Raw genomic sequence first — 57671 nt, 5'->3', positions numbered from 1 at the left:
CGGAACCGCAACCCGGCCGGCGCGTCCCTCCCGCTTGGGCGGCCCGCCCCGGGGACAATCAATGAGCAACGCGCAGGCGAAGGGAGACGGCGGCTGGCGCGAGAACATCGTCCTGTTCGGCGCGCTGGCGGCGAACCTCGGCATCGCAGTGGCGAAATTCGTCGCCGCCGCGATCACCGGTTCCTCCTCCATGTTGACCGAGGGCGTCCATTCACTGGTCGACAGCGGCAACCAGTTGCTGCTGCTTTACGGCCAGAAGCGCGCCAAGCGCCCGCCGGATGCAAAGCGCCCGTTCGGCTACGGGCGGGAGCTGTATTTCTGGGCGTTCGTCGTTGCGATCCTGATCTTCGCCGGCGGATCGGGCGTGTCGATCTACGAAGGCTATCTCCACTTCCGATCGCCGGAGCCGCTGCGCGATCCGCTGATCAACTACATCGTCCTTGGCGTTGCGGCGCTGCTCGAGGGTACGTCCTGGGCGATCGCCGTGCGCGAGTTCAACAAGGCGCGCGGCGACATGGGCTGGTGGGAGGCCGTACACGAGTCGAAGGACCCCGCCGCGTTCATCGTCCTGTTCGAGGATTCGGCGGCACTGATCGGCCTGGGGATCGCGGCTGCTGGCGTGTGGGCCAGCCACTGGTTCGGGAATCCGCGGATCGACGGTATCGCCTCGATCGCGATCGGCCTTCTCCTCGGCCTCGTCGCGGTGGTGCTGGCCCGCGAGTCGATGGGCCTCCTGATCGGCGAGCGCGCCGACCCCCGCGTGATTGCCCGCGTACGCACGATCGTCGGTGCACGCCCGGAGATCACCGCCGTCAACCATGTGCGCACCATCCACACCGGACCGCACGCCGTCTTCGTCGCGATCAGCGCCGACTTCGACGACGCGCTCACCATGGGTGAGGGCGAGACGCTGATCGAATCGATCGAGGAAGAGCTGAAGGCGGAATTGCCGGACATCAGCTCGGTCTACATCCGTCCGGAAAAGCGCGAGCAGGCGGTCTGAACGTGCCTCCTAACATTGATAACGACTTGCAATAGCGCACTACATGATTACAGCGGTCGTCATCAGGGAGATTGACGTTGACGACCATTTTCTCGCTGCTGGCATCTGCCGCGGCGATCACGACCGCACCCGCCAGCGCACCGGCCGATGCAGCCGACACGCAGCAGACCGGCGACATCGTCGTCACCGGCCAGCGTACGGAAGGTAGCGACGATTATACGATCAGCGGCCAGAGCACCGCGACTCGCCTGAACCTCACGCAGCGCGAAACGCCGCAGTCGATCAGCGTCGTCACCCGCGCTCAGATCGAGGATTTCCAGCTCAACGACGTCAATTCCCTGCTCACCACCGTGCCGGGCGTTAACGTGCAGGCGAACGAGACCGACCGGGTCTATTTCTCGGCGCGCGGCTTCGACATCCAGACCTTCCAGGTGGACGGCATCGGCGTTCCCTTCGCCTTCGGCATCCAGACGGGCTCGATCGACACCGCCTTCTACGATCATATCGAAGTGCTGCGCGGCGCCCCTGGGCTGCTGTCCTCCACCGGCAACCCTTCCGCGGTGGTCAACTTCATCCGCAAGCGCCCGACGCGGGATTTGCGCGCCAGCGCCAGCGCGCAATATGGCTCGTACGATAATCTGCGGCTGGAAGGCGACATCAGCGTCCCCCTCACCAGCGACGGCAGCGTGCGGGCGAGGGCCGTCGGCGCCTTCACCGATACCGACAGCCATCTCGATCGCTACGGCCTGCGCCGCTGGGTCGGCTATGGCATCATCGAGGCGGATCTTGGGCCCAACACCGTCATCAGCGGCGGCTACGGCCACCAGGATCACCACAGCCGCGGCGCCATGTGGGGCGCCCTGCCGCTCAGCTACACCGACGGCACGCGGATCGACTATGATCGCTCCGCCAACGTCGCGCCCGACTGGTCCAACTGGCACATCATCGACCGCCAGATCTTCGGCGACGTGACTCACCAGCTGGGCAACGATTGGGTCGCCCGGTTCAGCGCGATCCGCCGCGCGACCAGCGAGGCGGACGAATTGTTCTACGTCTTCGGCTCGCCGGTGCGCGGCGATCCCGACGGCATTGCGCCCAGCCCGACGGACCCGAACGTGCTGCTCGGCATCCAGAGCTATCCCGGCGCCTTTCGCGCGGAAACCCGCAACCTGACGATGGAAGCCTATGTCACCGGCCCCGTCACGCTGTTCGGCCGCGAGCATGACGTGAACATCGGCGTCAATCGCAGCGCACAGGATTACAAGCAGCGCTCGAGCTACGACGTTCCGACGATCAACGTCTATCTGCCCTTCCCGGATCTTCTCGCCGGCAACTTCCCGCGGCCGAACTTCCCGACCGATTTCTCGACCGCCTATGCCTCCAGCCAGAACACGCAGACGCGGCGCGAGACGCTTTACGGCCTCGTCCGGCTCAACCTCGCCGATCCGCTGAAGGTGATGGTCGGCGGCAACGTCACCCATGCCGTCAGCCGCGGCTTTTCCTACGGCGTCGACACCAACTTCGACAACACCCGCTTCCTGCCGTTCGCTGGCGCGACGCTGGACGTGACGCCCAGCCTCAGCTTCTACGCGAGCTACGCGACGATCTTCAATCCGCAGACCGCGATCGGCGCGGACTTCCGCGTGCTTGATCCGATCCGCGGCAATAATCTGGAAGCGGGCGTGAAGGGCGAATGGTTCGGCGGGCGGCTCAACGCCACCGTCGCGCTGTTCCGCACCCGGCAGCAGAATACGGCCGAAGCAGTCGACTTCGTCGACGGCCGCACCATTTCGCGCGGCGTCGACGCCCGCTCCGAAGGGATCGAGATCGAGGTCGGCGGGCGCATTGCCGAGGGGCTGCAAGCGACCGGCGGCTACACGCTGATGCGCATCGAGGACGAAACCGGTGCTGCCGCGCGCCTGTTCGTGCCGCGCAACACCGCCCGCCTCAACCTCAGCTACTCGCCGCCCGCCTTGCCGCAGCTGAAGCTCGGGGCGTCGGGCCAGTATCAAAGCCGCATTTTCACGCCGGCTCGCACAGTAAAGCAGGGCGGCTATGCCCTGCTCGATCTGCTCGCCCGCTACGAGTTGACGCCCAACGTCGCGGCCAGCGTGAACGTGCGCAACGTGACGGACGCCAAGTATCTGACCGCGCTCAACTTCGACGGCGGCTATTATGGCGCGCCGCGCACGGTGCTGGGCACGATCAGCGTTCGCTTCGGGCCGGGCGCGGGGCTCTGACGTGAACGCCGCCGCCCTCCTCGCAATCGTCCTGGCGATGATCCTGGTGCGGATCGGCTGGGACGGGCGGCGCAGCATCTCGGTGGCTGGCTGGATGCTGGGAATCGCCGCGCTCTGGGTGCTAACCGCCAAAGACGGCGCGTGGGGCCTCGCCATGGGCGGGGTGGTCGGCATGGTCGCCGCCCTTCTTGCGGTGCTCTACGCCGGCTGGACCGAACCCGCGCGCGCCGGGCGTCCGCCGCGCGAGCCGCCTTCGATCAGCCTGCCGCGCCGCTCGGGAGACCTTGCCCGCCGCATCGCCGTGTTCGTCCTCGTCGTGCCGGTCGCCTTCGCCGCCGCGCAGTGGCTGGCCTTCGGCGCCCAAGCGCTCGCCCGCCGCAACGGCAGCGGCGATACCGACGCGGTCGTCCTCACCTTCCTTCTTCAACCCCTGCTGTGGAGCGCCCTCATGACGTGGCAGATGACACGTAGCGGACCGGCGCAGATGATCGCGCCGCCAGCGATCGCCGCTCTCCTCGGCACCTTGTTGTGGGGTCTTGCATGAACGCGCCCGTCGAAACGACTGCCCGGACCAGCAAGCAGCAGACGCTCGTCCAGCGCGCGCTCGGCGGCCATGCGGCGCTTGGCCTCCTAGCCGGCGCGCTGATCTATATCATCGCGCTAACCGGCGCGATCGTCGTGATCCACGATCGCTGGCAGCGCTGGGAGCAGCCTGGCGTCGCGGAAACCGCCACCCTCTCGCCCGCCGCCGCCCAGGCCGCAATGGAGGCGGTCGTCGCCAGCGAGGCGGGAAAGCCGCGCACCACGCACCTCTATATCCGCATGCCAACGGAGGATCTGCCACGTGCCGTCGTCACCACCGACAATGGCGCTTGGTATGTCGACGGCACGGGCAAGGTCGTCGCGCCCGAGGCGCATAGCTGGACCGAATTCGTCATCGGGATGCACGAGTATCTGAATCTGCCGATGATCGTCGGGATGATCATCGTCGGCGCACTCGGCGTCGCACTGGCGGCACTGGCGATCACCGGTGTCCTCGCCCATCCGCGCATCGTTCGCGACGCCTTCCGCCTGCGCACCCGCCACGATCCGCAAATCGCGCGCGCGGACTGGCACAACCGGCTCGGCGTCTGGACGCTGCCGTTCGTGCTGGCGGTGACGCTGACCGGCGCGTTCATCGGCCTCAGCACAGTTGGCGCCAGCGTTCTGGCAAAGGCCTATGCCAATGGCGACACGGACGCTGTCTATTCGCGCATCTTCGGCGACGAGCCAGCGGAGGATCCCGCACCGGCCCCGCTGCCCAACATCGCGGCTGCGCTGAGCGCAGTGCAGACGCGCGTGCCCGGCACCTTTCCCACCTATATCATCGCGCATGATCCCGGCACGCGCGGCCAGCACGTTCAGGTGATCGCGGAGCATCCGCGCCGGCTGATCTACGGCGAGACCTACACCTTCGACGCCGCGGGCAACTGGCACGGGCCGGTCGGCCTGTCGGACGGCCCGATCGGCAAGCAGCTCGCCGCCTCCACCTACAATCTCCATTTCGGCAACTTCGGTGGCCTGCCGGTCGAGATCGCCTACATGCTACTCGGCCTCGCGCTCTGCGTCATCACCGCGACGGGGACGACGCTCTGGCTCACCAAGCGTCGCCGCCGCGGGATGGGCAGCGACCGGCTGGAGGCGTGCTGGCACGTCGTGATCTGGGCCACGCCGCTTGGCCTCATCCTCACTGCCTGGCTGCGTGGCGTGGCCGGGCCGCAGGCGCCGCTCGTTGCCGGCTTCTGGCTGTTCCTTGCCGCGCTCCTCGCGCTTGGCGCCTTCTCTCCGCGCTGGATCACCCAACTGCGGCTGCGCAGTGCGACATTTGCCGCGCTGATCGTGACCGCACTCGGCCATGCGGCGATTTCGTTCCCGGCGGCCGGCGGTATGCTCGCGATCGATGTCGCCCTGCTGGTGATCGGTGCCGGCGGCCTTACGCTGCTCCACCGCCCCGCCGCCCGTACCGCTGCGCCAACGGTGACGCGGCGCGCACCGACCGCCCAGCCCTCCTGATCGCCGCTCAGCCCGCGAGGTGCGCCAGCGCCGCGCGGTCGAGCAGCCTGATGCTGCCATAACCCCGCGCGATCACGCCGGCCGCTTCCATCGCGGAAAGGTGTGCATTCGCGGTCTTGCGTGAAAGGCCGCACAGTTCGTCGAGATCCGACTGGCTCAACGGCACCTCGCCATCGTCCGCGAACAGCATCAGCCGCGCGGCGACCCGCGCGGCGGGCGGCAGCGCCAGCATCTGCGCCAGGCCATGGACGCTGGCGTCCAGCTGGCCGTAAACCAGCTCACTGACCCCCTGCCACAGCACCGGCAGCTCGGCGCCGATCCGCTCCAAGGCCGCATCGCTCACCGTCACGATCCGGCTTACCGGGCCTGCGCGCGCGGTGACGATCCGCGGCCCGCCGCCGCGCCGCTTCGACTGGCCGAAGACGCCACCGGCACGCGCGACACCGACCAGCACCATGCGCTCACCCACGGCCGCCTCCAGCCGCAGCATCCCGGAGACCACCATCACCAGCCCGGTCGTCTCGTCTCCCTCGCCAAAGACCCATTGGCCGGGCGCCAGCGCCGCCGCCCGCGCCTCTGCAGCGATGCGCATCCGCACGTTCACGGGCTGGCGCGCGAACCAGCGGATGCCGAGCAAGTCGTCGCGATCAGTCATCGCAAGAAATGTAACGAAGGTGACATTACACCGCCACCTCGGCCTCTATCCTCCCTGCAACGCAGATGAGGAGAGGAACGATGTCATCAGTTGAGATGCGCCCGCTGTCTGACCACGTCGGGATCGAAGCGCAAGGCGTTGACCTGAACCAGCTTGACGAGGCGACCTTCGCCACCCTGCGCGATGCGGTGGCGAGCCATGGCGTGCTGTTCGTGCGCGATCAGTCGCTCACCCCCGAGCAGCATATCGCCTTCGCCCGCCGCTGGGGGCCGATCGGCGTCAACAAGTATTTCCCGGCGAACGGCGGCCATCCGGAAATCGCCGAAGTGCGCAAGGCGGAGAACCAGCAGACCAATATCGGCGGCGGCTGGCACACCGATCACAGCTATGATCAGGTGCCCGCAATGGGATCGATCCTGCTCGCGCGCGAGACGCCGCCGACCGGCGGCGACACGTTGTTCGCCAGCCCGGGCGCTGCGTTCGATTCCCTATCCGAGGGGCTGAAGGCGACGCTGCGCACGCTGCGCGCCGTTCATTCGGCTGATCATATCTACAGCGCCGACGGCATCTATTCGAAGACCGATCAAGGCGCGGACCTGAAGGGGCATGACGAGCGCACCCGCGCCGTCCACCCGGTGGTGATCCGCCATCCGCAAACCGGCCGGGAGATCCTCTACGTGAACCCCGCCTTCACGCTCCATTTCGAAGGCTGGACGCGGGAGGAAAGCGTGCCGCTCCTCACCTATCTCTACCAGGTGGCAATGCAGGATCGCTTCCACTGCCGCGTCTCCTGGGCGCCGGGCTCGATCGCGATCTGGGACAATCGCTCCACCTGGCATTATGCGATGAACGATTATCACGGCCATCGCCGGCTGATGCATCGCATCACCATTTCGGGTGAGCCGCTGCACTGATAGCCTGGGCGGGGCGGCATGCGATGCCGCCCAGCCCCGTTGCCTAAACCCCGCCGCCCCGGCACACTCGCGACCACAATCGATCGGGGGGGATCTTCACACCATGCGTCGTTCCATGCTCGCGTCGCTGCTCGCTGCAGCCGCGCTCGTCGTGCCGTTCACTGCCAGCGCGCACCAGACCGCCGCGCCCGCCGCAGCCGCGGCTGCCAAGCCTGCGTCGACGCAGATCACCAAGGATCAGCTGCTGAAGCCGCCGGCGGACGCGCGGCACTATACGATCAGCTCGACGGCAGGGAAGCACGGGGACGTCTGGTCGTGGACGATGCCGGATTCGCGCGTGGCCTATCGCATGTCGATGTCGCTGCGCGGCTGGGTGACGGAGACGGACAAGGTGGTGACGCTTGGCGCCGATCGTCGCCCCACCGGCATGGCGATCCGCGGCTTCACCGACAGCGGCGATGCGACGGAGGAGTTCCGCGTTGACGACCAGGGCATCGCGCACTGGAAGACGGCGGTGGACTCTGGCTCCGCACCCTTCGCCGGCAAGCGCTACAGCAGCTATGGCGGCCCCTGGCTCGCCAGCGAGCACGACGTCGACGCGCTGGTGGCCGCCGGCCCCAAGGGCGTCGATCTGCTCCCGGGCGGCCATGCCACGCTGACGATCGATCGTTCGGTGCCGATTGACGGGCCGAGCGGGCCGAAGACGGTGAAGCTCGCCTTCATCCAGGGCTGGGGCTTCTCCCCATCGCCGGTCTGGCTGGACGAGCAGAACCGCTTCTTCGGCATGGCCGGCGTCATTTCGCTGCTGCCGGCGGGCTATGAGGCCGCCGGGCCGAAGCTGAAGGATATCCAGGACGAGGCCACCGCCGCGATGGTGCGCGACGTCGCGCGCGGCTTCCTCAGCTCGGCGAACCGCACCGCGACGCTGATCGACCATGTGCTGATGTTCGATTCCGAGGCCGGCCGCTACGTGCCCGATCGCGCGGTGCTGATTGCCGACGGCAAGGTCGCCAAGGTCGGCGCGGGCGGCTCGATCAAGGCACCCGCCGGCGCCACTGTGATCGACGGCCGGGGCAAGACGCTGACGCCGGGCCTGTGGGACGCGCATCGCCACGTCGGCGGCGACGACTGGAACCTGCTGCAGAACCTTGCCACCGGCATGACCAATTACCGCAGCCCCGGCTCAATGATCGACGAAACGGTAAGCCTGCAGAAGCGCCGCGCAGCCGGCGATCTTCTGGCGCCGGACGGCGTCGTGTCGATCATCATCGATCGCAAGGATCCGCTTGCCGCGCAGGGCGCGCTCACGGTCAGCTCGGAAGCCGAGGCGATCGCCGCGGTGCGCAAGGTAAAGGACGCCGGCATGTGGGGCGTCAAATTCTACACCTCGATGAACCCGGCGTGGATCGCGCCCGCCGCGGCGGAGGCGCACAAGCTGGGCCTCCACGTCCACGGCCATATCCCGGCGGGCATGCGCCCGCTCGATGCGGTGCGTGCGGGCTACGACGAGATCACCCACATCAACTTCATCATCATGCAGGCGCTGCCGCAGGCGGTGGTCGACAAGGCGAACACTGCCGCAAGGCTCGAAGGGCCAGCGAAATACGGCAAGGAGATCGATCTCGACTCGCCCGAGATGAAGGCGTTCTACGCCGAACTCGCCAAGCGCAAGACGGTCATCGATCCGACGCTCACCGTGTGGGAGCCATTGATGACGTCGGACGGCTCGGCCGTCGCACCTGAATATGCGCCCTTCGTCCATGTCTCACCGCCGGCGGTGGCACGCGGCTGGAAGATCCCCGGCTATCCGCTGTTCGACGGCCTGACGCGGGAAGATTTCCGCGCCAGCTTCGCCAAGATGGTGGGCGTCGTCGGGCGGCTCCACAAGGCGGGCGTGCCGATCGTCGCGGGCACCGACGGCTGGGGCGTCGAACTGGTGCGCGAGCTCGAACTCTACGAGGACGCGGGCCTCACCAATGCCGAGGCGCTGCAGACCGCGACGATCATCCCGGCACGCCTAACCGGCATGGCGGATCGCACCGGATCGATCGCGCCGGGCAAGAAGGCGGACATCATCCTTGTCGATGGCGACGTGTCGCAGGATCTCGGCAATCTGCGCCACGTGCGCACCGTGTTCCTGGATGGTTATCGCCTCGATGGTGACGCGCTGCGCAAGGCCAGCGGCATGAGCGGCATGCCGAAGTAAGCGCGCAGGCGGGGCGGCGTATCGGCCGCCCCGCCCGCTTCCATTCAGCCCGGCAGACCTTCCAGCCGGTAGAAGCGCGCCGCCGCGCCGGCGAACAATTCCCGCTTCTCGTCCGCGCTCGCGCCGCGCGCGATCAGCTTGAAGGCATTCCACAGCGTCGCATAGTCGGCGCCCCAGCGATCGACCGGGAAATTGCTTTCGAACATCGCACGCTGCGGCCCGAAGGCGGCGATGCACGCCTCGACATAGGGGCGGAACAGCGCGGCCAGCGTCGCTGCATCGGTGCGCGTGTCGGGGCCAAGCTCGCCCAGCGCGCAGAAGGGCATGGCAAGGCCGCCCAGCTTTACCGTCACGTTGGGGCAGGTCGCCAGTTCGTCGATCGCGGCCTTCCACGCGGCGAAGCGTTCCTCCTGCCGGCCGGTGTAGCTGCCAAGGCCGAGCGGCGTGCCGACATGATCCAGCACGATCGGCTGCTCCGGGAAGGCGCGGGCGAGATCGGTCACGTCTCCGATCTGCGGCTCCAGCACCCACGCGTCGAAGGTGAGCCCGCGCTTGCCGAGCTCCGCAAACCCCTTCCGGAAGCGCGGATCGGCGTAGAGCCCGGCGGGCGCATGGCCGAGCGGCCCCAGAACCTCGGGATCCGGATCATGCGCGCCGATGTGGCGGATGCCGCGAAAGCGACCATTTCCTGCCGCGATCTCCGCATCCAGCACCGCGCCGACGCTTGCGCCCAGCATCAGGTCCGCCTGCCCGACGATCCCGGCACATGCACGGAAGGGGCCATAGATGCCGGTCGCCGATTGCGCCGCCACGCCGTTGACGAACTCCACCTCGCCCACCGGCTTCATCTCGTCCGGCCCGTCGGCACGGTAGAAGGCGCCGCATTGCAGGAAGACGGTGCCGATCACATTGTGGCCGCCCCCACGGCAATCGGCGTGCAGCTCCTCGAACAAATAGCGCGGGCTCTGCCGCGTGATCCGGCCGAACGGGTGCGCGATCTCGGGCATCCTCGGCAGCAGCGGCTGGAAATCCCACAGGTGATGATGCGGGTCGATAATCGGCAGATCGGGTTCGAGTATCTCGGCGTCCATCTTTATCCTCTCCTCACCCGTTGCCCGGGCCTGCCGCACGGTAACCCGCCGGCGGAGAGAGGCCAGCCCCTTTGCGGAAGCGGGGGCGGCGGACGATCAGCCCACCGCCGCCGCGTCGTGCGTCGCTAGAAGCTCGGCGCGGAACATGCGCGCCGGCATCGGCCGGGCATAGCGATAGCCCTGCGCTTCCTCGCACCCGCGCGCCCGCAGGTATTCCTCCTGCTGGAACGTCTCCACGCCCTCGGCAATCACCTCCAGCCCCAGCGTCCGCGCCAGCGCCAGCACCGCCTCGACGATCCCCTTGTCATGCTCGTCCGAGGGCAATTGCGCGACGAAGCCGCGATCGATCTTCAGCCGGTGCACGGGAATGTTCTTCAGCGTCGTCAGAGAGGCGAAACCGGTGCCGAAATCATCGAACGCCAGCCGCACCCCCATGGTGCGCAGCGCAAGCAGCTTGCCGGAAATATCGTCTTCGTAGCTGAGGGCGATATTCTCGGTCAGCTCCAGTTCCAGCGCCTGCGCCGGCAGGCCATGGCGGCTGAGGCTCGCCTCCACCGTTGCCAGCAGATTGCTCGATCGGATCTGCTCGGCGAACAGGTTCACGCCGATGCGCAGGCGATGCCCGCGGCGCCACCAGGCGGCCGCTTCGCGGCACGCCTCGTCCAGCACCCATTCCCCCACTGCCGTCGCATGGCGGCTGCGTTCCAGGATCTCGACGAACGATGCAGGCCCGATCAGGCCACGCTCCGGATGGCGCCAGCGCAGCAATGCCTCGGCGCCGACCCAGGCACCGTCTGACAGGCGCACCTGCGGCTGGAAATATAGCTCGAACTCACCCGCCGCGACGGCGCGGGACACTTCGTCCTCCAGCACCCGGCGGGCCTCGTATTCGGCGCGGTCGGCCGCGGAATAGACGCGGCACGCGCCGCCGCCCGCGTCCTTGGCGCGATACAGCGCGAGGTCAGCGCCCACGAGCAGGTCGGCGACATCCTCGTGCGCCGCATCGCGGACCAGCGCGACGCCGCAGCTCGCCGTCACATAATATAGCTGGCCGTCGACCAGGAACGGCTCGCCCCCGATCCGCTCGATGATCCCCTGCCCAAACGCGATGCAGGCTTCGCGCGTCGTCTGGCTCAGCAGCGCGACGAACTCGTCGCCGCCCAGCCGCGCAACCATCGCGCAGCCATTGCCCGCCTCCTCCGCCGCGCACTGCTCCAGCCGAGCCGCCATTTCGCGCAGCATCGCGTCGCCGACTGCATGGCCATAGCGATCGTTGATGTGCTTGAACCCGTCGAGATCGATCAGGATCAGGGCTGAAAGCGCGCCTTCCGCCAGCCGCTCCGCCGCCATGCTCATCGCGTGGCTGCGATTGGGCAGGCCAGTGAGGGAATCGTGCAGCGCCTGATACCGCAGTTCTTCCCGGGCGCGGTGCTGCTCGCTGATGTCGCGGATGAACATGGCAAGGCCGCCGTCGCGCGTCGGATAGGCGTTGGCCTCGAACCGGGCCTTGAGCGGCGGATAGTCGAAGTCGATCACCATCGGCCGGCGCTCGTCCATCGCAACGCGGAATGCCTCCGCCGCTTCGTCGCTGTGGGCGCCGGAGAATACCTCGAAAACGGTTCGGCCGACCAGTTCGTCGCCGCCCAGACGGAGCCGCCCGCGTTCGTTGACGAAGGTCACTTTCCACTTCGGGTCGAAGGTGATCACCGTATCGGTCGTGCTTTCGAGCACCGCGCGCAGCAGCCGCTGCCGCTCGTCCACCCGTTCGGCCATGGCGTCGAACGCCTGGCCAAGATCGTCGAACTCCGATCCCCGTCCCATGGGGCCGACGCGGGCGCGGGTGTCCCCTTCCCGCCAGGCGCGCACCGCGGAGGCGAGGTGGCGGACCGGCTCGCGCACGAAGCGCGTGGCCACCCACCAGGCGATCAGCAGCGCCGCGACCAACGTGCCAAGCAGCGTTCCGGCCTCCAGCCAGGCGCGGCGCGCCAACGCAGTGTACACGTAATCGCGATCGATCCCGGCGGCGATCAGGAACGGCCCACCAGGCTCGGCACGCGGCGGCACGAAGCCTACCAGCCGCGCACTGCCATCGATCCAGTTGAGGTCCGCGACGCCGCTGCGCTGCGCATCGAAGGCAGCGCTAAGCGAGGCGGGCAGGATCGCGCCGACATTCCTGTTGCCCGGCAGGTCCATCAGCACCCGCCGGTCGGGCCCCGCCACCACCAGCCGCCCCGTTGCCGGCAGCTGGATCTTGCCGAGATCGCGCGCCAGCGCGTCGAGGTCCAGCCCCGCGACCAGCACCCCGCCAAGTGCGCCCGACGGGTGCATGAACGGCAGGCTGAAATTGAGGCTTCGCTGGCCAGAAATGCGCCCGATGACATAGCCGCCGCTCGTGAAGCGACGCGTCGCCACCGCCTGTTTGAAGTAAAGCCGATCGGCGACCACCGTCCCGGGGCGGATGCTGCTGCACCACACCTCGCCCTTCGGGTTGCTGACCCCGATGCCGAGATAGATCGGGAATTGTGCCTTCAGCCGGCGCAGGATGACGCCGCAGGCCTCCGCATCTCCCTCGCGCACCGCCGGCAACTGGGCCAGCGCCGCCAATAGCTGATGCGCGCCATCGACGATCCGCCCCTGTTCGGCCGCCGCGCGGTTCGCCGTCTGGAGTGCGATGCGGGCGAACTCCTCATGCTCGTGGCGGTATTGCTGGCGCAGGTTGATGCTTTGCAGAATCCCCACCGGGATCGCTGCAAGCAATACGATCAGGACAAGCCGCTGGACGATCCGCATCAGGCTCGTCGCAGGGAAGGTTCAAGCTCGCGCCCCAATGCCGTCCGCCCTTGTCTGTTCGGCATTACGCCGCAGACGGCAATGGCATGGAAACCCTACCAAATATTTGCGCTCCGCCACTGCGGCTCGAAAAAGGGCGCGGGCGGACGTGGACAAAAACAAGGGGCGGGGCAGCGTGCCGCCCGGCCCCGATGCTCAGCTATGGCTGGCAGGTGATTCGGCTCAGGCCGCGACCGCTTCCTTGCGCTTCTTGCGCACGATGGTCTGCGCGTTGGTATATTCCAACAGCCCCTCGACCCCGCCTTCGACGCCGACGCCCGATTGCTTCATGCCGCCGAACGCCGCCATCGGCGACAGATGCTGCGTCTCGTTGACCCACACCGTACCGCTGGCGATGCGCTGCGCGATCTCGAACGCCTTGTCCTCGTCATTGCCCCACACCGAGCCGCCGAGGCCATAGTCGGTCGCATTGGCGCGCGCGACCACATCGTCCACGTCGTCGAACTTCAGGAGCGGCAGCACCGGGCCGAACTGTTCCTCCTGCACGATCCGCGCGTCCTCGGGCGGATTGTCGAGGATCGTCACCGGCACGAAATAACCCGGCACATCGGCCTTCTCGCCGCCGATCAGGAACTTGTAGCCCTTATCCTTGGCGTCCTGGATCAGCTCCAGCACCCGGGCATATTGCTGCTTGTTGTTGATCGGGCCGATCTGCGTACCCTGTTCGGATCCGTCGCCGACCTTCACCGTCTTGGCATAAGCAACCAGCGCGTCGCGCAACTGGTCGTAGATATCCTTGTGGACGTACATCCGCTTGGTCGCGATGCAGATCTGGCCGTTGTTGCGGAACGCCGCCCAGAACAATTCCTCCGCGACCTTTTCCACATCCACATCGGGCATAACGATCGCCGCATCGTTGCCACCCAGCTCCAGCGTCACGCGCTTCAGCGTCGGCGCGGCCGACTGCATCACGCGCTTGCCGGTAGCGGTCGATCCGGTGAAGCTTATCTTGTCGAAGCCGGGGTGGCTCGTCATCCACGGGCCCAGATCGTCGCCGCCGGTGACGATGTTGAGCACGCCCGGCGGCAGCAGCTGGGCTGCCAGCTCACCGAATTTCAGCGTCGACAACGGCGTGAAGGGCGACGGCTTCAGCACCATCGTATTGCCCGCGAGCAACGCCGGGCCGACCTTGAACATCGCCAGGATCATCGGGAAATTCCACGGCGCGATCGCGCCCACCACGCCCAGCGGCACGTGGCGGGTCTCGCTGTAGCGCTCCTCGGAATCCTCGTTGACGGTGACGGGCAGGTCGAGCTGCGAGGCGGCCATCAGCCAATAGCCTGCGCCCATCACCTCGCCCTGCGATTCGGCGTGCGGCTTGCCCTGTTCCTTGGTCAGGAGGCGCATCAGCGGATCGGCATTGGCCATGATCGCCTGGCCCAGCGCGGCAAGCTTCGCCTTGCGCTCTGCGATCGGGGTCGCGGCCCAGCCGGGGAATGCCTTGCGCGCGGCCGCGATTGCCTTGTCGAGATCCTCCGGCGTGGCGTCGGGTACGCTGGCGATCACTTCCTCGTTGGCGGGATTGACCACGTCGAGCGTCGCCGAGCCGGTCACCAGCTCGCCGCCGATCAGCATGCGATAGTCACTGTCAAAGTTCATCGCGTCTCTCTCCTGATTCTATTGCGCCCCGCATAACAGAAGTTACGGGATCAGCACCACCTTGATGCATTCGCCGCGCGCCTGCGAAGCGACCGCTTCGTTGATCTGGTCCAGGCGGTAGGTCTTGATCAGCGTGTCGAACGGGAAACGCCCCGCGGCATGGTGGCTCAGCAATTCGGGGATGAACGTCTGCGGATCGCTGTCGCCCTCGATGATGCCGATGATGCGGTGGCCGGGCGTCATCAGCGCGGAAATGTTGACGCTGATCGCCGCATCCGCGCGCTTGGGCACGCCGACCAGCCCGATCGCGCCATGGCTGCCGAGCGACGCCAGCCCCGCCTCGATCGCGCCCACGTTGCCGCTGGTATCGAACACATAGTCCAGCCCCTCGGGAACGATCTCGCGCAGCGCCGCCGCCAGGTCGGCCCCCGCCGGATCGACCACATGGGTCGCGCCCAGCCGCATCGCGATCTCGCGCCGCGCGGCGATCGGCTCGACCAGCACGATCGTTTCGCAGCGCTGGATCACCGCGCCCATCACCCCGGCTAGACCAACCGGCCCGCCGCCGATGATCGCGATCGAGGATCCCGGCATCGCGCTAAGCGATCGCATCACCCCGCCCGCGCCGGTCTGGAAGCCGCAGCCGAGCGGCCCCAGCAGCTCCACTGGCGCGTCGGTCTCCACCTTCACCACGTTGCGCGCGCGCGTCACCGTCAGCGCCGCGAACGAGGATTGGCCGAAGAAGTGCGACGAGATCGCCTCATCGCCCCGGGAGAAGGCCTTTGACCCATCCTCCAGCCGCATCCCGGCATAATTGAGCGGCGGAAAGGTGCGGCAATAGCTCGGCAGCCCCTCCTCGCAGCGCGGGCAGTGGCCGCAGCTCGAAAAGCCGAGCACCACCTTGTCGCCCACCGCCAGGCCCTCGACGCCCTCCCCCAGGGCCTTGATCGTGCCCGCGCCCTCATGGCCCAGCACCGCCGGCAGCGGATAAGGCGCAAACTGATCGCGGAAGATGAGGTCGGTGTGGCATACGCCGACGCCCGCGATCCGCACCAGCACCTCCCCCGCGCGCGGCGCCGCCACCTCCACCGGCTCGATCGAAAAATCCCCCTCGGGAACACGGGCGACGGCGGCGATGGTCTGCATTGGCCTCTCTTCCTGTTGGCTTCCGGTCGAATGCCGGGCCCGCGAACTATGCCGCGCGCACCTGCGCATCGCACCCCGAAAAGTGCGACGGATCGTTGCGCACCCGCTCTTCCCAATGTCACTTGCAGCCGATACCACAGCGCAGCGAACAAAAGTTCGAAATGCGAACAAGGGGGATAGAGTGATTTCATTGGTTCTGGCCGCGGCGCTCGGCGCGGCTCCCGTCGCCGCGGGCACCGGCCCGGTCCCGGCGATGCCGGCGATCCTGCCGCTCGAACGGCGCGCCGAAACCGAGGACCGCTGGCTGAAGCTGCGCTTCGAACAGGTTCTCCCCACGCTGATGCGTCGTGACAAGGTGCAGATGTGGGTGCTCGTCGCCGGCGAGTATAACGAAGATCCGGTGATGGCGACGATGCTGCCTGCCACCTGGCTCCACGCGCGCCGCCGCACCATCCTCGTCTTCTTCGATCCGGGCGAAGGCAAGCCGATCGAGAAGCTCGCCCTTGCACGCTATCCGGTCGGTGATTTCCAGCCCGCCTGGAACCCGGACGAGCAGCCCGATCAATGGGCCGAGCTCGCCAAGATCATTGCTGAGCGCAACCCCGCGACGATTGCGCTGAACCGCTCGGAAGGCTTCCCGCTCGCGGATGGGCTCAGCTCCACTCACTATGAAGCGATCGTCCGCGCGCTGGGGCCGGACATGTCGAAGCGCCTCGTCGCGCACGAACGGCTGGCGCTCGGCTGGCTCGAAACGCGCATCCCGGAGGAAATGGCGACCTATCCGATCGTCTCGCGCATCTCGCACTCGATCATCGAGGAAGGCTTCTCCGAACGCGTCATCACCCCCGGCGTCACCACCTCGGACGATGTCGTCTGGTGGTTCCGCAACCGCATCAATTCGCTCGGGCTCGACACCTGGTTCCAGCCGAGCGTCGCGATCCAGCGCGCCGACGGCGGCAAGTTCAGCGTGCAGGAGATGGGCCATCGCGGCGATACGATCATCATGCCGGGTGACATGCTGCACGTCGATTTCGGCATCACCTATCTCGGGCTCAACACCGACATCCAGCGCCTCGCCTACGTGCTGAAGCCCGGCGAGACCGATGCGCCCAAGGGCCTGAAGGACGGTCTTGCCGCGATGAACCGCGTGCGCGCCGCCACGGTCGCGGCGCTGAAGCCGGGCCGCACCGGCAACGAGGTGCTGGCAGCGGCACGCCGGCAGGTAGAGGCGGAGAAGATCGACGGCACGATCTATTCGCATCCGATCGGCTATCACGGCCATGGCGCGGGCACCTGGATCGGCGCCTGGGAAAGCCAGAAGCCGGCGCCCGGCCGCGGCGATTATCGCATCGATCCGAACACCGCCTGGTCGATCGAGTTGAATGCACAGCACAACGTGCCCGAATGGGGTAACCAGAAGGTCCGCTTCATGCACGAGGAGGACGGTTTCCTCGCGGCGGACGGCACCTTCCGCTTCCTGGACGGTGCGCAGGACGAATTCATCCTCCTGCCGCGCCCCTGACGCACCGATAAAAAGTGGGTCTCATCGAGGATGATGAGACCCACCAAGTGTGGAAACACGCAACGGCCCGCCGCGGGGGCGGCAGGTAAAAGGGATCGTCAGCGTGCTCCGATCAGGTGAAACTTGGTCTGGCGCCCGTCGATGTAGCGAACGGTCTTGCCGTCGAAGAAGGCGTCTTCCTCGCTCTTGAAATCGACCATTTGGCCGCCCCATTCGGGCACCGCCCTGGTCGCCATCAGCTCGATCGACCAAGCGATGTTCGGCCGCAGCTTGTATTCGCCGGTCGGCACGAACTTCTGCTCTTCCGACAGGCCGATCGAGCTGCCCGCGCCATGGCCGTGATAGCCGATCGGGTGCGAATAGATCGTCGGCTTCAGCCCCGCCGCGATCGCCTTCGCCCGCGCGCGGTTCAGCACCTCGTTGCCGGTCGCGCCGACACGGAACTCGCTCGTCACGGCATCCTGCACGCGGTTGTTGTCGCGCAAGCCAGCCTTCAGCCCAGCCGGCGCATCGGTCTCGCCATCGCGCAGCACGTAAGCGACATGCTGTGTATCGGTGCTGAAGTTCAGATAATGGATGCCGAAGTCGACGCGCAGCATGTCGCCCTTCTGGATCACGCTCGCCTGTTCGCGCAGCACGCCCGGCGTGCCCTTGCGGGTGACTTCGACCGAGGGGTGGAACCACGATGCAAGGCCGAGGTCCGCAACGCGCTGGCGATACCACCAGACGAGATCCTCGTTGGTCGTCACGCCCGGCTTCACCACCGCGGGCGAGAAGCCTTCGCCGATGATCGCATGCGCGACGCGCACGATCTCTGGATAGACCTTCATTTCCTCCGGCGTGCGGGTCTCCAGCCAGCCGATCGCCAGCGGATAGCCGGAGACGATGCGGCTCTGCTGCTCCGGCGTCAGCGCCTTCATCAGATCGGTGTACTGGCTGTGCGTCAGGCCATCGCCGAACGCCGTCAGCGACGAGATGTTGAGCGCGATCTTCTTCGGGTTCCGCTCGGCGATCAGCTCTCGCACGCGCGCGAACTGATCGGGCTGCTTCTCCATGTCCCATACCGGCTGGTAGAGATTGCCCATACCGTGCTTGCTGACGACCAGCCGCTCGATCGGCTTGCCCTCGCCCGGATCGAAATAAATGAGGATCGTCCGCCGCCGCGCGCGCAAATTCGTCGCGTTCAGCATCGTCGAGACGACCGGGTCTTCCAGATATTCGCGCGCGATCAGCACCCACATGTCGATGCCGTTCTCGCGCATCAGCTGCGGCAGCACGGTCTCGAAACGGCGCTCCAGCCACGCATCGCGAAGCTGCGCCTGATCGCGCAGGCTCATGATCTTCGGCAGCGCCGGCGACATGGACTGTTCTTCCTGCGCCATTGCCGCGGGCGCGAGCGCCACCATGGCGAACGCCGCAGCGCCGCCCAACAAGCTCTTCAATCGTGGCATTTCAGCCCCCTCCTCTTTTATCCGAACGGCTTGTCGAGCGACGAGGGCGGCTGCGTGAAGAAGCGCGGCCCCTGCTCGGTCATGGTGAAGCAATCCTCGATGCGGATGCCGAACTTGCCCGGCAGGTAGATGCCCGGCTCGTTCGAGAAGCACATGCCCGGCGCGAGCGGCGTGGTTTCGCCATGCACCAGGTTCACCGGCTCGTGCACGTCGAGGCCGATGCCGTGGCCGGTGCGATGCGACAGCCCCGGCAGCGCGTAGCGCGGCCCGTAGCCAAGCTTCTCGTAATAGCTGCGCACCGCGTCATCGACGCTGCCCGCCGGGGCGCCGACCTTGGCCGCGTCCATCGCCACATTCATGCCCTGGCGCATATGGCCGAACACGCGGCGCTGCTCCGCGGTCGGCTCCCCGAACACGAAGGTGCGCGAGACGTCAGAGACATAGCCGTGCATGCTGCAGGTGCAGTCCATCAGCACCACGGTGCCTTCGGTCAGCTTCAGCCGTTCCTTGGAGCCGTGCGGCAGTGCGCTGCCCGGTCCCACCTGCGCGCTGCTCGACGCGCGCTGCCCGCCGAAGCGCTTCAGCTCGCCTTCCATGATCGCGTTGATGTCGTTGCCGGTCATCCCGGCCTGCACCTGGCCGTGGGTGGCGCGATAAGCCGCGATCATGATGTCGTTGGCGCGCTGCAACAGCGCGATCTCGGCCGGGCTCTTGATCATGCGCAGTGCATTGACGGCGCTGGCGCCCGAGACAGTCTTCAGGCCCGGCAGCAGCCGGCGAACACCATCGACGATGAAGAAGCGCACCGTCTCCTCCACCGCCAGCGTGCCGGCGCCCAGCTTCTTCTCCTTCAGCCAGCCGGCAATCAGCGCGAAGGGGCTTTCGTCCTCCTGCCACACGCGCACTTCGCCGGGCACGTCGAGCATCTCGCGGATCGACGGCTCCTCGAAGAAGGGCGTGACGATCAGCACCGGGCCGTCAGCGGGGATCACCGCCGCCGTGGTACGCTCGCTGCGCCACCAGTCGACACCGGTGAAATAGACGAGGCTCGATCCTGCCTCGACCAGCAGGGCCCCGATGTTCTGGCGGCGAAGCTCCGCCTGCATCCGGGCCAGCCGCGCCTCGCGCTCGGCGCGGGAAATCGGCGCGATCGGCGGGAAGGAAAGCGCTGACGCCGCCTGCCCCCCGAACACTGCCGCGGGCAGCGCGGCGAGCGCCCCGCCCACGGCCGCCCCGCGCAGCACATCGCGCCGCGCGAGAGCGCCGATCACTTGCGCCCCCCGAGGTCGCGCAGCAGGAAGTCCCAATAATCGAGCTGCTTCAGATAGCCTGCGATCGGCACGCGCTCATCGGTGCCATGCGCGCGGCTGTCGTCCGCGCCCAGCGCCAGCGCACCCGCGCCGTAGGTCGGGATGCCCGCGCTGCGGAACTCACGGCCGTCGGTGCCGCCCGACGACATGCTCGGCTTCAGCGTCACGCCCGGATAGGTCGCGTCCATCGCTTTCTGCAGCCGTGCGAACAGCGCGGGGTTCACCGGCGACACGGGGCTCGCGACGCCTTCGCCGACCAGCGTGACGGTCAGCTTGTCGTTGCCGATGGCCTGCGCGATCGTCTTCTGCACATCCGCCACCGACGTGCCCGGGAAGATGCGGCAGTTGACGTTGGCGGTCGCATTCTGCGGCAGCGCGTTCGGCGCATTGCCCGCCTGCAGCATCGTCGCGACACAGGTCGTCCACAGGATGTTCGCCTGGTGCGGATATTTCTCCGCCACGGCGCGCGCCGCGGCATCGTTCGGGTTCGCCAGCAGCGTGGTCAGCGCGGTGCCGAGCTCGCCGCCCTTCTCCTTCGCCATGTCGGCGACCATGATGCGGGTGATCTCGTTGAACTCGACCGGGAAGCGAAGCGCCTCCAGCTTGGTCAGCGCGCGGGCGAGATCATAGATCGCATTGTCGGCGCGCGGCGCGGAGCTGTGCCCGCCCGAATTCTTCGCGGCGATTGCGAAATTCGCGTAGGTCTTCTCCGCCGCCTGGATGTTGAAGCGGTACTTGCCGTCCTCCCCCATCGCACCCGAACCGGCGTCGGAATTGAGCGCGAACTCGGCACGCGAGACGAGCGGGTGCTTGGTCAGCGCACGCGTCGTCATCATGCCGCTTTCCTCGTCGCCCGAGAAGGCGAGCAGCAGGTCACGCTCCGGCACGAAGCCCGATTTCTTGAGGCGGATGAAACTGGCGACCAGCGCCGTCACGCCGGCCTTGTTGTCGGTCGACCCGCGACCGTAGATGTAGCCGTCCTTCTCGGTTGGGACATACGGATCGGTCGACCAGTTTTCCTTCAATGCGTCGACCACGTCCATGTGGCCCAGGAACGCGATCGGCTTCGCCTTCGCATTGCGCCCGGCGTAGCGCACGACGAGCCCGGCGGTCTTCTCGCCCTCAATCTCGACCGGCACGGTCATGATCTCGTCGGCGGTGAAGCCGGCCTCGCGCAGCCGCGCGGAATATTTCTCGATCAGCGTCGGCACCTGCCCGCGGCCCTTGGCCGTCGGGGTCGCAATCGCCTCTTCCAGCATCTGGCGCGCCATCGCCCGATCGGCGTCCGTCACGGGCGCGGCCGAAGCCGTCACGGCGGCAGACGACAGGACGAGCGCCATCGCGGCACCGGCACACCAACGCAATTTCATAACAATTCCCCACCCACAAAAGATGCCGGAGGCGCTACCGCGCGCCTCCGGCCATTGGCAATGTTCTTAGAAGCCGACCGTGGCGCTGAGGAACAGGTAGCGCCCCGTTGCATCGTAGAACTGCGGATAGGTATTGCCGTTGCCGCCGTCCTCGATCGCCGCGGTGGTGGTCAGCGGCGGATCCTTGTCGAACAGGTTGTTGATGCCGAGGCGGAAGGTGAAGTCCTTGCGCACTTCGTAGGACGCGGCGAGGTCGAAGTAGCTGCGCGACCCAAGCTCGCGGTTCACGCCCGAGAAGCTGCCCGTCAGCGCCGGCTGGCTGCTGGTCTGGGCAATCTTCACCGACGAAACGTAGCGCCACGTACCCGTCAGGCTGAACCGGTCCGCCGGTGCCCAGGTGGTCATGAACTTGTGGCGCCATTCCGGCCGCGGCCGGCCGCACAGGCCCGCATAGAGACCGACGCATTCATACACGTCCGCCTGCGGCGAGTTGGGCAGCGGCACCGTCTTGTACGAGTCGAGGTAGGTGCCGACGAGGTTGAAGTTCAGGCGGCCAGCGTTGATCCCCAGGTCATCGAGGTTCAGGCGATAATCGACCACCACGTCGACACCCTTGGTCTGCAGCGAGCCGGTGTTGACGTTGAAGCGCCGGAAGTAGCCGTTCTCGCCCTGCCACAGCGAACCCGACGGGCTGCGCTGGATCAGGCTGCAGAAGTACGGATCGCCGTTGCTGATGCAGTTCGCCATCGACAGGTTCGGGTTCACGCTGCCGACCAGGTCCTCGACCTTGATGTCGAAATAGTCGAGCGAGATGGTGAGGCCCGGGATGAAGCGCGGCTCGAACACCGCACCCAGCGCCAGCGTCTTGGCGGTTTCCGGCTGCAGGTTCTCGTTGCCGCCGATCAGCGAGTTGAACTGGCCCGCGGGGTTGTCGACGATGTTGCCGTACTGCGCCGCCGTCACGCCGGTGCGGGCGCACTGCGCCGCGGTCGCGATCGGGGTCGGGCCCGAGCACGGATCGAACGAGCCGTTGGCGTTCTCGGTCAGTTCGACCTCGAACAGCTGCTGGCTGGAGAACAGCTCGATCACGTTCGGCGCACGCACCGCCCGCTGGTACGAACCGCGCAGGCGGAAATCGCGCACCGGCGACCAGTTCAGGCCCAGCTTGTACGTGTCGGTCTTGAACCCGCTGTCATAGTCCGAGTAGCGATACGCGCCCTCGAACGACAGGCTGTGGAAGAACGGCTGCTGCTCGGCCAGCGGCACGATCAACTCGCCGAAGAACTCCTTCACCGCGACCGATCCCTTGATCGGCAGTTCCGGGCTGGCCGCCGCCTGATAGATTTCGTCCGGCTGGTAATCGACCGAATTCTTACGGAATTCATAGCCGAAGGCGACCGCGACACCGCTGTTCGCCAGCGGCGAGCGGATGCCCCATTCGCCAAGGTCACCGTTCACCGCGGCGACGACGTTCACCAGGTTCGTGTCACCGGTGATGGTCTTCACCTCTGAGACGTAATCCACCGCGTCCGCGCTTGCTGCCGCGCCGAAGTAATCGAGCGGCGAGCAGTTCGGATCATTGTTGTTCGGGTTGGCGTCGGCGTTGATCGCGCAGACGATCTGGCCGGCCGAATTGCGCACCGCATAGAAGGCGTTGGCCGTCCGCTGGCGGTTCGCATCGCCGGAGAAGCGGCTGCGGTAATTCACCTTCGAATAGATGCCGTACACGTCATACTTGAACGGCCCGGCGATGTCGCCGCGCGCGCCCAGCACGATGCGATAGCTCTGGTGCTGGATGTCGTCCTGACGATTGCCGCCCTCGACGTTGCGACGCGCGACGAGAACGCCGTTCGCGATCGACTGCGGGCCGACGTAATTGCCTGCCGCGTCATAGATGCTGCCGGTCGAAAGGCCGCGGCTGGTGCACAGATAATCGGCCTGCTGCGCGCTCAGGAACGGATTGTCGCAGTTGATGCCGCTGATGCCGCCGGCGTTGATCGCGATGCCGGCGCTGTTGGTGCCCGGCGCGATCTGCGCGATCGAGCGGTCCTCCATGAACGATGCTTCGATGTACGGGATGAAGTTCTCGTTCACCTCGTAATGCGCCATCGCACCCAGCGCGTAACGCTCGTCGGGGCGCTGGTAGTAATTGTAGGGCGCGAAATTGTACGTCGCCGAACCCGGAACGAAGCGGCCGTCGGACGCGCGGAACGACGTCGGCAGGCCCGGGACGCCGCCGGTGTTGGTGAAATTCGCCGGCGCGTTGGTGGCCGAGCCGCTGCACGAGAAGTCGTTGCCGCCGACGCCCGTCGCGCCCAGCGCGCAGGCGCTGTAATCGTAATCGGCCTGCAGGATCGGGTTCACCTTGCGGTACGTGGCATAGGCCGTCACGTTGCCGCGATCATCGTCGATGTTGCCGCCGACGACCGCCGACAATTCGGTGGTGAAGCCATTCCAGATGGTCTTCTCGGGCTTCTCATAGGCACCCGGCACGATCGCATTGTTGCGGTCGAGCAGGTCACGCAGCCCGTCGCGGTCGTTAGTGTGCTGGAAGCCGGAAACACTGCCGGAGAAGCGGATGCCGCTAAAATTGTCCATCAGCTTGAAGTTGACGACGCCCGCGATCGCGTCCGAACCGTAAACGGCGGATGCGCCGCCGGTCAGCACTTCGACCGACTGGATCAGCGGGGTCGGCACCTGGTTCAAGTCCGACGGGATGTTCTTGGGCGAGCCGTATGGCAGGCGGCGGCCGTTGACGAGCACCAGGGTGCGCGACGGGCTGAGGCCGCGAAGGTCGACCTGCGCGGTGCCGGTCGCCTCGTTCGAGTTGGCCGCGCCCTGCGCCGCGAACACCTGCGGCAGCTGGTTGACGAGGTCTTCGGTGCGTACCGTGCCGCGAACCGCGAACTCCTCTGCGCCCACGGTCGTGACCGGGCTCACGCTCTCGAGGTTCGGCGAGCGGATGCGCGAACCGGTGACGACGATGTCGCCCGGATCCTGCGCGGCGGCGGGCGCATCGGCGATGCTGTCCTGCGCCAGCGCGGGGCTAGCCGCGCCGGCAACCGCCACCGCGGAGCACAATAAGAAGGTACGCAGTCTCGACCTGGCAATCATTGTCAGTCTCCCCGTTCAATAATGTTGTGAAGGCGCCCGGCCGGTGTCCCTCGCCGGCCGGGGCCTGATCTTGCGCGTTACTTGTAGCGCCAGCTCGTCAGGTCAGCGCCCTTGGGTGCCGCCGCCTCGATCCGCTGCAGGATCTTGGGCACGTACATCCAGTTGTAGCGCAGGCGGCCGACCGAATTGGGCTGGGTCTTGTCGCCGTTCCAGCAATGCTCGTCGCGATCGCCGTACAGCACTTCCCCGCCGTACGCCGGCTGCGCCTTCTTCAGGAAATCCTCCATCAGATAGACGGCGTTGTTCAGGTAGAAGTTGTCCATGTCGCCGACATAGATGTGCACCTTGCCCTGAAGCTTGGGGCCAAGCGTCGCCCAGTCGCGCTCCATGATGTGGCGCAGGTCGTAATTGTCGCGCCAGTGCGCCGCGACGCTGGGGTCGATCTCGCCGGTCGCCTTGTTCCAGATGCGCTTGGGATAACCGTCCTCGCCCATCGGCGAATACACTGCTTCCCACACGTCCCACTGGCCGCCCGAGCGTGTCTTGTCGCCCAGCACCAGCTCCAGCCGGTTCTCGTCCTCGATCGTGTGCGACAGATGGCCCAGGTAATCGCGCTTGCCGGGCTTCGCGACCTTCCCGAACGGCCCGGTCCAGAAATAGGCGTTCTTGTCCTTGTAGATGTCCGTCACCATCGTCTGACGGAAATCGATCGGATCCGGGCAAGCGGCGAATGCGCCGTTATATTCGTCCGGATAGAATACCTGCGCGGCCAGCGCTTCCCAGCCGCCGGTCGACCCGCCGTACAGGAACCGCGCCCAGCCCTGGCCGATCCCCCGGAACTTCTTCTCCAGTGCGGGGATGAAGTCATAGGTGATGGCATCGCCATAGGGGCCGATGTTGGCGGAATTCACCGCATAGCTGTCGTCATAATACGGGTTCGAATGGTCGATCTCGACGATCAGCATCCGCGGGAAGTCGGGCGAGATCCACTTCTGGTAGAAGTCATACGCTTCCTGCTGCTCCGTCCGGGCATAGCAGGTCTCGTTCTTGAAGCGCTTGTTCGGCTCGCACTTGATGTCCGCATCGGGCGGCGTCGTGCGGAAACCGCCGAAATCGTCCGGGAAATGCCCGTGGAAGATGGCGATCGGATATTTCGCCTCGGGGTGCTTGTCGAAGTCCTTCGGGACGAGCACGTGCCCGCGGATATAGACGTCACGCCCCCAGAACTTGGACAGCCGGTCCGACTTGAACTTGAAGCGGCGGACGAATTCGGTGTCCTTGGGCTCCTCGATCGGGCCGAGCACCTCGGTCAACGCCACCTTGATCTCGCCGGGGCGCTTCGGATCGAAGTTCACCTTCATCGGCTTGCTGATGATGTTGCCCGGCTCCTTGCGCCAGTTCTGCCCCGCGCCGCGTGCGGCAGGCAGCTTCACGACCTTGCCGTTGCCCAGCTTGAACGTGTCGTACTTATGCAGGACCGCCTGCACCGTGTACGTGCCGGCCGGCACATCCGCGAGGCTGCGGCCGGGATAGCCCAGCACGTCCTTGCCCACGACGCGGGCCTGGCCGTTGCGGAAACCTTCGACCGGGATGCCGAACACCTGCGCGGCGTCATGGCTCGCATCGACCTGGAAGCGCGGCTCCTTCGTGTCGTCGGCCGCCAGCACCAGGATCACGCGGCCCTCATAGGGCGCTTCCTTGGCCGCCGGCGCCGCCAGCTCGACGCGGAATTCCTCTGCATGCAGCGCATGCGTCCCCGTTGTCAGCGCCGCGATTGCAGCGCCGACTGCGAATGTCTTTCGCATCGCAAATCCCCCAATGTCGGCGAGCCTCCCCGCTCAGCCGACGCTTGGAATTGTCCGCAAAGCAGACGTTGTCAATGAATTTTTGATCGCATAGCGAACGACAGTTGCAATAGCGAACGTTCTTGACGGCGGATGCGGACACCCGCACGGCGGCGGAAAGCTCAAGATTGTTCGTATTCGGACAGTGACCGGCCTAATGCCGCACCGACGGGTCAGGAGATCGTGCGAAATGCCGCGCAGTACACAGGATATTGATCATGCCGGGGAGGAAGAGGAGGTCTTTCCCGGCGAACAGGAAGATGGGCGCCATGAACAGGAAGATGGCGACCGGGATTATGTCGCATCTCTTGCCCGCGGTCTCGAAGTGATCTGCGCCTTCACCCGAGACAAGCCGACCATGACGCTCAGCGATGTGGCGAAGGCCACGGGCATGTCGCGGGCCACAACTCGTCGATTGCTGCTGACGCTGGTGCGGGAAGGTTACGCGGACAAGCGTGATCGGATCTTTTCGCTTCGTCCCAAGGTCCTTCAGCTCGGCTATTCGGCATTGTCCTCGGTCGGCATCCTCGATGTCGTCCAGCCGGTGATGAATGCTCTGTCGCAGCGGACGCAGGAATCGATCTACACCGCGGTCCTGACCGGCGATGATGTGACATATCTTGCCCGCTCGACGCCCGACCGTGTCATTTCGGTCAGCATCACCATCGGCAATCGTCTGCCTGCTTATGCGGTATCCACCGGCCGGGTGCTGCTGGCGGGCGAATCGGACGAATCGCTCGCCCGCTACCTCGATCGCGTCGAACTGGAAAAGCACACCTCGAACACGGTGCGCTCCAAGAAGCAGCTGCGCGCGATCATCGAGGAGACGCGCGCGCTCGGCTATTCACTGGTCGACGAAGAGCTCGAGGTCGGCGTGCGTTCGCTATCGGTGCCAATCTACGACGCGGGCGGCCATGTCGTCGCGGCGCTGAACGCCTGCTGCCCCTCGATGCGCTTCGCCGTCGACGAAATGCGCGAGAAACTGGTGCCGGAGCTTCGCGCCGCCGCCGCCAGCATCAACGAACGCTTTCAGGGCAAGTAGGCGCGGGGGGCGTCACCCCCCCCGCCCCGCCTGAGGGTTCAGGCAGCCAGCTCGTCCGCGACGAAGCCCGGCCAGTTGCGCATATAGGTGACGAACTGCGGGCTCAGCCCCTCGTCGAGCAGGTGCTGAGCGGTCACCGGCAGCGCCGGCGACTGGTACGCCGCCTCGCGCGCCACGCGCTTCGGGAAATCGTGCCGCAGGATCGCGGCGCGCCCGATCACCGCAAAGTCGCAGCCCGCCGCGATCACCGCCGCGGCATCCGCCCCGGTCATGATCTTGCCTGCTGCGCCCAGCCGCACGTCGCCGCGCGGCAGATCGGTGAAATAGCTCAGCAGCGAGCGGCCCTGATGCTCTTCTTCATACGGCTCCTTCGTCACGTCCCACAGCGACATATCGAGATAGTCGATGTCGCCCTTGGCCAGCAGCTGCGCCGCGACCTCGCGGATCTCGGCCAGCTTCAGCCCGAACCGCTCCGGCGACAGCCGCACGCCAAGCTGGAAATCGGTGCCGCAGCTGGCGCGGATGCCATCGACGATCTCGAAGATCAGCCGCGCGCGATTCTCCAGGCTCCCGCCATAGTGGTCCTCGCGATGGTTGATCTCGGCGGAGAGGAACTGCGCCAGGATATAGCCATGCGCGCCATGCACCTCGACGCCGTCGAAGCCCGCCCGTTCGGCGCGCACCGCGGCGGCGATGAAATCGTCGCGCAGCTGCTCCACCTCGTCCAGCGTCAGTCCGCGCGCGCCGCTCGCCGGGTCGTCCGACGGGCAGACCGGCGTGCCGACCAGGTCCTTGGGCGAGCGGTTGCCGGCATGGTGCAGCTGCACCGAGGAGACGGAACCGGCCTCCCGGATCTTCGTCGCCAGCCGCGTCAGGCCTTCCAGATGCTCGTCGCCGAACACGCCCAGCTGACCGGCAAAGCCCTGCCCCGCCTTCTGCACATGCGCCGCCGCGGTCATCGTCAGTCCGAAGCCGCCGGTCGCACGCATCGTCAGCCAGTGGAATTCCTCGTCCGAAAGCCGGCCGTCCTCATGGCTCTGCTGATTGGTGAGAGGCGCCAGCATGAAACGGTTCTTCAGCGCCGGGCCGCGCGTCAGCGTCAACGGTTCATGAAGCAAGGCGGCCGCATCGTTGGTCATCGGGCTCTCCTGGAAAACAGTGTCGCGCATCGCCGCCACGCATTCCGCGGCGCGCGCATGATGGTGATGGCACCGGCAGGTACACGCCAATGCGCTTGGCGCCGGGATGTCGCGATGAACGGGCGTTTTGGCAACCACCCCTTGGTTTTGCTTCCTCTGCTCCCTTCGCGCGTTTAGGCCGCTTCCTTCGCCCGTCCGGCGCCACCACGCGCCATTCCATGCCAAGGTCAGCCGCGCTTGTTCCGTCTCATCGATCGCTTCAGCCTGATCCTGCTAGCCACCGTCGTCGTCGCGACATTGCTGCCGTGCGAAGGGGACGTCGCACGCGTGTTCGACGTGGTCACGATCGGCGCGATCGCCGCGCTGTTCTTCCTCCACGGCGCGAAGCTGTCGCGCGAAGCGATCGTCCAGGGCATCACCAACTGGCGGCTCCACTTGCTGGTGCTGGCGATCACGTTCATCCTCTTCCCGCTGCTCGGCCTTGGCGCGCGCGAAGTGGCGCTGGGCGTGCTGACGCCCTCGCTCGCCGCTGGCATCCTGTTCCTGACGCTTCTCCCCTCGACGGTGCAGTCCTCGATCGCCTTCACCTCGATCGCCGGCGGCAACGTCCCCGCGGCGGTGTGCAGCGCATCCGCGTCGAACCTCATCGGCATCGGCCTCACCCCGATCCTCGTCGCTGCCTTCATGGGCGGCGAGGCGCATGTTTCGGGCGACCAGATCTGGGCGATCATCTTCCAGCTGCTCGTTCCGTTCGTCGCCGGCCACCTGTCACGCCCGCTCACCCGCGCCTTCGTGGAGCGCAACCGCGCGATGCTGTCGGTGGTCGATCGCGGCTCGATCCTGCTCGTCGTCTACACCGCCTTCAGCGCCGCCGTCGTCGAGGGGCTGTGGACCCGTCTTCCGATCTGGCAGCTGCTGCTCGTCGGCCTGTTCAGCGTCGTCCTCCTCGCGCTGGTGATGGTGATCACCGTCTTCCTCGCCGCCCGTCTCGGCTTCGATCGGGCGGATCGCATCGCGATCCTCTTTTGCGGCTCGAAGAAGAGCCTCGCCTCGGGCGTGCCGATCGCCGGCGTGCTGTTCCCGGCGGCGCAGGTCGGCCCGATCATCCTGCCGCTGATGATCTTCCACCAGCTCCAGCTGCTCGTCTGCGCCAGCATCGCGCAGCACTATGCCCGCCGCGCCGCCAGCGAGGCGGAGGCCGAAGAGGCCGTGGTCGCCGGCTGACGCCCGCCAGCCGCTTCCCGCGGGCGATCGGGCCCGCGAACGATTGACAAAGCCCGCCGTTCCACGGATCAGTCGCAAATAAGCGAAGCGACTTAATTCTAGCGGAGCGCCGTCCGGCGCTTCCGGGAGAGGGTGACGAGACAGTACGGTTCGCGGGGCACGCTGCCCCGTGCCCGCCAGTGACGTCGCCGTAGATCCACTCGGTCCGGAGATTGTCATGGCTCGGTTGAAGTTCGGTGCATTCCTCGCCCCCCACCACCCGATCGGCGAGCATCCGATGCTCCAGATGCGCGAGGATATCCGCCTCGCGAAGCACCTAGACGAGCTCGGCTATGACGAATTCTGGGTCGGCGAGCATCACTCAACCGGCTGGGAAGTGATCGCCTCGCCCGAGATGTTCCTGGCCGCTGTCGGCGAACATACCCAGCGCATCCGCCTCGGCACTGGCGTGGTCTCGCTGCCGTACCACCATCCGTTCAACGTCGCGCAGCGCATCGTCCAGCTCGATCACATGACGCGCGGCCGCGTGATCTTCGGCACTGGCCCCGGCGCGCTGCCGTCCGACGCATACATGCTCGGCATCGATCCGATGACTCAGCGCGATCGGCAGGACGAGGCGATCGGCGTCATCCGGCGCCTCTTCGCGGGCGAACGCGTGACGCATGAGAGCGACTGGTTCACGCTGAAGGACGCACGGCTTCAGCTATTCCCGCTGCAGGAGGAGATGCCCTTCGTCGTCGCCTCGTCGATCAGCCCTTCCGGCATGACGCTCGCCGGCAAATACGGGATAGGCGCACTCTCGATCGGCTCCAACTCGGACGCCGGCCTTGCCGCGCTGCCGACGCAATGGGGCTTCGCCGAACAGGCCGCCGCCAAGTCCGGCAAGACGGTGAGCCGCGACAATTGGCGCGTGCTGATGAGCTGGCACATCGCCGAAACGCGCGAGGAGGCACGCGCCCAGGCCGGCGCCGGCCTCATGAAATGGCATAATGAATATACCGTCGGCACGCTGATGCGCCCGGGCGCCAAGCCCTTTGCCTCGCCCGACGAGGCGGTGGACCTGACCGCCTTCGTCGACGGCGCCGCCGCCGTCATCGGCACACCCGACGATCTCGTCGCCGCGATCCGCAAGCTTCACGCCTCGGCCGGCGGCTTCGGCACCGTGCTCGGCTTCGTCCACGACTGGGCGAACCGCGAGAATACCGCCAAGAGCTGGGATCTCGTCGCGCGCTACGTCATCCCCGAGATCCACGGCCTGCTCGAAGGCTATCGCACCTCGCGCCAATATGTCGTCGACCATCGCGACGCGTTCGAGCGCGCCGGGCAGGCTGTGCTGTCGAAGATCATGTCGCACGAAGGCGCCGCCGCCGCGCTCAAGGCCGGCATGGAAGGGAATGTCGCGATGCGCTCGCCCAACGCGCCCGATCTCAACAAGGCCGCTGCGGCGATGAAGGAATAAGCACCGGCAACAAGCCCGGGCACCCCATCAGGAGAGTGATACCATGTCGATCGATTTCGAGATTCCGGCGGAGGCCAAGGCGATCCGCGCCAAGGTCCGCCAATGGGTGCAGGACGAATGCAAGCCCGCCGAAAAGCGGCTGACGAATGGCGAGGATTACAAGACGGTTCTCAATGAACTGCGCACCAAGGCCCGCGCGCAGGGCTTGTGGTGCCCGTTCATTCCCAAGGAATATGGCGGCATGGGCCTTGGCCCGCTCGCCAATGCGCTGGTCCAGATGGAGCTCGGCGAAAGCCACCTCGGCGCGCTGTCGATGAACACGCAAGGCCCCGATGACGCGACGATGATGACGCTGCTGGCGCACGGCACCGATCATCAGAAGGAAAAGTATCTGAAGCCGCTGCTCAACGGCGAAAAGCGCATCTGCTATTCGATGACCGAGAAGGCGGCCGGCGCCGACGCGACGGGCATGCAGACCCGCGCGGTAAAGGACGGCAACGAGAATTACGTGCTGAACGGGGAGAAATGGTTCTCGTCCGCCGCCAGCGTCGCCGACATCGCGCTCGTCATGGCGATGACCGATCCCGATGCGCCGCGCCATCAGCGCTATTCCACCTTCATCGTCGAGCTGCCCAACCCCGGTTATCGCATCGTCCGCGATATCGAGACGATGGCGGTGCATGGCCCCCTGACCGAGATCCTCGGCGGCGGTCATTCGGAGGTCGAGATCAAGGATCTCGTCGTCCCGGCGGAGGATCTGCTCGGCGGCGAAGGCAATGGCTTCAACATGGGCCAGCATCGCCTCGCCTACGGCCGCCTGCGCCATGGCATGCACAATGTCTCGATGGCGCAACGCGCGCTCGATCTCGCCACCGCGCACGTCATCCAGCGCGAGACGTTCGGCAAGCTTCTGAAGGAGCGGCAGGGTGTCCAGTGGATGCTCGCCGATTGCGCGGCGGAGATCTACAAGGCGCGGCTGATGCTGCTCCACATCGCCTACAAGGCGGAGCGCGGCGACGACATCCGTCAGGAGAATTCGATCGCCAAGATCTTCCTCGCTAACATGGTGCATCAGGTGGTCGACACCGCCATCCAGCTGCACGGCGCGCTTGGCTTCAGCCTCGATACCCCGCTCGCCGCCTGGTACACGCACATCCGCTCGCAGCGGCTGGTGGACGGCCCGGACGAGGTCCATCGCTGGACGGTCGGCCGCAACGTCATCAAGGCCTATGAGCGCACCGGCACCACCGCCTCGGCCTGCGGCGGCGACCTGCTCTAAACCGAAGCGCTCGCAGCGACATTGCAGCCGCACCGGTCGTCACCGGCGCGGCTGCATCGCTTAGTGCCGTCAGACGTTCGCGACCACCACCGCGCGCACGTTCAGATACGCTTCCAGCGCCTCCGGCCCGCCTTCGGTGCCGTAGCCGGAATCCTTGATCCCGCCGAACGGCAGCTCGGCCGATCCCGCCGCGGGCGTATTCACCCACAGCATGCCCGCCTCCACGCGCCGCGCCAGCAGGTCCGCATTGGCGAGCGAGCGGGTGAAGGCATAGGCTGCCAGCCCGAACGACAGGCGGTTCGCCTCCGCGATCGCTTCGTTCAGATCGTCGAAGCCGCGGATGCCCGCGACTGGCCCGAACGGCTCGTCGTTGAACAGCCGTGCGTCGAGCGGCACGTCCGCCAGCACCGTCGGCGCCCAGAAATTGCCCGCCTCGCCGATCCGGCTGCCGCCGGTAAGCACCGTCGCGCCCTTGGCCACCGCATCGGCCTGGAACTCGGCCATCGCAGCGAGGCGCCGCGGGTTGGCGAGCGGCCCCATCTGGGTGCCTTCCGCCGTGCCCTCGCCCACCTTGATGCCCTGCGCGAGCGCGGCGAATGCCTCGCCGAACTGCCGCTTCACGCTGTTGTGGACGAGGAAGCGGGTGGGCGAGATGCACACCTGCCCCGCATTGCGGAACTTCGCGCTACCGACGCTCTTCACCGCCAGGTCCACGTCGGCATCCTCGCACACGATCACCGGTGCGTGGCCGCCAAGCTCCATCGACACGCGCTTCATATGCTTGCCGGCGAGGCTTGCGAGCAGCTTGCCGACCGGCGTCGAGCCGGTGAAGGTGATCTTGCGGATGATCGGGCTTGCGATCAGATATTCCGAGATCTCGGACGGCGTGCCGAAGACGAGGTTCAGCACGCCTTCCGGCAGCCCCGCATCCTCGAACGCGCGGATCAGCGCCGCCGGGCTCGCAGGCGTTTCCTCCGGCGCCTTCACGATCATCGAGCAGCCCGCAGCAAGCCCGGCGCCGATCTTGCGCACGATCTGGTTGATCGGGAAGTTCCACGGCGTGAACGCCGCCACCGGCCCTACCGGGTCCTTCACCACCATCTGCCGGATGGCGAGGTTCGACCGATGCGGCACCAGCCGGCCATAGACGCGGAAGCCCTCTTCGGCGAACCATTCGATGATGTCCGCCGCGGCCATCGCCTCGCCCTTGGCCTCGGCCAGCGGCTTGCCTTGTTCCTGCGTCAGCAGCAGCGCGATGTCCCCGGCGCGCTCGCGCATCAGGCCCGCGGCCTTGCGCATGATCCGGCTGCGCGCCGCGGGCGTATAGTCACGCCACGTCTCGAACCCGCGCTGCACGGCATCGAGCGCCAGGTCGAGGTCCGCCTTGGTCGCATGGGCGACGCGGCCGATCTCCTTGCCCGTCGCGGGATTTTCCACCCCCAGCGTCCGGCCGTCGCCCGCATCGCGCCACGTGCCGCCGATGAAAAGCTGGGTATCGGGATAAGCCATTATATCGTCGCTCCGTCATGATCGGGGTCCGTCGCCCCGCTGCATCGCCAACGTTCCGGCCGCCGCTCCGTCCCGCAGGGAGCCGGCGCGAAGGATCAGCCGGACGCTGCGGTCTTTGCGGGCTCAAGCCCCAGTTCGGCGCGGATCGCCGCGCCGTCGGCATCCAGCGCCGGCGCAAGGCGCGATGTGGGTCGGTGCGCCTCAAAGTCAATCGGCGTGGCCGGCAGCCGGATCGTCCGTCCGTCCGGCGCCTCGAGGTCGACATAGCATCCCGCGGCGATCGCCTGCGGGTCGCGCGTCGCCTGCCCCACCGTCTGCACCGGGCCGTAGATCAGCTTCTCCGCCTCCAGCGCCGCCTGCACCTCGGCCCAGCTCATCGCGCCGAACGCCTCGTCCAGCACGGCGAGCAGCGCCGCGCCATTCGCCCGCCGGTCACGCACCCCGCGGAAGCGTGGATCCTCGACCAGCTCGGGCCGGCCGATCGCGCGCGCCAGCTTCGGCCAGTCGCCCGATCCCTGCCGCGGCACGGTGACGAACCACTGGCCGTCCGCGGTGCGGAAGAAATTGTTGAGCACGTTCACCACCTCGGGCCGCGCCTTGGTGGAGGCGAGCTTGTTGAGCTGCAGCTGCACGGCATGTTCCGACGAGGCGGCATAGACGCCCATGCGCAGCAGCGACGTCTCCAGCTTCTGCCCCTCGCCCGTCCGCTCGCGGTGGAACAGCGCCGCCATGATCCCGCTGACGAGGCCCATCGCCGCCATGTGATCGCCGATCCCCGTGCGCAGCGGCGCCGGATCGGCATCCTTGACGCTGGTCAGCGAGCACAGCCCCGATCGCGCCCAGAAAGCCGTGATGTCGAAACCGGGCTTGTCCGCCTCCGGCCCGGCAGCGCCATAGCCGGTGAAGTTCGCGAAGATGAGGTCCGGCTTGATCGCCTTCAGTTGCTCCCAGCCGATCCCCAGTCGCTCCAGGCTCGCGGGCCGCGTGTTGGTCACGAACACGTCGGCTGTCGCGATCAGCCGCCGCAGCACCTCCGCGTCCTCGCTGTCGGTCAGGTCGAGCGCGATCGATCTCTTGCCGCGATTGTCGGTGTCGAACACGCGGTTCTCGGTGTCGTCGCGCCCCAGCGAGGTGAAGAACTGGCGGAACGGATCGCCCTCGCGCGGTTCCACCTTGATCACTTCGGCGCCCCAGTCGGACAGGATCCCGCACGCCCCCGGCCCGGCGACGTAACTCGCCAGTTCCACCACGCGAATGCCGTTCAACATCGTGCTCTCTCCCGCTTGTGCCGGCGGTGCGCCCTCGTTGGCATCACACCCCGCTCTTGCCCCGGGTCAAACCGGCCAGCCGGCGACAGGTCAAGCCATGCCTTGGCCAAGCTCGACGCACAGCGGCGCAAAGCGGACCTGTTTTGCAAAGCCGTCGGATCGCGGATAGGGTTGTGACACCGGTGTCAAATTGATAATCCACTTATTGGGTAGGTTTTGGAGAGAAACAGAAGTGTCAAAGGGGATTTGGGCGGCTGGCGTCGCCTTGACCGCGTTCGCAGTGCCCGCAGCGGCGCAGGACGCGGGAACCACGGCCGCCGCGCCGGGCAGCGACGTACAGGCCTCGGCAGAGGCGAGCAGCGACGAGACCGGGCTTGGCGATATCGTCGTCACCGCGCAGAAGCGGTCGGAACGGCTGCAGGACGTGCCGCTCGCCGTCTCGGTCGTGTCGGGTGATGCGATCGCGCAGCTTGGCGGCGTCAACCTCGAGAACGCGCAGTATCTCGTGCCAACGATGAACTTCCGCAAATCGGGCACGACGATCAACCAGTCGCTGTTCCTGCGCGGCGTCGGCACCTCCACCTTCTCGATCGCGGGCGAACCGTCGATCTCCACCGTCGTCGACGGCGTCGTCTATTCGCGCGCCGGCGAGGCGTTCAGCGATCTCGTCGATATCGACCGGATGGAAGTGCTGCGCGGCCCGCAGGGCACCCTCTTCGGCAAGAACGCCTCGGCCGGCGTCATCAACATCGTCACCCGCCGCCCGGGCGACGAGTTCGGCGGCTATGTCGAGGGCAGCTATTACACCGGCGGTGACGAATATCGCGTAAGAGGCGCGGTCGATCTGCCGCTGGCGGAAGGCATCAAGAGCCGCTTCACCGGCTTCTACGGCTCGTGGGATGGCAACATCCGCAACATCGCGCACGGCGGCCGCCGCGTGAACGGATACGAGCATTGGGGCGTGCGCGGCATGATCGTCGCCGATCCGACGCCCGATCTGCAGTTCACCCTGATCGGCGACTATCGCGAGGCGAAGGACGATTGCTGCGCCGAAGTGATCGGCACGCCTGCCACGGGCCTTGCCGCGCAGCTGCTGCCGGACGTGCGCGGTGACAAGTCGCGCACCATCAACCAGGATCTCATCACCCGCACCAACGAGAAGAGCTGGGGCGTCTCCCTCCAGGCGGATTGGACGCTGGGGACGCAGACGATCACGTCGATCACCGCCTATCGCGATTACCGCAACGAAGAGATCCGCGATGGTGACTGGCTGCCGGCCGCTTATGTCGGCCTCAACCAGCTGCACGATTTCGGCCCGCAGACCGGCGATACGTTCAGCCAGGAAATCCGGCTGACCTCGCCGTCCAACCAGTTCCTCGAATATGTCGTCGGCGCCTTCTATTCACGCGCCTATTCGGAACGCTCGTTCCGGCGTGACGATATCGTGTGCAACACGGTGCCGGCCTCCACGCCCACGTCGCTGATCCCGTGCACCACGCCGGGACTCAGCGTCACCCGGCCGACCGGTACGGCGGTGTTCGGCTCGACGTTCAAGAACCTCGCCTTCTTCGGCCAGGCGACGCTGAACCTCACCGATCGCTTCCGCGTCATCGGCGGCATCCGCTACACCGCCGATCAGCTGGACGTGTTCCACAGCCGCGTCACGGCGCTCGCCGGCCCGGGCATCAACCCCAATTTCGACCAGGGCGTCTTCGATCGCTACCAGCAGCTCGTCGCCTCGGGCGTGTCCCCCACGGCGGCGCAGACCCAAGCGGTGGCAGCGTCGAACGGCATTCCCTGGCGCGGCAAGACGACCAACGACAATTGGTCCGGCAAGGCCGGCGTGCAGTTCGATATCGTGCGTGAATCGACCGCCTATGCCACCTATTCGCGCGGCTATAAGGGTCCGGCGTTCAACATCTTCTACAACCTGTCCGCCACCGGCACGAACGTGATCGAGCCGGAAACCGCGGACAGCTACGAAATCGGCGTCAAGAACACCCTGTTCGACGGCCGGCTGGTGCTGAACCTCGCCGCCTTCTACGCCAAGTACAACAATTACCAGGCGAACAACCCGGATGAAGTGGCGGGCGTCCTCGTCACGCGCTTCACCAACGCGGGCACCATCTCCACCCGCGGCGTGGAGCTGGACGTGCTGGTCCAGCCGGTGCGCGATCTCAGCATCTCGGGCGGCGTCGCCTACACCGATGCGCATGTCGATCAGTTCAAGCTGCCGACCAACGGCACCGTCGGTTCGGTGATCCCCTCGGGCACGCAGCTTGGCGCCGCGGTGAAGTGGAAGGGCTCGGTCGCGGCCGATTATCGCATCCGCACCGGCGGCGCGGTCGATTTCGGCCTCGGCACGCAGATCAGCGCGCAGACGAAGCAGACCGGCCAGTTCGATGCCAATCCGGTGATCCGCGAGCTGACGCAGATCCCCGGCTACACGCTGGTCAATCTCAGCGCTTCGGTGATGGATGCGGACGATCGCTTCCGCCTGACCGCGCAGGTCAAGAACCTGTTCGATCAGAGCTTCCCGGCTGCGATCACCAGCGGCGGCCCGGGCGGTGCCTATCGCTACATCATCCCGCGTGAGGCGGATCGCTATTACGGCATCACCGGCCGCATCAACTTCTGATCCGCTCCTGTCCGCGCCACGCACCGGCGCGGGCAGGTCACCTTCGGGGGCGGCGTCAGCCGCTCCCCCCTATTTGCCCTTCGCTAGATCGGGCATGGCGGCGAGGTTCGTCACCAGCTTGCGCGCGATCGTGCGCAGCGTCTCGCCTTCCTGAACCGTCAGCGCAGGGTTGCTCACCATCTTCGCCGGCACCTTCGCGGCTGCCTTGCGCAACGCGTCGCCCGCCCTGGTCAGCGACACCACCACGCGCCGCTCGTCCGCGCTGTCGCGCTGGCGGGACAGGATCCCGTTTGCCTCCATCCGCTTCAGCAGCGGCGTCAGCGTCCCGCTATCGAGGTACAGCCGCCGCCCGATCTCGCTCACGCTCTGGCCGTCCTTCTCCCACAGCACCAGCATCACCAGATATTGCGGATAGGTCAGCCCGATCTCGTCCAGCGCCGGGCGGTACAGCCGCGTCAGCAGGTTCGACGCGGCATAGAGCGGGAAGCACAATTGATTTTCCAGCTTCAGCGCCTCGGCGGCACCGTCGACCTTGGCTTCGTCTACCTTGATTGCGTCCATCATCTGGCTTTCCGGTCGGCGGCTCACGCCCGTTGCTGCGCTAAGGATGCACGTTCCGGGTCGTTTCAGCTACTCATCTTGATCCTGCGGCGCGGCAGCAACGCGGCGATCGGCGCGCGCCGGCGAATTAACGCCCTATCATTGCTCGATCGTTGCGCATCCGGCTTGACGCTGCGCCCCCCGCTGTTCGATCAGGACCCTATGTTCAAGCACTTCGCCGCTTCGCTCACCCTCGTCGCGCTCGCCGCCGGCGCCTCCGCCCAGACCATCGCTCAGCAGACCGCCGGCTCTCCCGCGGTCGCCCAGCGCCAGGTCGGCAGCGCCACCCTGTCCGGCGTGCCGGAGATCCCGGCCGATGTGCGCGAGGCGGTGCAGCGCTACCAGAACAGCCGCGCGGCGCAGTTCGAGGACTGGCTGCCCGATGGCTCGATGCTGATCGCCACGCGCTTCGGCGCGACGCAGCAGCTGCATCATGTGGCGAAGCCCGGCGCCACCCGCACCCAGGTCACCTTCGGCGCGGAGCCGATCGCCAGCGCCACCGTCATCCCCGGCACCGATCGCTTCGTGATGACGCGCGACACCGGCGGCGACGAATGGTTCCAGCTCTACACCCGTGGCCTCACCGGCACCGCGCAGCAGCTGACGCAGGCGGGCACGCGCAACGGGTCGCCGGTGTTCAGCAAGGACGGCAGCCTCCTCGCCTGGGCACGCGCCACCAAGGGCAGCGCCGCCTACACGATCCTCGGCGTCGACCCGAAGGCCGGCGGCACGCCGCGCACCTTGTATCAGGCGGACGGCGCCGTCGCCCCGGCGGACATTGCGCCCGACAAGTCCCGGCTGATCTTCGTGCGCAGCCTGTCGAACCGCGAGGACCAGCTGTTCGAACTCGATCTCGCCACCGGCAAGGCACGGCGCATCGCGCCCAAGGCAGAAGTCGCCGTCTACCAGTCCCCGCGCTACCTGCCGGGCGGCAAGAAGCTGATCGCCATCTCCGATCGCGGCAACGACACCCGCCAGCTGGTCGAGATCGACCTCGCCACCGGCGCGCAAGCCGTGCTGACGCCGGGGCTGAAGTGGGATGTCGAAAGCTATGACCTGACCGACGATGGCCGCGTGCTGGCTTATGCGGTGAACGAGGACGGCTTCTCGCGCGTGGTGGTGCAGGATCGCATCACCCGCCGCGCGCTGCCGCAGCCGACGTTGCCCAAGGGCGTGCTGACGGCGCTCAAGTTCTCGCCCGACGGCAAGCAGCTCGCGATCGGCCTCACCTCCGCCACGTCGGCCGGGGACGTGTGGAGCTGGGACGTCGATGGCGGCGAACTGACGCGCTGGACGACGTCGGAGCTCGGCGATCTCGATCCCGCGCAGCTCGCCGAGCCGGAGCTCATCCGCTTCAAGTCGTTCGACGGCCTGTCCGTGCCTGCATTCGTCTATCGTCCCAAGGGCGTGCCGGCGGGCACGCGCACGCCGGTGATCATCGACATCCACGGCGGGCCGGAGGCACAGACGCGACCGATCTGGAATTATGGCGCGCAATATTTCGCCGACGTGCTGAAGGCGACGGTGATCCTGCCCAACGTTCGCGGCAGCGACGGCTATGGCAAGCGCTACCTCAACCTCGACAATGCCGAAAAGCGCGAGGATTCGGTGAAGGACATCGGCGCGCTGCTCGACTGGATCGGCCAGCAGCCGAACCTCGATGCCAGCCGCGTCGCCGTCTATGGCCAATCCTATGGCGGCTATATGAGCCTTGCCGTGATGACGCATTATTCCGATCGCCTGGTCGGCGGCGTCGAGCGTTATGGCATCAGCAACTGGATCACCTTCCTCGAGAATACCGAGGCCTATCGCCGCGACAATCGCCGCGCCGAATATGGCGATGAGCGTGATCCCAAGATGCGCGCCGTGCTGGAGCGTGTCTCGCCGATCACGAACGTCGATCGCATCAAGAAGCCGATGCTGGTGATGCAGGGTGCTAACGACCCGCGCGTGCCGCAGCTTGAATCCGATCAGGTGGTCGAGAAGCTGCGCGCGAACGGCAACGAGACCTGGTACGTGCTGTTCGCCGACGAGGGTCACGGCTTCCTGAAGAAGCCGAATAATGATCTTCGCCGCGAGGTGGAGACGGTGTTCCTGCGCCGCCTGTTCGAGCAGCAGCCGGCGCGCTGATTTCGACCACGCGCAGGGCGCGGCTGGGCATTGCGCTTCCAGCCGTGCTCAACCGTGCTCATCTTTGCACATGCCGCGGCCATGCACGCCCAATGCTGGCCGTCAGCGCACCATCGGCAGCCGAATTCTCACCGCTTTTTCCGGTGAATTCGGCGAGAAACGAAACCGGGGTGGCCCCGTTGGGCTTTTCGCGATAACCCTTGTTTCTCGCAGCGACCGCCACCTCGTGGATAACGTTTCCAATCAACCGGGAGACGATGAATAACGACGCCTAGTGCAAGCCTGTTGTGGCTGATCCTGCTGCTGCCGTTCACCGGCAGCCTCGTCGCTGCCCATCTGGCGACAAGCGCACGTAACGCTGCGGGTCTGCTGGCGGGCGCGACTGCCCTGGCCGCAACGGTGATCGTAATCTTCCTCTATCCGGCGCTGGCGGCCGGTGCGGTGCTGGAAAGCCGGGTCGAATGGCTGCCCTCCCTCGGCCTGAACCTCGTGCTCCGGCTCGACGGGCTGTCGTGGATCTTTGCGCTGCTGGTGACGGCGATCGGCTTCCTCGTCGTCATCTACGCGCGCTATTACATGTCGCCCGAAGATCCCGTCCCGCGCTTCTTCTCCTTCCTGCTCGCCTTCATGGGGGCGATGCTCGGCCTCGTCATGTCCGGCAATCTGGTGCAGCTCGCCTTCTTCTGGGAAGTGACCAGCCTCACCTCGTTCCTCCTGATCGGCTATTGGCACCAGAACGAAAGCGCGCGCATTTCCGCGCGAATGGCGCTGATCGTCACGGTCGCGGGCGGCCTCTGCCTGTTGCTCGGCGTCGTCCTCATCGGCAAGATCGTCGGCAGCTACGATCTCTCGGTGGTCCTCGCCGCGGCGCCCCAGATCCAGGCCCACCCGCTATACCTGCCGGCGCTGATCCTGGTGCTGGTTGGGGCCTTCACCAAGAGCGCCCAGTTCCCGTTTCACTTCTGGCTCCCGCACGCGATGGCCGCGCCGACGCCGGTATCCGCCTATCTGCACTCCGCAACGATGGTGAAGGCCGGCATCTTCGTCATGATGCGGCTCTGGCCGGTGCTCGCCGGGACGGACGAATGGTATCTGATCGTCACCTGCACTGGTCTCATCACCCTGACGGTGGGCGCCTGGGCGGCGATCTTCCAGCAGGACCTGAAGGGGATGCTGGCCTATTCGACGATCAGCCACCTCGGCATCATCACGCTGCTGCTCGGCCTGGGCAGCCCGCTCGCCTTCGTCGCCGCGATTTTCCACACGCTGAACCACGCCACGTTCAAGGCATCATTGTTCATGGCCGTCGGCATCATCGACCATGAAACCGGCACGCGCGATCTGCGCAAGCTGAGCGGCCTCTATCGCTTCATGCCGATCACCGCGACGCTGGCGATGGTTGCCGCCGCCGCCATGGCAGGCGTGCCGCTACTCAACGGCTTCCTGTCGAAGGAGATGCTGCTGGCGGAGGCGCTGCATGATTACAACGACACCTGGCTCGACAAGACGCTGCCCTGGGTCGTCACGATCGCGCTGATCTTCAGCGTCCTCTACTCGCTGCGCTTCATCCTCCAGACATTCTTCGGCCCGCCCGCGACGCTCGATCGCATGCCGCATGAGGCGCCGCACTGGATGCGCGTGCCGATCGAGGTCCTGGTGCTGCTCTGCCTGCTGATCGGCATCCTTCCCGCGGTCACCATCGGCCCGGTGCTGAAGCTCGCGGCACATGCCGTGCTCGGCGATCGCACGCCCGAATACAGCCTCGCGATATGGCACGGCTTCACACGACCGCTGTTCCTCAGCGTCGCGGCGCTGGTGCTGGGGGCGATCGGTTATATGCTGTTCGCCAAGCGGCTGAACACGATCAGCGCGCCGCCGCTCGTCAGCCTGCTGAAGGGCCGCCGCGTGTTCGATGCCGCGCTCTATGCCATCGTCGCCTTTGCCCGGCGCCTGCTGCTGCGGCTCGGCACCAACCGGCTTCAGCCGCAACTCCGGCTGCTGGTGATGATCGCGATCCTGGCCGGCGTCCTCCCGTTCCTCCGCTACGGCTATTCGCTGGGCAACCGGCTCGGCACGGTGCTCGATCCGGGCTTCGGCATCCTGTGGGTGATCGGCGGCGTGCTGGCGATCGCCGGCGCCTGGCAGGCGAAATATCACCGGCTGGCCGCCGTCGTGCTGATCTCCGGTGTCGGCATGGTCAGCTGCATCAGCTTCGTCTGGCTGTCCGCGCCCGATCTCGCGCTCACCCAGCTCCTGGTGGAGACCGTCACCACCGTGCTTCTCCTCCTCGGGCTGCGCTGGCTCCCCAAGCGGCTGCCGGATGTATGGCCGGGTTCCGGCTCCCCGGCCAAGGTGCGCATCCGGCGCGGGCGCGATCTGCTGATCGCGATCGTCGCCGGCGCAGGCATGGCGCTCGTCTCCTACGCCGTCATGACGCGGCCGCTGCCGGACACGATCTCCCGCTTCTTCATCGAACGTTCGTACCCGGACGCGGGCGGGCGCAATGTCGTGAACGTCATCCTGGTCGATTTTCGCGCCTTCGATACGCTCGGCGAAATCACCGTCCTCGCCGTCGTCGCGCTGACCGTGTTCTCGCTGCTGCGCCGCTTCCGGCCGGCGGGCGAAAGCCTCCGCAACCCGCTGCAGCAGCGCCAGCAGGATGCCTATGACGAGGCGGGCGAGGGCCGCGAGCCGGGCGATACGCTGTCCGATTACATGCTCGCGCCGCGCGTCATCATCGAATGGCTGTTCCCGGTGATCATCGTTTTTGCCTTGTACCTGCTGATCCGGGGCCATGATCTGCCCGGCGGCGGCTTTGCGGCCGGGGTCACGATGTCGATCGCGCTGATCCTGCAATATATTGCCACCGGCACACGCAGCGTGGAAGCGCGCCTGCGGGTCCAGCCGATCAACTGGATGGCCACCGGCCTGCTCGGCGCGGCGGCCACCGGCGCGGCGGCGCTGCTGTTCGACCGGCCGTTCCTCACCTCATGGTTCCGCTACGTGGACGTGCCGCTGATCGGCAAGGTGCCGGTCGCCACCGCGCTGCTCTTCGATCTCGGCGTGTTCCTGCTCGTCGTCGGCGCGACGGCGGTGATCCTTATCGCGATCGCCCACCAGTCGATCCGCACGCCCGTCCGGCAAAAGGACGTGTCCCCTGAACCGGCGCCGGAGCGGATCTGATGGAACTCGTTCTCGCCCTCGGCATCGGCATCCTGACTGCGTCAGGCGTATGGCTGATCCTTCGCCCGCGTACCTTTCAGGTGATCCTCGGTCTGTCACTGCTGTCCTATGCCGTGAACCTGTTCATCTACGCGATGGGCCGGCTGAAGGTGGATGCCCCGCCAGTGGTCGGCGCGGTCGCCGGCGATCCGGGGCTTTATGATGATCCCCTTCCCCAGGCGCTCGTGCTTACCGCGATCGTCATCTCCTTCGCGATGACGGCCTTGCTGCTCGTCGTACTGCTTGCGTCGCGCGGCGCCACCGGCACCGACCATGTCGACGGGGACGACGGCGAATGACGGGTGATTTCATGCGCCACCTGATCATCGCGCCGGTGCTGCTGCCGCTGGTGGCGGGCGCCGTCATCCTGTTGATCAAGGATCGCCGCGTGCTGGCGAAGCGCGTCATCGCGCTCGGCACGGCGTTGGCGATGCTGGGCATCTCGATCGTCCTGCTCGGGGATCTCGCCAGCACCGGCTTTGCCGGCCAACGCGCGACGACCGCCTATCTGGTCGGCGACTGGCCGGCACCGGTCGGCATCGTGCTGGTGCTCGACTGGCTATCCGCGATGATGCTGGTGCTGACGTCGATCCTCGGCGTTACCTCGCTCATCTACGCCACGGCGCGCTGGGACAAGGCCAGCCCCCGCTTCCATGCCTTGTTCCTGTTCCAGTTGATGGGGCTGAACGGCGCATTCCTGACGGGCGATCTGTTCAACCTCTTCGTCTTCTTCGAGGTGCTGCTCGCGGCCTCGTTCGGCCTACTGCTGCACGGATCGGGCAAGGCGCGGATCAAGGCCGCACTTCATTACGTCGCGATCAATGTCGCCACCTCGCTCGTGTTCCTGATCGGCGCGGCGACCGTCTACGGCGTCACGGGCACGCTCAACATGGCCGATCTCGTCATCCGCATCCCGGCGGCGAGCGCGGACGATCTGTCGATCCTGCAAAGCGGGATGGGCATCCTTGGCATCGCCTTCCTGGTGAAAGCCGGCATGTACCCGCTCGGCTTCTGGCTGCCGCGCACCTATGCCGCCGCCGCGCCGCCGGTGGCCGCCTTGTTCACGATCCTCAGCAAGGTCGGCATCTACGCCTTGCTGCGCGTCTACCTCCTCCTGTTCGGCATCAACGCCGGGCAGGCGAGCTTCGGCGCGGAGTGGCTGCTCTACGGCGGCATGGCGACGCTCGGCTTCGGCATGATCGGCGTCCTGGCGGCGCGCACGCTGACCGGGATCGCGGGCTATTCGCTGATCGTCTCGGCCGGCACGCTTCTCGCCGCGATCGGCGCCGGGCGCGGTGACGTCCTCGCGGGCGCACTGTTCTACCTCGTCAGTTCGACGCTCGGCCTCAGCGCCTTCTACCTCCTGATCGAGATGATCGACCGTCGTGAAACCGCGCCGCTCACCGGCGGTGAGCCGGTGTTCGACGATGAGTATGTCGGCCCGGCTGACACGCGCGAAACGGAGATCGGCGTGGTGATCCCCGCGACATTGGCGATCATCGGCGGCGGCTTCGCCTTCTGCGCCTTGCTTATCGCCGGTCTGCCGCCGCTCTCCGGCTTTGTCGCCAAGTTCGCGATGATCGATGGCCTCCTCAATCTCGGCGAATCCATCGCGCCGGAAACGTGGCTGCTGATCGCGCTCCTCATCGGGTCGGGCATGGCGATGCTGATCTCCAGCAGCCGCGCCGGCATTGACCTCATCTGGGATTCCGAGCCCGGCTCCCAGCCCTCGCTCCGTATCAGCGAGGCGTTGCCGGTGGGCATGCTCCTGGCCGTGTGCCTCGGCCTGATGGTGTTCGCAGGGCCGGTGATGCGCTACATGGAACGCACCAGCCAGTCGCTGGCTGATCGCCACGGCTATATCGAGGCGGTGCTCGGCGCGCGCACGGAAGGGGCGAATCGGCCATGACGCGCCTGATCCCGCACCCCCTGCTCGCGGTCGCGCTGCTGATCCTGTGGCTGCTGCTCACCCAGTCGCTGTCGCCCGGTCAGATCCTGCTCGGCGCGCTCGCGTCGCTGATCGCCACCCATGGCTTTGCCGCGCTTCGCCCGGATCCGGCGCCGCGCATCCGCTTGCGCCCGATGCTGAAGCTGGCCGGGCTCGTCTTCGTCGACATCATGCGATCGAACATCGCCGTTGCCGCGATCGTTGTGTCGCGCCGCAAGGACCGGGTTGCCGACTTCATCCGCGTGCCGATCGCGCTCAAGAACCGCCAGGCACTGGCGATGCTCGCGCTCATCATCACCGCGACACCGGGCACGCTCTGGGTCAATTTCGATCGCCGCCGCGGCATCCTGCTGCTCCACGTGCTCGATCTCGTCGACGAGGAGCAGTGGGTGCGCCTGATCAAGGATCGCTACGAATCCTTGCTCATGGAGATCTTCGAGCAATGACCGCGCTTGTCCTCGCCTTCGCCATCACGGGCGCACAGGTCATGCTCGGCCTTGCCATGATGTGCGCTGCCTATCGCATGGTCGCCGGCCCGCGCGCGCAGGATCGCGTGCTTGGGCTCGACACCTTCTTCACCAACTCGATGCTCCTCCTGTTGACCTTCGGGATTCAGACCGGCCGCACTTTGTATTTCGAATCCGCAATCACCGTCGCGCTGCTCGGCTTCGTCGGCACGGTGGCGCTGTCCAAGTTCCTGATGCGCGGCGAGGTGATCGAATGATCCAGGCACCCGATCTTCCGCTCTGGGCCGCGCTGATCGTCGGCCTGCTGGTGCTTGCGGGTGCCGGGATCACGCTGGTTGGCTCGATCGGCCTTCTGCGGCTTAACTCCTTCTTCGATCGGGTTCACGCGCCGACGCTCGGCAGCAGCATGGGGGCGATGCTGATCGTCCTCGCGTCGATCGTCTGCTTCTCGGTGCTGCGCTCGCGGCTGTCGATCCACGAGATCCTGGTGCTGGTGTTCATCACCTGCACCGCGCCGGTCGCCTTCATGCTCCTCGCCCGCTCCGCCTTGTACCGCAACCGCGTCGAGGAAGGTCCGCTCGGCGCACCTTCCCCGGTGGAGCCGGGGGACATCGGCAAGCGCAACCCTCACGAGCTTGAGCAATAAAGGCATCCATCCGGCTGGTGGGGACGAGGCGACCCCAAACCTATTGCTGATGGGCACTGGCTGACGCGCGACTATGCTGGGGCTTCCAGAAGCTCGGAGCCTCACGATGATCATCGATCGCCGCACCTTTGCCGCCGCGCTTGCGACGACGCTTCTCGTACCCGGCGCGGTCGGCGCGACGACCAGCGTGCCGCGCGCGGAGAATGTCGTCCTCGTCCATGGCCTCTTTGCCGATGGATCCTCCTGGGCCGGCGTCATCCCGCACCTGCAGGCCGCCGGTCTCAACGTGACGTCCGTGCAGAACCCGCTCGACGATTTCGACAATGCCGTCGCCTCGGTGAGACGCGTGCTCGATCGACAGCGCGGGCCGACCGTGCTGGCGGGCCACAGCTTCGCCGGCATGCTGATCAGCGAAAGCGGCGTTCATCCCGCCGTCTCGTCGCTCGTCTATGTCGCCGCCCGCGCGCCCGACGCTGGCGAGGATTATGCCGCGCTCGCCGCGCGCTATCCCACCCCGCCCGCCCCCGCCGGCATCCAGTTCGATGGCGATTGGGGTGCCCTCACCGAGCGCGCTTTCCTTGAAGATTTCGCCAATGGTGTGCCCACGCCGGACGCCAGAGTGCTCTACGCTGTCCAGGCGCCGTTCAACCGTGCCCTGACGAGCGCACGCACTACGCAGGCTGCGTGGCGGTCGAAGCCCAGCTTCTATGCCGTCTCCAAGCAGGATCGCACCATCAACCCAGATCTTCAGCGTTTCATGGCGCAGCGGATGAAGGCCGAGACGGTGGAGATCGAGGCCGGCCACCTGTCGCTTGTGTCGCATCCGCAGGACGTTGCCCGCCTCATCCTGAAGGCCGCCGGCAGCTGATCGGGATGGCAATTCCCGCAATGGATCGGTCTGGCATCTCGGTCGTTTCGGCGACGATATGGCCCCTTCTTCATGATCGACGCGGAACTCGATGTCGCGATCGTCGGCGCGGGTGCGGCCGGCATCGCCGCCGGGCGATGGCTCACCGCCGCCGGCCGCTCGGTCCGCATTCTCGAAGCACTGCCGCGCCTCGGCGGCCGGGCCCATACCATCACGATCGCCGGCATGCCGCTCGATCTCGGCTGCGGCTGGCTCCATTCCGCCGAGCGCAACCCGCTGGCTGCGCTGGCGAAGGAACAGGGCGTCAAGATCGACCATGACAAGGCCGCCTGGGGCGACCAGCTGGGCGATCTGGGCTTTCCCCGCGCCGCGCAGGATGCGGCTTGGTCCGCCTATGACGCCTTTGTCGATCGCCTCGCCAGCGACCCGCCGGCAAGCGACCGCGCCAGCGACGCGCTGACAGAAGCCGCGCCCTACATCGACGCGCTCAGCAGCTTCATCAACGGAGTCGAGACCGAGTGGCTCTCCGCGCGCGATTTTACCGCATATGACAGCCACGCCAGCGACAACAACTGGCGCCTGTCGAGCGGCCTTGGCGCATTCATCGCCGGATTGGGCAAGTCTCTCCCGGTGTCGCTCGACACCCCCGTCAGCGCGATCCGTGATGGATATGTGCTGGAAACGCCGCGCGGGGACGTGCGCGCCCGTGCCGTGATCGTCACTGCCTCTACCGCGGTGCTGGCGAGCGGGAACATCCGCCTGCCGGCGGCGGCGGACGGGCATCTTCACGCCGCCGCCCAGGTGCCGCTCGGGCTCGCCGACAAGGTCTTCCTCGCACTTGCCGATCCCGGGGCAGTGCCGCCTGAGTCGCACCTTCTTGGCCGCTTCGACCGCACCGCGACGGGAAGCTATTACCTGCGCCCGTTCGGCCGCCCGATCATCGAATGCTTCCTTGGCGGGGCAAACGCGCAGGCACTGGAGGATGAATGTGCCGCTGCCGATTTCGCGATCGCCGAGCTGCGCGCGCTGCTCGGTTCCGAGTTCGCCAATGGCGTGACCTCCTTGCACGCCACGCAATGGCGGCGCGAACCGACGATCCTCGGCTCGTACAGCCACGCCCTCCCCGGTCACGCGGACGCGCGGGCGACATTGGCAAGGCCGATCCACGAGCGCCTGTGCCTCGCAGGGGAAGCGTGCTCGCCGCATGATTTCTCCACCGCGCACGGCGCCTGGCAAAGCGGCCTCGCCGCGGCCCGGCGCATACACGCCGGCCTGGCATGACGTTCTTCGAAAGCCTGCTCGCGCTCCTCGGCATCGCGATCGTCCTGCTCCAGTTCGCGCGGCGCACGACCATTCCGTATCCCGCGCTGCTCGCCGGTGCGGGGGTCGCGCTTGCCTGGGTGCCCGGCGCGCCGGTGATCGCGCTCGATCCGCATACGGCGCTCGCACTCTTCATCGCGCCGATCCTGATCGATTCTGCCTATGATTTCCCCATCGGCACCGCGCGGCGATTGTGGCGGCCGCTGTTCGCGCTGGCCGTCGTCGCGGTCCTGCTCAGCGCCGGCGTGGTGACGTGGCTGGGCATGGCCTGGGCCGGCCTTCCCTTCTACGCCGCGCTCGCGCTGGGCGCGATCGTCGCGCCGCCCGATGCCGCCGCGGCAACCGCCATTTCTGGCAGCGTGCAGATGCCGCGCCGCACGGTATCGGTGTTGAAGGGCGAAAGCCTCCTCAACGATGCCGCCGCGCTGCTGCTGTTCTCCACCGCCCTCATGCTGGAAAGCCACGGCCGGGTGGATGGAGACCTTCTCCTCACCGTCAGCATCGCCGCGCCGGGCGGGATCCTGCTCGGCTTCGTCCTCGCGCGGATCACCCGCTTCATTCAGCCGTACGTCTGGGGCACGCTAAGCGGCAACATCCTCCAGTTCGTCACCGGCTTTGGCGCATGGCTGCTGGCGGAGCGGTTGCACCTGTCGGCGGTGCTTTGCCTCGTCACCTTCGCAATGGTGATCGCGCGCTCGGCCAGCCTCTCCACCCCGCCGCGGGCCCGCATCCATGATTTCGCGGTGTGGGAAACCGCGGTCTTCCTGCTCAACGTCTTCGCCTTCCTCCTCATGGGCTTCCAGGCAAAGACGATCGTCGGCAGCATGGATGCCGACCGGCTACGCCAAGCGGCCAGCTTCGCCGCCGTCGTGGTGGCAAGCCTGATCGTCGTGCGCATGGCCTGGGTCATGCTCTACAACCGCCTCGCCGCCGTTTTTCCGCCCCTGCGTGGCGACTATCGCGTCGCCAGCATTGGCGAAGGCCTGATCGTCGGCTGGTGCGGCATGCGCGGTCTCGTCACGCTTGCCACCGCCTTCGCGCTGCCGCTCCACTTCCCGCAGCGCGACCTCATCGTGCTCACCGCCTTCGCGGTCGTGCTCGCTACCCTGGTGATCCAGGGGCTGACGCTCACCCCGATCGTCCGGCGCCTCGGGCTGGACGGCGACGACGGGCTCGCCGATGAACTGGCGGACGCCCGCCGTGCGCTCGCCGAAGCCGCGCTAGCCACGTTGGAGGGAAAGGAAGGCGCGGTGTCCGATCACTGGCGCTGGGGCTATCAGCTGAAGCTGGCCGGCGACCAGCCATCGCTCGACGCGAAGCACGCTCTGGGCCTTGCCGTCCTCGCGCTTCAGCGCCAGCGCCTCGACGAATTGCGCGACGCCACCCGCATCGGGCCCGACGCCTTCCTCATCCTCCAGGAAGAACTCGATTTCGCCGAAGTGACCCTGCGTACCGAGGAGGAGCGCCGGATCGAGGAAAGCTGAGCGCCCGTTCTCGCGCGCGCCTCCTGCCGCAGGCGGCGGCGGGAGGCACGCCACCAGCTCACTGTGCCGGTGTAAGCGCCGGATAGCTCAGGCCGAGCTGGTCGAGGTAGCTCGGATGCTTCGCCGGATCATAATAATGCTTCTCCAGCTCTGGCCGCATGCGCTCCATAACATCCTTGTTGAGGTGAATGGCGGGCTGGTCCGCTGCGCTCAGCACCGGGTCATATTTCTGATCCTTGGTCTGCACGTCCCGAAAATAGGCCTTGGCATCCGCGATCAGCTTCGGCGTCGTCAGTGCGTCGAGCGCCGTCATTGCCACCGCCTTTGCCCCTGCCACCGCGCCCTTGTGCGCGACCGGCGTCGCCATCGCGATCGCCGATGTGACATTGTGGCCGATCATGTTCGGGATGTTCGACGGGAAACGGATGGTAATCGTCGGCACCGTCCACATGATGTCGCCGATATCATCGGAGCCACCGCCCATTGACCGCCCGCGGCTCTCCGGGGTCGACAGCTTTTCGACCGTCGTCTTCAGCGGCTCGACCTTGAATTTAAGCCCTTCCTGCACCGCCTTGGTGAACGCCTGATCCTCGGCGCTCCATTTCGGCATGCCGACAAGCTCGATGTTGGCCTGCGCAGCCTCGGCGAGCGGTCGGTTCGCGTGGTTCGGCGCGGCATAGCCCAGCAAGCGGCGGGTGACGGTCGTGCCGGTTGCCTTGGCGGCGGCTTCCGATATCTCGTTCCCCGTTTCATACAGCTTGCGGATCGTATCGAAGGTCTGATCGCGGAAGTAATACCACACCGCCGCTTCGCCCGGCACGATATTGGGCTGCCCGCCGCCGTTGGTGATCACGTAATGCGACCGCTGCGTCAGCGGCAGGTGCTCGCGGCGCATGTTCCACGCCGTGTTCATCAGCTCGACACCGTCGAGCGCGCTCAGTCCGGCCCAGGGCGCGCCCGCGGCATGGCTGGTGCGGCCCTTGAAGGTGTATTCGACCGAGACGAGGCCATTGTTGCCGGTATCGCCCCAGGCGGTTCCAAAGCTTGAAGCGACATGGGTGAAGATGGAGACGTCGACATCCTTGAACATACCGGCGCGCACATAAAAGGCCTTCGTGCCCAGCAGTTCCTCGGCAACACCCGGCCACAGCATCAGCTTGCCCTTGATGTTGTGCTTGGTCATCACGTCCTTCAACGCAAGCGCTGACGCGATGATCAGCGGCATGCCGGCATTGTGCCCCTCGCCATGGCCGGGCGCACCGGCCACCAGCGGCTTGATCTCAGGGACCCCGGGCGTCTGCGACAGGCCGAGCAGGCCGTCGACGTCCGATCCAAGCGCAACCGTCGGGCCATCGCCGTTGCTCCAGGTGGCGGTCCAGGCGGTCGGAACACCTGCGACACCCTTCTCGATCGCAAAGCCGTTCTTGGCCAGGATCGCGGTCAGATATTCCATCGTCTGGAATTCCTGGAAGCCCGGCTCCTGGAAGCTGAACACGGAATCGACCATTTCCTGTACCAGCTTCGCCCGGCCGTCGACGCCCGCGGCCACTTCCTTCTTGAGCGCGCCTGATGCCTTGGCATGCGCGGTCCCAAGCGGCGTCGTGACCAATAGCGCCGCGACCAGCGACTTCATGACGAACTTGGACATGTGCTTCCCCCCGGATCGATGATGATCTCGGATCGATCATGGTGGGAAGGCCGTCGCAGACGCAAGGCGCGCCGCGTGCGAAAAGAGGATCCGATCGCCCGATCCATCAAGGAGCGCCGCGCTTCACCGGATTGCATCCAGCCTCACTGCTTCATACCCATCGGAAAACGGCGCGACGAGATCATCACTAGCGAAGCGGTGATATGTCTGCCCAAGCGCTGCGAGGTGCCGGATGGTCGATCTGCAGAAGGCGACATGGCTGACGCTCGGCGCCGTCTATGTGGCCGTGATCATACGTGCCATTCTGCTCGAGCGGCGCGAGCCCTATGCACGTGCGGCATGGCTGCTCCTGCTCGTCGCGATGCCGGGGATCGGCACCGTGCTCTATCTCTTGTTCGGCGAGCCCTGGGTTTCTCCCACGTTCCGCAGGCGTCGGCGGGAGGCTTTCGAGCTGCTGCTGCCTTACGCGCCGCCCCCCGGGCGCGAGCAGCCGTCGATTGCAGCCCGAAACGCTGTTCGTACGTGCGAGGCGGCAAGCCGCTGGCCTGCGTCCGGCGGCAATATCGGGCACGTCGCTCCCGGAGCGGACGAAGCGATCGCCGCGATCGTGGCCGATATCGATGGCGCGGCCCGGACGGTTCACCTGTCCTTCTACATCTGGCTGACGGATCACAACGGCACCAGAGTCGTCGAGGCGGTGTGTCGCGCCGCTCGGCGCGGGATCGCATGTCGCATCGTCGCCGATGCGATCGGGTCGCGCGCCCTGATCCGCTCCTCCGCGTGGAAGCAGATGGCTGATGCGGGGGCGCAGCTATGCGCATCCTTGCCGGTGCCGTTCGGGCTCGGCTTCCTCAAGGGCCACCGCACCGATCTGCGCAACCATCGCAAGATCATCGTCGTCGATGGTGACATCACCTGGTGCGGCAGCCAGAATTGCGCCGATCCCGCGTTCCTGCCGAAGCGCCGGTACGCGCCCTGGGTCGATATTCTCATCCGCTATGAAGGGCCGGTCGCACGCCAGGCAGAGCTGATCTTCGCTTCGGCCTGGATGACGGAAACAGGCGAGGATCTGCGGCCCATCCTCGCGGCCGATCCGCCGGCGCCGAGACCGGGCGGCTTTCCCGCTATCGCCGTCGGCACCGGGCCCCTGTCACCGCACTCGACGATGACCAACATCTTCGCCGCCGTGCTCGCCGCCGCGCAGCACCGGGTGGTGATCACGACACCCTATTTCGCGCCCGATCCCCCGCTGCTTGACGCGATCATCGCCGCTGCGCGCCGCGGGGTTCAGCTCACCATCATCTTCCCGCGGCGGAACGATAGTCGGGTGACCGGCGCGATCAGCCGCGCTTATTATCCGGTGCTCGCAAACGCGGGGGCACGCATCTACGAGTTCCGCGGTGGGTTGCTCCATGCCAAGACGTTGGTGGCGGACGAGGCGTTGGCGCTAGTCGGCTCGGCCAACATGGATCGCCGCAGCCTCGATCTCAATTTCGAGAACAATGTGCTGTTCGAATCCCCTGCGCTCGCGTTGGAGGTGGGCAAGCACCAGCAACGATGGCTGGCGGACTCGACCGAGATCGCGCACGGGCACATCAGTGCGCGGTCGCTGCCGCGGCGGTTCGTCGACAACCTGCTTACCACGGCCGCGCCCTTGTTCTGATCGGGCGGGGGCGAGGGCGGCAGCGCCAGCGCTTGCGTATTATCCCCGATAGGGCCGGCCTTGCCCCCATGCGAGGCTGGCGCCATGAAACGGTGGAAGCGCCCCCAGCGAACGACCAGCAATGCCGCCGTATTTGCGCTCTACGTCTTCGCCATCGCGGCCCTCATCATCATCGGCAGCGAAATCATCCGCAGGTACCATTAGGCGATCTGCCCGTACCTCTCGGATGATCGGCGTGCCATGCGTGACGCATCGCGCCGACCCATGCCGCTAAGCCGCGATGATGACCTTCAGCGCCCCCGTCTTCGCCGCATTGCCGAAGGTTTCATACGCCTCCAGCATCTGATCGAAGCTGAAACGGTGCGTGATCAGCAGCGCAGGGTCGATCTTCTTCGAACCGACCACCTTCAGCAGCATCGGCGTGGTGGATGTGTCGACCAGTCTGGTAGTGATCGCGATGTTACGGTCCCACAAGGCTTCAAGGTGCAGCGAGACCGGCGCGCCGTGCACCCCGACATTGGCGATCACCCCGCCCGGGGCGACGAGATGCTCGCACAGCTCGAACGTGGGCGGCACGCCGACCGCTTCGATCGCCGTATCGACCCCCTTCCCGCCGGTTAGTGCCATCACGCGCTCAATCGCCTTGCCGTCGGAACTGTTGACGGTCTGCGTCGCCCCGAACCGCGTGGCGACCTCCAGCCGGTTGTCGTCGAGGTCGATCATGATGATCTCGGCCGGCGAGTAGAATTGCGCCGTCAGCAACGCTGCAAGGCCGATCGGGCCCGATCCGACAATCGCGACGGTCGCGCCCGGCTGCACCTTGCCGTTGAGCACCCCGCATTCGAACCCGGTCGGCAAGATATCGCTCAGCATCACCAGCGCTTCCTCATCCGCGCCTTCCGGGATGGGATAAAGGCTGGTGTCGGCATGCGGCGTGCGGACGAACTCTGCCTGGGTGCCGTCGATCGTATTGCCCAGGATCCAGCCGCCGGTCGTGCAATGCGAGAACATGCCCTGGCGGCAGTATTCGCACCTGGCGCACGCACTGACGCAGGAGATCAGCACGCGGTCCCCGGGCTTGTACGCCGTCACACCGGCACCGACCGCATCGACGACCCCTACGCCCTCATGACCCAGGATCCGGCCAGGCGTGCAGGTCGCGACATCGCCCTTCAGGATGTGCAGGTCCGTCCCGCAGATCGTCGTCTTGGTGATGCGGACGATGGCGTCGGTGGGATCGCGAAGCTCCGGCGTCGCATGCTCCTCGAAGGCCTTCTGGCCGGGACCCTTGTAGACAAGCGCTTTCATGCATGGCCCTTTCTCATCCGGGGGCGAGCGGCGTCGCAGCAACGCCGGACGTTGGATCACAGCACTCATCGACAGCGCCGGACCTCGGACGCAGGCTTTACCGGATGAGCCAGCGCATCGTCAGACTCGGAAACTACGCATATCCAGCTGAGAGCCATTTGCCACTGCAGCACGTCGACAGGCGAAAGGCCGGAGGGTAGCCTCCCGCTCATGGCGATACGCATCCTCATGGCAGGTGGCACCGGCCTCGTCGGCGGCCTGCTCACCCGCCGTCTGCTGAGCCGCAACGATGTCGCACTCGATAGCCTGGTGCGCTCCCCTAAGCTGCCAAGCGAGCGCATGGTGGATTTCGAAGCTCTGGCCGAGGAGCCGACCCAATTCTCCTGCGGGCCTGCCGACGTCGCGATCTCCTGCCTCGGCACCACGCTGCGCGCGGCTGGATCACCAGCGCGCTTCCGCCGCGTCGACCGTGATTTCGTCGTCGCCTTCGCCCAACTTGCCCGCCGTGCCGGGGCAAGCCGCTTCATCCTGATCAGCTCGGTCGGCGCGGGCGGCCGCGGCCTCTATCTGTCGGTCAAGGGAGACACCGAAGCCGCGATCCAGACATTCGGCTTCGACCGCGTCGACATCCTCCGCCCGAGCCTCCTTCTCGGCCCGCGCACCCAGCGCCGCCCGGCCGAAGCTCTGGCCCAACGCGCCGCCCCGCTCTTCAATCCGCTCCTGATCGGCGCACTCGCCCGTTACGCGGCGCTTGATGCGGACATTGTCGCTGCCGCGATCGAAACGCTCGCGTTCCGCACGGCACCTGGTGTGTACGTGCACCACGTGCCAGAAATACGGACGCTGGCGCGCGGCTGACCGCGGTCGGCATGACAAACGTCAAATGCGCGGCGTAGATGGCCCCAATCCAGCAATCAGGAGCCGATATGGCCGACGACGAATATGTCTATGATGACGATAGCGGGGATTGGGTGCCCGCCGCGGAGCTCGCCGCGAAACGTGAGCAGGCACAGCAGGTCGAGGTGCGCGACGCTGTCGGCAATCTCCTGTCGGACGGTGATCAGGTCACGCTGATCAAGGATCTTGACGTGAAGGGCGCCGGCCAGACGCTGAAGCGCGGCACGCTCATCAAGTCGATCCGGCTGACCGGCGATCCGCAGGAAATCGACTGCCGCTACGAAGGGATCAAGGGCCTCGTGCTCCGCGCGGAGTTCGTTCGCAAGCGGTGATTGGCCGCCCAACCACCCTTCACTGACATCCTCCTCTCGCGCCAGCGCGATCCGGATACCAAGACGAAGCAACCTGTTTCGTCGCGGGAACGATCGCCCTCGCGCCCGGTTTTCGCAGTGAAGGAGATGGTATGGACGCAAGCTCGCGCCTGACGGCTCTCACCCGGATCGGCTTCGCGACGCGCGGCCTGCTCTACATCGTCATCGCGATCCTCATCATCCGCACCGGCCGGGCTGAGGATCCGAGCGGCGCGCTCGAATATCTGGGCCAGGGTGGCGGGCAATTGCTGCTCGGCGTCATGGCCGCGGGGCTCGCCGCCTACGGGATCTGGCGCATGGCCGACGCCGCCTTCGACATTGAACGCCACGGCACGGATCGCAAGGGTACGCTCGAGCGTGTCGGCGCCGCGGTTAGCGGCATCGTCCACTTCTTCCTGGCGTGGCAGGCGATCCAGCTGATGCGCGGCGCGGCATCGTCGGGCGGCGACAGCACGCAGGAGAGCGCACAAACCGCCCTTCAGCTTCCCGGCGGCTCCGCGCTGGTCGTGATCGGCGCGCTCGTGCTTGTCGCCGTCGGCGGCGTGCAGCTGATGAAGGCCGTGAAGGGCACCTTCCTGCGCTATCTCGATCCATCGATCGCGCAGCAGCGCTGGGTGCAATGGGCCGGCCGCGCAGGCTATGCGGCGCGCGGCTTCGTCTTCCTCATCAGCGGCTATCTTCTCGGCCGGGCCGGGCTTGAAGAGCAGGCTGGCGAAGCCGGTGGCATGGCGCAGGCCCTCTCGTGGCTCACCAGCCCGTTCGACCTCATCATCGGTGCGGGCCTCCTCGGCTTTGGCCTGTTCAGCCTTGTCGAGGCGCGTTTCCGCCGGTTGCACGACGTTCCTGTCGACGCCGCGATCCGCCAGGCCACGAGCTGGCGCTGACGTCTCGGTGTCGCGGGCGCGCGCCGAGGCGTTATGAAATGAGCGCCTCTGATGTCAACTGGCCGGTGGCTCCGCGAAAGTGGCATCGGCGGCCCTGAGCGCGCTTAGGCTCGGCATGGAACGACAGGTTGAGTGGTTGGTGTGGGCACAGCTGGAGCGATTGCCCCGGACGCAAAAAAGCCCGCAAAGTCGTTCGACATTGCGGGCTTTTATTGGTTGCGGGGACAGGATTTGAACCTGTGACCTTCAGGTTATGAGCCTGACGAGCTACCGGGCTGCTCCACCCCGCG

42 protein-coding genes and 1 tRNA gene are annotated in these 57671 nt (G+C 66.5%); 26 read left to right on the top strand and 17 right to left on the bottom strand.

Features of this window, described 5'->3' with window-relative positions; all coding sequences use genetic code 11:
• Window positions 1-61 precede the first annotated feature (61 nt).
• The 4 genes from ACH0CP_RS00215 to ACH0CP_RS00200 all read left to right on the top strand — a co-directional run bounded on the left by ACH0CP_RS00215 (window position 62) and on the right by ACH0CP_RS00200 (window position 5295).
• Entirely contained in the window at window positions 62-1003 is a 942-nt protein-coding gene (locus tag ACH0CP_RS00215; RefSeq protein WP_294443525.1) for a cation diffusion facilitator family transporter, read from the top strand.
• Between the two features lie 77 nt (window positions 1004-1080).
• The gene (locus ACH0CP_RS00210; protein ID WP_406876024.1) at window positions 1081-3243 is read left to right on the top strand and encodes a TonB-dependent siderophore receptor; all 2163 of its coding nucleotides are present in this window, start codon (window positions 1081-1083) and stop codon (window positions 3241-3243) included.
• A gap of 1 nt (window position 3244) precedes the next feature.
• Window positions 3245-3787 (top strand): hypothetical protein, encoded by a 543-nt coding sequence (locus tag ACH0CP_RS00205; protein ID WP_294443527.1) that lies wholly within the window; start codon window positions 3245-3247, stop codon window positions 3785-3787.
• Window positions 3784-5295, top strand: coding sequence for a PepSY domain-containing protein (locus ACH0CP_RS00200; RefSeq protein WP_294443528.1), 1512 nt, complete (start codon window positions 3784-3786; stop codon window positions 5293-5295). Before ACH0CP_RS00205 ends, ACH0CP_RS00200 begins: the two co-directional genes overlap by 4 nt.
• 7 nt (window positions 5296-5302) lie before the next feature.
• On the opposite strand, the gene ACH0CP_RS00195 is transcribed toward ACH0CP_RS00200, so the two are convergent.
• Window positions 5303-5950, bottom strand: a complete 648-nt coding sequence (locus ACH0CP_RS00195; RefSeq protein WP_294443529.1) for a Crp/Fnr family transcriptional regulator — start codon at window positions 5948-5950, stop codon at window positions 5303-5305.
• Between the two features lie 80 nt (window positions 5951-6030).
• Between ACH0CP_RS00195 and ACH0CP_RS00190 the strand changes: the two genes are divergently transcribed.
• Together ACH0CP_RS00190 and ACH0CP_RS00185 are read left to right on the top strand one after the other, a co-directional pair.
• Window positions 6031-6864, top strand: coding sequence for a TauD/TfdA family dioxygenase (locus ACH0CP_RS00190; protein ID WP_294443530.1), 834 nt, complete (start codon window positions 6031-6033; stop codon window positions 6862-6864).
• Between the two features lie 103 nt (window positions 6865-6967).
• Entirely contained in the window at window positions 6968-9070 is a 2103-nt protein-coding gene (locus ACH0CP_RS00185) for an amidohydrolase family protein (protein WP_294443531.1), read from the top strand.
• A 44-nt stretch (window positions 9071-9114) separates the two neighbouring features.
• Here the strand turns inward: ACH0CP_RS00185 and ACH0CP_RS00180 are convergent, their stop codons facing one another.
• From ACH0CP_RS00180 to ACH0CP_RS00165, 4 genes are all read right to left on the bottom strand, one after another.
• Window positions 9115-10161 (bottom strand): amidohydrolase, encoded by a 1047-nt coding sequence (locus tag ACH0CP_RS00180; protein ID WP_294443532.1) that lies wholly within the window; start codon window positions 10159-10161, stop codon window positions 9115-9117.
• Window positions 10162-10257: 96 nt separating this feature from the next.
• Window positions 10258-12951, bottom strand: coding sequence for an EAL domain-containing protein (locus ACH0CP_RS00175; protein WP_294443534.1), 2694 nt, complete (start codon window positions 12949-12951; stop codon window positions 10258-10260).
• Window positions 12952-13173: 222 nt separating this feature from the next.
• The gene (locus ACH0CP_RS00170) at window positions 13174-14610 is read right to left on the bottom strand and encodes an aldehyde dehydrogenase family protein (protein WP_294443535.1); all 1437 of its coding nucleotides are present in this window, start codon (window positions 14608-14610) and stop codon (window positions 13174-13176) included.
• Window positions 14611-14652: 42 nt separating this feature from the next.
• Window positions 14653-15756 carry an NAD(P)-dependent alcohol dehydrogenase gene (locus ACH0CP_RS00165; protein WP_294443536.1) on the bottom strand — a complete coding sequence of 368 codons (1104 nt, stop codon included), beginning with the start codon at window positions 15754-15756 and terminating at the stop codon, window positions 14653-14655.
• Window positions 15757-15937: 181 nt separating this feature from the next.
• Between ACH0CP_RS00165 and ACH0CP_RS00160 the strand changes: the two genes are divergently transcribed.
• Entirely contained in the window at window positions 15938-17278 is a 1341-nt protein-coding gene (locus ACH0CP_RS00160; protein WP_294443537.1) for a M24 family metallopeptidase, read from the top strand.
• Window positions 17279-17376: 98 nt separating this feature from the next.
• On the opposite strand, the gene ACH0CP_RS00155 is transcribed toward ACH0CP_RS00160, so the two are convergent.
• From ACH0CP_RS00155 to ACH0CP_RS00135, 5 genes are all read right to left on the bottom strand, one after another.
• Window positions 17377-18729 carry a M24 family metallopeptidase gene (locus tag ACH0CP_RS00155; protein WP_294443538.1) on the bottom strand — a complete coding sequence of 451 codons (1353 nt, stop codon included), beginning with the start codon at window positions 18727-18729 and terminating at the stop codon, window positions 17377-17379.
• A 17-nt stretch (window positions 18730-18746) separates the two neighbouring features.
• A complete protein-coding gene (locus ACH0CP_RS00150; protein ID WP_227772711.1) occupies window positions 18747-20000 on the bottom strand; it encodes a Xaa-Pro peptidase family protein in 1254 nt (417 codons plus the stop codon).
• On the bottom strand, window positions 19997-21409 hold the full coding sequence (locus ACH0CP_RS00145; RefSeq protein WP_294443539.1) for a M20/M25/M40 family metallo-hydrolase: 1413 nt from the start codon (window positions 21407-21409) through the stop codon (window positions 19997-19999). Before ACH0CP_RS00145 ends, ACH0CP_RS00150 begins: the two co-directional genes overlap by 4 nt.
• 66 nt (window positions 21410-21475) lie before the next feature.
• Complete coding sequence (locus ACH0CP_RS00140; protein WP_406876025.1) at window positions 21476-24478, bottom strand: TonB-dependent receptor domain-containing protein; 3003 nt, start codon at window positions 24476-24478, stop codon at window positions 21476-21478.
• A gap of 122 nt (window positions 24479-24600) precedes the next feature.
• Window positions 24601-26328, bottom strand: a complete 1728-nt coding sequence (locus ACH0CP_RS00135) for a hypothetical protein (RefSeq protein WP_294444994.1) — start codon at window positions 26326-26328, stop codon at window positions 24601-24603.
• Between the two features lie 229 nt (window positions 26329-26557).
• On the opposite strand from ACH0CP_RS00135, the gene ACH0CP_RS00130 reads away from it, so the two are divergent.
• Window positions 26558-27409 (top strand): IclR family transcriptional regulator C-terminal domain-containing protein, encoded by an 852-nt coding sequence (locus ACH0CP_RS00130; protein ID WP_294444995.1) that lies wholly within the window; start codon window positions 26558-26560, stop codon window positions 27407-27409.
• A 38-nt stretch (window positions 27410-27447) separates the two neighbouring features.
• Here ACH0CP_RS00130 and ACH0CP_RS00125 read toward each other — a convergent pair whose 3' ends face one another.
• Window positions 27448-28578: an NADH:flavin oxidoreductase gene (locus ACH0CP_RS00125; RefSeq protein ID WP_294444996.1), complete on the bottom strand. Its 1131-nt coding sequence runs from the start codon at window positions 28576-28578 to the stop codon at window positions 27448-27450.
• 207 nt (window positions 28579-28785) lie between these two features.
• On the opposite strand from ACH0CP_RS00125, the gene ACH0CP_RS00120 reads away from it, so the two are divergent.
• The 3 genes from ACH0CP_RS00120 to ACH0CP_RS00110 all read left to right on the top strand — a co-directional run bounded on the left by ACH0CP_RS00120 (window position 28786) and on the right by ACH0CP_RS00110 (window position 32510).
• Complete coding sequence (locus tag ACH0CP_RS00120; protein ID WP_294444997.1) at window positions 28786-29772, top strand: bile acid:sodium symporter family protein; 987 nt, start codon at window positions 28786-28788, stop codon at window positions 29770-29772.
• A gap of 217 nt (window positions 29773-29989) precedes the next feature.
• Window positions 29990-31231: an LLM class flavin-dependent oxidoreductase gene (locus ACH0CP_RS00115; protein ID WP_294444998.1), complete on the top strand. Its 1242-nt coding sequence runs from the start codon at window positions 29990-29992 to the stop codon at window positions 31229-31231.
• Window positions 31232-31274: 43 nt separating this feature from the next.
• Window positions 31275-32510 carry an acyl-CoA dehydrogenase family protein gene (locus tag ACH0CP_RS00110; protein ID WP_406876027.1) on the top strand — a complete coding sequence of 412 codons (1236 nt, stop codon included), beginning with the start codon at window positions 31275-31277 and terminating at the stop codon, window positions 32508-32510.
• Between the two features lie 69 nt (window positions 32511-32579).
• Here ACH0CP_RS00110 and ACH0CP_RS00105 read toward each other — a convergent pair whose 3' ends face one another.
• Window positions 32580-34019 carry an NAD-dependent succinate-semialdehyde dehydrogenase gene (locus ACH0CP_RS00105; protein WP_294444079.1) on the bottom strand — a complete coding sequence of 480 codons (1440 nt, stop codon included), beginning with the start codon at window positions 34017-34019 and terminating at the stop codon, window positions 32580-32582.
• Between the two features lie 95 nt (window positions 34020-34114).
• Entirely contained in the window at window positions 34115-35287 is a 1173-nt protein-coding gene (locus ACH0CP_RS00100; protein WP_294444080.1) for a CaiB/BaiF CoA-transferase family protein, read from the bottom strand.
• A 265-nt stretch (window positions 35288-35552) separates the two neighbouring features.
• On the opposite strand from ACH0CP_RS00100, the gene ACH0CP_RS00095 reads away from it, so the two are divergent.
• On the top strand, window positions 35553-37925 hold the full coding sequence (locus tag ACH0CP_RS00095) for a TonB-dependent receptor (RefSeq protein ID WP_294444081.1): 2373 nt from the start codon (window positions 35553-35555) through the stop codon (window positions 37923-37925).
• A 69-nt stretch (window positions 37926-37994) separates the two neighbouring features.
• Here ACH0CP_RS00095 and ACH0CP_RS00090 read toward each other — a convergent pair whose 3' ends face one another.
• Complete coding sequence (locus ACH0CP_RS00090) at window positions 37995-38486, bottom strand: MarR family winged helix-turn-helix transcriptional regulator (protein WP_294444100.1); 492 nt, start codon at window positions 38484-38486, stop codon at window positions 37995-37997.
• A 165-nt stretch (window positions 38487-38651) separates the two neighbouring features.
• On the opposite strand from ACH0CP_RS00090, the gene ACH0CP_RS00085 reads away from it, so the two are divergent.
• The 10 genes from ACH0CP_RS00085 to ACH0CP_RS00040 all read left to right on the top strand — a co-directional run bounded on the left by ACH0CP_RS00085 (window position 38652) and on the right by ACH0CP_RS00040 (window position 50610).
• Window positions 38652-40655 carry a S9 family peptidase gene (locus ACH0CP_RS00085; protein ID WP_294444082.1) on the top strand — a complete coding sequence of 668 codons (2004 nt, stop codon included), beginning with the start codon at window positions 38652-38654 and terminating at the stop codon, window positions 40653-40655.
• 285 nt (window positions 40656-40940) lie between these two features.
• Complete coding sequence (locus tag ACH0CP_RS00080) at window positions 40941-43838, top strand: monovalent cation/H+ antiporter subunit A (RefSeq protein WP_294444083.1); 2898 nt, start codon at window positions 40941-40943, stop codon at window positions 43836-43838.
• Window positions 43838-44176 (top strand): Na+/H+ antiporter subunit C, encoded by a 339-nt coding sequence (locus ACH0CP_RS00075; protein WP_294444084.1) that lies wholly within the window; start codon window positions 43838-43840, stop codon window positions 44174-44176. The genes ACH0CP_RS00080 and ACH0CP_RS00075 overlap by 1 nt, the downstream gene beginning before the upstream one ends.
• The gene (locus ACH0CP_RS00070; RefSeq protein WP_294444085.1) at window positions 44173-45786 is read left to right on the top strand and encodes a monovalent cation/H+ antiporter subunit D; all 1614 of its coding nucleotides are present in this window, start codon (window positions 44173-44175) and stop codon (window positions 45784-45786) included. The genes ACH0CP_RS00075 and ACH0CP_RS00070 overlap by 4 nt, the downstream gene beginning before the upstream one ends.
• The gene (locus tag ACH0CP_RS00065; RefSeq protein WP_294444086.1) at window positions 45783-46271 is read left to right on the top strand and encodes a Na+/H+ antiporter subunit E; all 489 of its coding nucleotides are present in this window, start codon (window positions 45783-45785) and stop codon (window positions 46269-46271) included. The genes ACH0CP_RS00070 and ACH0CP_RS00065 overlap by 4 nt, the downstream gene beginning before the upstream one ends.
• Complete coding sequence (locus tag ACH0CP_RS00060; RefSeq protein WP_294444087.1) at window positions 46268-46549, top strand: K+/H+ antiporter subunit F; 282 nt, start codon at window positions 46268-46270, stop codon at window positions 46547-46549. The genes ACH0CP_RS00065 and ACH0CP_RS00060 overlap by 4 nt, the downstream gene beginning before the upstream one ends.
• Window positions 46546-46938: a monovalent cation/H(+) antiporter subunit G gene (gene mnhG / locus ACH0CP_RS00055; protein WP_294444089.1), complete on the top strand. Its 393-nt coding sequence runs from the start codon at window positions 46546-46548 to the stop codon at window positions 46936-46938. Before ACH0CP_RS00060 ends, mnhG begins: the two co-directional genes overlap by 4 nt.
• Before the next feature lie 106 nt (window positions 46939-47044).
• Window positions 47045-47806 (top strand): alpha/beta fold hydrolase, encoded by a 762-nt coding sequence (locus tag ACH0CP_RS00050; RefSeq protein ID WP_406876028.1) that lies wholly within the window; start codon window positions 47045-47047, stop codon window positions 47804-47806.
• Window positions 47807-47878: 72 nt separating this feature from the next.
• Window positions 47879-49087 (top strand): NAD(P)/FAD-dependent oxidoreductase, encoded by a 1209-nt coding sequence (locus ACH0CP_RS00045; RefSeq protein WP_294444092.1) that lies wholly within the window; start codon window positions 47879-47881, stop codon window positions 49085-49087.
• Entirely contained in the window at window positions 49084-50610 is a 1527-nt protein-coding gene (locus tag ACH0CP_RS00040) for a sodium:proton antiporter (protein WP_294444093.1), read from the top strand. Before ACH0CP_RS00045 ends, ACH0CP_RS00040 begins: the two co-directional genes overlap by 4 nt.
• 58 nt (window positions 50611-50668) lie before the next feature.
• On the opposite strand, the gene ACH0CP_RS00035 is transcribed toward ACH0CP_RS00040, so the two are convergent.
• Window positions 50669-52258: a peptidase dimerization domain-containing protein gene (locus ACH0CP_RS00035; protein ID WP_294444094.1), complete on the bottom strand. Its 1590-nt coding sequence runs from the start codon at window positions 52256-52258 to the stop codon at window positions 50669-50671.
• Between the two features lie 232 nt (window positions 52259-52490).
• Here ACH0CP_RS00035 and cls point away from each other — a divergent pair, with 232 nt between their 5' ends.
• Complete coding sequence (cls, locus tag ACH0CP_RS00030; RefSeq protein ID WP_294444095.1) at window positions 52491-53921, top strand: cardiolipin synthase; 1431 nt, start codon at window positions 52491-52493, stop codon at window positions 53919-53921.
• Between the two features lie 270 nt (window positions 53922-54191).
• Here the strand turns inward: cls and ACH0CP_RS00025 are convergent, their stop codons facing one another.
• Window positions 54192-55229: a zinc-dependent alcohol dehydrogenase family protein gene (locus ACH0CP_RS00025; protein ID WP_294444096.1), complete on the bottom strand. Its 1038-nt coding sequence runs from the start codon at window positions 55227-55229 to the stop codon at window positions 54192-54194.
• Window positions 55230-55439: 210 nt separating this feature from the next.
• Here ACH0CP_RS00025 and ACH0CP_RS00020 point away from each other — a divergent pair, with 210 nt between their 5' ends.
• The 3 genes from ACH0CP_RS00020 to ACH0CP_RS00010 all read left to right on the top strand — a co-directional run bounded on the left by ACH0CP_RS00020 (window position 55440) and on the right by ACH0CP_RS00010 (window position 57381).
• Window positions 55440-56087 carry an NAD(P)H-binding protein gene (locus ACH0CP_RS00020; RefSeq protein WP_294444097.1) on the top strand — a complete coding sequence of 216 codons (648 nt, stop codon included), beginning with the start codon at window positions 55440-55442 and terminating at the stop codon, window positions 56085-56087.
• Window positions 56088-56155: 68 nt separating this feature from the next.
• Window positions 56156-56458, top strand: a complete 303-nt coding sequence (locus ACH0CP_RS00015; RefSeq protein ID WP_294444098.1) for an alkylphosphonate utilization protein — start codon at window positions 56156-56158, stop codon at window positions 56456-56458.
• Window positions 56459-56589: 131 nt separating this feature from the next.
• Complete coding sequence (locus ACH0CP_RS00010; protein WP_294444099.1) at window positions 56590-57381, top strand: DUF1206 domain-containing protein; 792 nt, start codon at window positions 56590-56592, stop codon at window positions 57379-57381.
• A 213-nt stretch (window positions 57382-57594) separates the two neighbouring features.
• Here the strand turns inward: ACH0CP_RS00010 and ACH0CP_RS00005 are convergent.
• Window positions 57595-57671: transfer RNA gene (locus ACH0CP_RS00005), tRNA-Met, on the bottom strand.

The sequence above is a fragment of the Sphingomonas sp. 179-I 2A4 NHS genome (genome assembly GCF_045369135.1).
Classification (GTDB): Bacteria; Pseudomonadota; Alphaproteobacteria; order Sphingomonadales; family Sphingomonadaceae; genus Sphingomonas.
The sequence above is the reverse complement of the archived record's forward strand: the minus strand, read 5'-3'. Positions and strand labels throughout refer to the sequence as shown.

Excerpts from the sequence above, each read along its gene's own strand:
- ACH0CP_RS00215 (WP_294443525.1), top strand. The coding sequence starts at position 62 with ATGAGCAACGCGCAGGCGAAGGGAGACGGCGGCTGGCGCGAGAACATC.
- ACH0CP_RS00200 (WP_294443528.1), top strand. The coding sequence starts at position 3,784 with ATGAACGCGCCCGTCGAAACGACTGCCCGGACCAGCAAGCAGCAGACG.
- ACH0CP_RS00195 (WP_294443529.1), bottom strand. The coding sequence starts at position 5,950 with ATGACTGATCGCGACGACTTGCTCGGCATCCGCTGGTTCGCGCGCCAG.
- ACH0CP_RS00190 (WP_294443530.1), top strand. The coding sequence starts at position 6,031 with ATGTCATCAGTTGAGATGCGCCCGCTGTCTGACCACGTCGGGATCGAA.
- ACH0CP_RS00185 (WP_294443531.1), top strand. The coding sequence starts at position 6,968 with ATGCGTCGTTCCATGCTCGCGTCGCTGCTCGCTGCAGCCGCGCTCGTC.
- ACH0CP_RS00180 (WP_294443532.1), bottom strand. The coding sequence starts at position 10,161 with ATGGACGCCGAGATACTCGAACCCGATCTGCCGATTATCGACCCGCAT.
- ACH0CP_RS00175 (WP_294443534.1), bottom strand. The coding sequence starts at position 12,951 with ATGCGGATCGTCCAGCGGCTTGTCCTGATCGTATTGCTTGCAGCGATC.
- ACH0CP_RS00170 (WP_294443535.1), bottom strand. The coding sequence starts at position 14,610 with ATGAACTTTGACAGTGACTATCGCATGCTGATCGGCGGCGAGCTGGTG.
- ACH0CP_RS00165 (WP_294443536.1), bottom strand. The coding sequence starts at position 15,756 with ATGCAGACCATCGCCGCCGTCGCCCGTGTTCCCGAGGGGGATTTTTCG.
- ACH0CP_RS00155 (WP_294443538.1), bottom strand. The coding sequence starts at position 18,729 with ATGCCACGATTGAAGAGCTTGTTGGGCGGCGCTGCGGCGTTCGCCATG.
- ACH0CP_RS00145 (WP_294443539.1), bottom strand. The coding sequence starts at position 21,409 with ATGAAATTGCGTTGGTGTGCCGGTGCCGCGATGGCGCTCGTCCTGTCG.
- ACH0CP_RS00135 (WP_294444994.1), bottom strand. The coding sequence starts at position 26,328 with ATGCGAAAGACATTCGCAGTCGGCGCTGCAATCGCGGCGCTGACAACG.
- ACH0CP_RS00130 (WP_294444995.1), top strand. The coding sequence starts at position 26,558 with ATGCCGCGCAGTACACAGGATATTGATCATGCCGGGGAGGAAGAGGAG.
- ACH0CP_RS00125 (WP_294444996.1), bottom strand. The coding sequence starts at position 28,578 with ATGCGCGACACTGTTTTCCAGGAGAGCCCGATGACCAACGATGCGGCC.
- ACH0CP_RS00115 (WP_294444998.1), top strand. The coding sequence starts at position 29,990 with ATGGCTCGGTTGAAGTTCGGTGCATTCCTCGCCCCCCACCACCCGATC.
- ACH0CP_RS00110 (WP_406876027.1), top strand. The coding sequence starts at position 31,275 with ATGTCGATCGATTTCGAGATTCCGGCGGAGGCCAAGGCGATCCGCGCC.
- ACH0CP_RS00105 (WP_294444079.1), bottom strand. The coding sequence starts at position 34,019 with ATGGCTTATCCCGATACCCAGCTTTTCATCGGCGGCACGTGGCGCGAT.
- ACH0CP_RS00100 (WP_294444080.1), bottom strand. The coding sequence starts at position 35,287 with ATGTTGAACGGCATTCGCGTGGTGGAACTGGCGAGTTACGTCGCCGGG.
- ACH0CP_RS00090 (WP_294444100.1), bottom strand. The coding sequence starts at position 38,486 with ATGGACGCAATCAAGGTAGACGAAGCCAAGGTCGACGGTGCCGCCGAG.
- ACH0CP_RS00075 (WP_294444084.1), top strand. The coding sequence starts at position 43,838 with ATGGAACTCGTTCTCGCCCTCGGCATCGGCATCCTGACTGCGTCAGGC.
- ACH0CP_RS00070 (WP_294444085.1), top strand. The coding sequence starts at position 44,173 with ATGACGGGTGATTTCATGCGCCACCTGATCATCGCGCCGGTGCTGCTG.
- ACH0CP_RS00065 (WP_294444086.1), top strand. The coding sequence starts at position 45,783 with ATGACGCGCCTGATCCCGCACCCCCTGCTCGCGGTCGCGCTGCTGATC.
- ACH0CP_RS00060 (WP_294444087.1), top strand. The coding sequence starts at position 46,268 with ATGACCGCGCTTGTCCTCGCCTTCGCCATCACGGGCGCACAGGTCATG.
- mnhG (WP_294444089.1), top strand. The coding sequence starts at position 46,546 with ATGATCCAGGCACCCGATCTTCCGCTCTGGGCCGCGCTGATCGTCGGC.
- ACH0CP_RS00050 (WP_406876028.1), top strand. The coding sequence starts at position 47,045 with ATGATCATCGATCGCCGCACCTTTGCCGCCGCGCTTGCGACGACGCTT.
- ACH0CP_RS00045 (WP_294444092.1), top strand. The coding sequence starts at position 47,879 with ATGATCGACGCGGAACTCGATGTCGCGATCGTCGGCGCGGGTGCGGCC.
- ACH0CP_RS00040 (WP_294444093.1), top strand. The coding sequence starts at position 49,084 with ATGACGTTCTTCGAAAGCCTGCTCGCGCTCCTCGGCATCGCGATCGTC.
- ACH0CP_RS00035 (WP_294444094.1), bottom strand. The coding sequence starts at position 52,258 with ATGTCCAAGTTCGTCATGAAGTCGCTGGTCGCGGCGCTATTGGTCACG.
- cls (WP_294444095.1), top strand. The coding sequence starts at position 52,491 with ATGGTCGATCTGCAGAAGGCGACATGGCTGACGCTCGGCGCCGTCTAT.
- ACH0CP_RS00025 (WP_294444096.1), bottom strand. The coding sequence starts at position 55,229 with ATGAAAGCGCTTGTCTACAAGGGTCCCGGCCAGAAGGCCTTCGAGGAG.
- ACH0CP_RS00020 (WP_294444097.1), top strand. The coding sequence starts at position 55,440 with ATGGCGATACGCATCCTCATGGCAGGTGGCACCGGCCTCGTCGGCGGC.
- ACH0CP_RS00015 (WP_294444098.1), top strand. The coding sequence starts at position 56,156 with ATGGCCGACGACGAATATGTCTATGATGACGATAGCGGGGATTGGGTG.
- ACH0CP_RS00010 (WP_294444099.1), top strand. The coding sequence starts at position 56,590 with ATGGACGCAAGCTCGCGCCTGACGGCTCTCACCCGGATCGGCTTCGCG.